Annotated in this window: 43 protein-coding genes, 2 tRNA genes and 1 pseudogene; 27 read left to right on the forward strand and 19 right to left on the reverse strand. The window is 65.4% G+C overall.

From position 1 onward, the window contains the following. Together B2R83_RS15370 and lpdA are read left to right on the forward strand one after the other, a co-directional pair. On the forward strand, positions 1 to 889 hold an 889-nt coding region (locus tag B2R83_RS15370; RefSeq protein WP_292042973.1), incomplete at its 5' end, for a 2-oxo acid dehydrogenase subunit E2. A 10-nt stretch (positions 890 to 899) separates the two neighbouring features. Next, a complete protein-coding gene (gene lpdA / locus B2R83_RS15375) occupies positions 900 to 2747 on the forward strand; it encodes a dihydrolipoyl dehydrogenase (RefSeq protein ID WP_292042974.1) in 1848 nt (615 codons plus the stop codon). A gap of 173 nt (positions 2748 to 2920) precedes the next feature. Here lpdA and B2R83_RS15380 read toward each other — a convergent pair whose 3' ends face one another. From B2R83_RS15380 to B2R83_RS15395, 4 genes are read right to left on the reverse strand one after another with little or no spacing between them, the layout of a single operon-like run. Next, a complete protein-coding gene (locus tag B2R83_RS15380; protein WP_292042976.1) occupies positions 2921 to 3688 on the reverse strand; it encodes a LytR/AlgR family response regulator transcription factor in 768 nt (255 codons plus the stop codon). Further along, positions 3664 to 4818, reverse strand: a complete 1155-nt coding sequence (locus tag B2R83_RS15385) for a sensor histidine kinase (RefSeq protein ID WP_292042979.1) — start codon at positions 4816 to 4818, stop codon at positions 3664 to 3666. The genes B2R83_RS15380 and B2R83_RS15385 overlap by 25 nt, the downstream gene beginning before the upstream one ends. After that, positions 4815 to 6287: a carotenoid oxygenase family protein gene (locus B2R83_RS15390; RefSeq protein ID WP_292042981.1), complete on the reverse strand. Its 1473-nt coding sequence runs from the start codon at positions 6285 to 6287 to the stop codon at positions 4815 to 4817. The genes B2R83_RS15385 and B2R83_RS15390 overlap by 4 nt, the downstream gene beginning before the upstream one ends. Positions 6288 to 6297: 10 nt before the next feature. Then, positions 6298 to 6711, reverse strand: coding sequence for a DUF2141 domain-containing protein (locus tag B2R83_RS15395; RefSeq protein ID WP_292042982.1), 414 nt, complete (start codon positions 6709 to 6711; stop codon positions 6298 to 6300). Between the two features lie 209 nt (positions 6712 to 6920). Between B2R83_RS15395 and B2R83_RS15400 the strand changes: the two genes are divergently transcribed. Next, positions 6921 to 7241 (forward strand): hypothetical protein, encoded by a 321-nt coding sequence (locus B2R83_RS15400; RefSeq protein WP_292042984.1) that lies wholly within the window; start codon positions 6921 to 6923, stop codon positions 7239 to 7241. A 67-nt stretch (positions 7242 to 7308) separates the two neighbouring features. Here the strand turns inward: B2R83_RS15400 and B2R83_RS15405 are convergent, their stop codons facing one another. Together B2R83_RS15405 and B2R83_RS15410 are read right to left on the reverse strand one after the other, a co-directional pair. Further along, positions 7309 to 7494 (reverse strand): hypothetical protein, encoded by a 186-nt coding sequence (locus B2R83_RS15405; protein WP_159702138.1) that lies wholly within the window; start codon positions 7492 to 7494, stop codon positions 7309 to 7311. 134 nt (positions 7495 to 7628) lie between these two features. Next, a complete protein-coding gene (locus B2R83_RS15410; protein WP_292042988.1) occupies positions 7629 to 8282 on the reverse strand; it encodes a TetR/AcrR family transcriptional regulator in 654 nt (217 codons plus the stop codon). A 114-nt stretch (positions 8283 to 8396) separates the two neighbouring features. On the opposite strand from B2R83_RS15410, the gene B2R83_RS15415 reads away from it, so the two are divergent. The 10 genes from B2R83_RS15415 (at position 8397) to B2R83_RS15460 (ending at position 20760) form a co-directional block, all read left to right on the forward strand. Further along, positions 8397 to 9545: an HlyD family secretion protein gene (locus tag B2R83_RS15415; RefSeq protein ID WP_292042992.1), complete on the forward strand. Its 1149-nt coding sequence runs from the start codon at positions 8397 to 8399 to the stop codon at positions 9543 to 9545. A gap of 9 nt (positions 9546 to 9554) precedes the next feature. After that, positions 9555 to 11159: a DHA2 family efflux MFS transporter permease subunit gene (locus tag B2R83_RS15420; RefSeq protein WP_292043000.1), complete on the forward strand. Its 1605-nt coding sequence runs from the start codon at positions 9555 to 9557 to the stop codon at positions 11157 to 11159. A gap of 15 nt (positions 11160 to 11174) precedes the next feature. Then, complete coding sequence (locus B2R83_RS15425; protein WP_292043005.1) at positions 11175 to 12620, forward strand: efflux transporter outer membrane subunit; 1446 nt, start codon at positions 11175 to 11177, stop codon at positions 12618 to 12620. Between the two features lie 69 nt (positions 12621 to 12689). Next, on the forward strand, positions 12690 to 13742 hold the full coding sequence (locus tag B2R83_RS15430; RefSeq protein ID WP_292043009.1) for a WD40/YVTN/BNR-like repeat-containing protein: 1053 nt from the start codon (positions 12690 to 12692) through the stop codon (positions 13740 to 13742). 51 nt (positions 13743 to 13793) lie between these two features. After that, the gene (locus B2R83_RS15435; protein ID WP_292043010.1) at positions 13794 to 15494 is read left to right on the forward strand and encodes a dipeptidyl-peptidase 3 family protein; all 1701 of its coding nucleotides are present in this window, start codon (positions 13794 to 13796) and stop codon (positions 15492 to 15494) included. Positions 15495 to 15653: 159 nt separating this feature from the next. Then, complete coding sequence (locus B2R83_RS15440; protein WP_292043013.1) at positions 15654 to 16829, forward strand: MCP four helix bundle domain-containing protein; 1176 nt, start codon at positions 15654 to 15656, stop codon at positions 16827 to 16829. A 103-nt stretch (positions 16830 to 16932) separates the two neighbouring features. Next, positions 16933 to 17628, forward strand: coding sequence for a hypothetical protein (locus B2R83_RS15445; protein ID WP_292043015.1), 696 nt, complete (start codon positions 16933 to 16935; stop codon positions 17626 to 17628). A 141-nt stretch (positions 17629 to 17769) separates the two neighbouring features. After that, positions 17770 to 18786, forward strand: coding sequence for a BON domain-containing protein (locus tag B2R83_RS15450; protein ID WP_292043018.1), 1017 nt, complete (start codon positions 17770 to 17772; stop codon positions 18784 to 18786). 101 nt (positions 18787 to 18887) lie between these two features. Beyond that, positions 18888 to 19706: an HDOD domain-containing protein gene (locus B2R83_RS15455; protein ID WP_292043019.1), complete on the forward strand. Its 819-nt coding sequence runs from the start codon at positions 18888 to 18890 to the stop codon at positions 19704 to 19706. Between the two features lie 112 nt (positions 19707 to 19818). Continuing rightward, on the forward strand, positions 19819 to 20760 hold the full coding sequence (locus B2R83_RS15460) for a choice-of-anchor A family protein (protein ID WP_292043022.1): 942 nt from the start codon (positions 19819 to 19821) through the stop codon (positions 20758 to 20760). A gap of 4 nt (positions 20761 to 20764) precedes the next feature. On the opposite strand, the gene B2R83_RS15465 is transcribed toward B2R83_RS15460, so the two are convergent. The 8 genes from B2R83_RS15465 to B2R83_RS15500 form a co-directional block, all read right to left on the reverse strand. Next, a complete protein-coding gene (locus B2R83_RS15465) occupies positions 20765 to 21934 on the reverse strand; it encodes an MFS transporter (RefSeq protein ID WP_292043023.1) in 1170 nt (389 codons plus the stop codon). A 114-nt stretch (positions 21935 to 22048) separates the two neighbouring features. Continuing rightward, the gene (locus B2R83_RS15470) at positions 22049 to 22642 is read right to left on the reverse strand and encodes an IMPACT family protein (protein WP_292043024.1); all 594 of its coding nucleotides are present in this window, start codon (positions 22640 to 22642) and stop codon (positions 22049 to 22051) included. Between the two features lie 63 nt (positions 22643 to 22705). Then, a tRNA-Lys gene (locus tag B2R83_RS15475) sits at positions 22706 to 22781 on the reverse strand. Positions 22782 to 22860: 79 nt separating this feature from the next. Then, positions 22861 to 23376 carry a hypothetical protein gene (locus B2R83_RS15480; RefSeq protein WP_209587690.1) on the reverse strand — a complete coding sequence of 172 codons (516 nt, stop codon included), beginning with the start codon at positions 23374 to 23376 and terminating at the stop codon, positions 22861 to 22863. A gap of 168 nt (positions 23377 to 23544) precedes the next feature. After that, positions 23545 to 23620: transfer RNA gene (locus B2R83_RS15485), tRNA-Lys, on the reverse strand. Between the two features lie 64 nt (positions 23621 to 23684). Further along, positions 23685 to 25328 (reverse strand): GspE/PulE family protein, encoded by a 1644-nt coding sequence (locus B2R83_RS15490; protein WP_307189297.1) that lies wholly within the window; start codon positions 25326 to 25328, stop codon positions 23685 to 23687. A 187-nt stretch (positions 25329 to 25515) separates the two neighbouring features. After that, the gene (locus B2R83_RS15495; RefSeq protein WP_292043030.1) at positions 25516 to 26295 is read right to left on the reverse strand and encodes a spermidine synthase; all 780 of its coding nucleotides are present in this window, start codon (positions 26293 to 26295) and stop codon (positions 25516 to 25518) included. A 105-nt stretch (positions 26296 to 26400) separates the two neighbouring features. Further along, a complete protein-coding gene (locus B2R83_RS15500; RefSeq protein WP_036214580.1) occupies positions 26401 to 26910 on the reverse strand; it encodes a glycine zipper 2TM domain-containing protein in 510 nt (169 codons plus the stop codon). A 402-nt stretch (positions 26911 to 27312) separates the two neighbouring features. Here B2R83_RS15500 and B2R83_RS15505 point away from each other — a divergent pair, with 402 nt between their 5' ends. The 5 genes from B2R83_RS15505 (at position 27313) to B2R83_RS15525 (ending at position 32408) form a co-directional block, all read left to right on the forward strand. After that, positions 27313 to 27720, forward strand: a complete 408-nt coding sequence (locus B2R83_RS15505; RefSeq protein WP_292043035.1) for a barstar family protein — start codon at positions 27313 to 27315, stop codon at positions 27718 to 27720. A 73-nt stretch (positions 27721 to 27793) separates the two neighbouring features. Beyond that, the gene (gene purN, locus B2R83_RS15510) at positions 27794 to 28414 is read left to right on the forward strand and encodes a phosphoribosylglycinamide formyltransferase (RefSeq protein ID WP_036214583.1); all 621 of its coding nucleotides are present in this window, start codon (positions 27794 to 27796) and stop codon (positions 28412 to 28414) included. A gap of 27 nt (positions 28415 to 28441) precedes the next feature. Further along, positions 28442 to 29749: an RsmB/NOP family class I SAM-dependent RNA methyltransferase gene (locus B2R83_RS15515; RefSeq protein WP_036214586.1), complete on the forward strand. Its 1308-nt coding sequence runs from the start codon at positions 28442 to 28444 to the stop codon at positions 29747 to 29749. A 9-nt stretch (positions 29750 to 29758) separates the two neighbouring features. Continuing rightward, positions 29759 to 31078, forward strand: a complete 1320-nt coding sequence (locus tag B2R83_RS15520; protein WP_292043039.1) for a mechanosensitive ion channel family protein — start codon at positions 29759 to 29761, stop codon at positions 31076 to 31078. Between the two features lie 115 nt (positions 31079 to 31193). After that, positions 31194 to 32408 (forward strand): DesA family fatty acid desaturase, encoded by a 1215-nt coding sequence (locus tag B2R83_RS15525; RefSeq protein ID WP_292043042.1) that lies wholly within the window; start codon positions 31194 to 31196, stop codon positions 32406 to 32408. A 62-nt stretch (positions 32409 to 32470) separates the two neighbouring features. Here B2R83_RS15525 and B2R83_RS15530 read toward each other — a convergent pair whose 3' ends face one another. From B2R83_RS15530 to radC, 4 genes are all read right to left on the reverse strand, one after another. Continuing rightward, on the reverse strand, positions 32471 to 33217 hold the full coding sequence (locus B2R83_RS15530; protein WP_292043052.1) for a hypothetical protein: 747 nt from the start codon (positions 33215 to 33217) through the stop codon (positions 32471 to 32473). Positions 33218 to 33401: 184 nt separating this feature from the next. Further along, positions 33402 to 33569: a 50S ribosomal protein L33 gene (rpmG, locus tag B2R83_RS15535; RefSeq protein WP_005665735.1), complete on the reverse strand. Its 168-nt coding sequence runs from the start codon at positions 33567 to 33569 to the stop codon at positions 33402 to 33404. 13 nt (positions 33570 to 33582) lie between these two features. Next, positions 33583 to 33819, reverse strand: coding sequence for a 50S ribosomal protein L28 (gene rpmB / locus B2R83_RS15540; RefSeq protein WP_026354825.1), 237 nt, complete (start codon positions 33817 to 33819; stop codon positions 33583 to 33585). Between the two features lie 183 nt (positions 33820 to 34002). Further along, positions 34003 to 34674: a RadC family protein gene (radC, locus tag B2R83_RS15545; RefSeq protein WP_292043072.1), complete on the reverse strand. Its 672-nt coding sequence runs from the start codon at positions 34672 to 34674 to the stop codon at positions 34003 to 34005. A 104-nt stretch (positions 34675 to 34778) separates the two neighbouring features. On the opposite strand from radC, the gene B2R83_RS15550 reads away from it, so the two are divergent. From B2R83_RS15550 to B2R83_RS15575, 6 genes are all read left to right on the forward strand, one after another. Continuing rightward, positions 34779 to 35228, forward strand: coding sequence for an FKBP-type peptidyl-prolyl cis-trans isomerase (locus B2R83_RS15550; RefSeq protein ID WP_036214603.1), 450 nt, complete (start codon positions 34779 to 34781; stop codon positions 35226 to 35228). Between the two features lie 13 nt (positions 35229 to 35241). Next, positions 35242 to 36183, forward strand: a complete 942-nt coding sequence (gene ispH, locus B2R83_RS15555; RefSeq protein WP_292043092.1) for a 4-hydroxy-3-methylbut-2-enyl diphosphate reductase — start codon at positions 35242 to 35244, stop codon at positions 36181 to 36183. A 179-nt stretch (positions 36184 to 36362) separates the two neighbouring features. Beyond that, positions 36363 to 37292 (forward strand): branched-chain amino acid ABC transporter permease, encoded by a 930-nt coding sequence (locus B2R83_RS15560; protein ID WP_036214608.1) that lies wholly within the window; start codon positions 36363 to 36365, stop codon positions 37290 to 37292. 16 nt (positions 37293 to 37308) lie between these two features. Continuing rightward, positions 37309 to 38520, forward strand: a complete 1212-nt coding sequence (locus tag B2R83_RS15565; RefSeq protein ID WP_292043102.1) for an ABC transporter permease subunit — start codon at positions 37309 to 37311, stop codon at positions 38518 to 38520. Further along, on the forward strand, positions 38517 to 39290 hold the full coding sequence (locus B2R83_RS15570; RefSeq protein WP_292043103.1) for an ABC transporter ATP-binding protein: 774 nt from the start codon (positions 38517 to 38519) through the stop codon (positions 39288 to 39290). Before B2R83_RS15565 ends, B2R83_RS15570 begins: the two co-directional genes overlap by 4 nt. Beyond that, entirely contained in the window at positions 39287 to 40009 is a 723-nt protein-coding gene (locus tag B2R83_RS15575; protein ID WP_292043104.1) for an ABC transporter ATP-binding protein, read from the forward strand. Before B2R83_RS15570 ends, B2R83_RS15575 begins: the two co-directional genes overlap by 4 nt. Positions 40010 to 40103: 94 nt before the next feature. Here B2R83_RS15575 and phaP read toward each other — a convergent pair whose 3' ends face one another. Beyond that, on the reverse strand, positions 40104 to 40688 hold the full coding sequence (gene phaP / locus B2R83_RS15580; RefSeq protein ID WP_036214616.1) for a TIGR01841 family phasin: 585 nt from the start codon (positions 40686 to 40688) through the stop codon (positions 40104 to 40106). Between the two features lie 358 nt (positions 40689 to 41046). Between phaP and B2R83_RS15585 the strand changes: the two genes are divergently transcribed. From B2R83_RS15585 to B2R83_RS15595, 3 genes and pseudogenes are all read left to right on the forward strand, one after another. Next, entirely contained in the window at positions 41047 to 41970 is a 924-nt protein-coding gene (locus B2R83_RS15585) for a DMT family transporter (protein WP_292043105.1), read from the forward strand. Beyond that, complete coding sequence (locus B2R83_RS15590; RefSeq protein WP_036214617.1) at positions 41967 to 42662, forward strand: nitroreductase; 696 nt, start codon at positions 41967 to 41969, stop codon at positions 42660 to 42662. The genes B2R83_RS15585 and B2R83_RS15590 overlap by 4 nt, the downstream gene beginning before the upstream one ends. A 162-nt stretch (positions 42663 to 42824) precedes the next feature. After that, positions 42825 to 43157, forward strand: a pseudogene (locus B2R83_RS15595) (hypothetical protein); the annotation flags it as partial.

The following is a 43157-nucleotide window of genomic DNA, read 5'->3' on the forward strand; positions in this document are numbered from 1 at the left end:
CGAACTGGGCGTGGACCTGGCGCGTGTGCCGGGCACCGGCCCGAAAGGCCGCATCACCCAGCAGGATGTGCAGAACTTCGTCAAGGGCGTGATGGCTGCCGGTCCGACCGCCGCGGCACCGTCGAAGGGTGGTTCGGGCGGCGGCATGGAAGTGCTGGCCTGGCCGTCGCTGGACTTCTCGAAGTTCGGTCCGACCGAGACCGTGGCCCTGCCGCGCATCAAGAAGATCTCCGGCCCGAACCTGCACCGCAACTGGGTCATGATCCCGCACGTGACCCACTTCGAGGACGCCGACGTCACCGACCTGGAGCAGTTCCGCGTCGATTCGAACGCCGCGCTGGCCAAGCAGAAGTCGACCGTCAAGCTGACCATGCTGGCCTTCGTGATCAAGGCCTCGGTTGCGGCACTGAAGAAGTTCCCGCAATTTAATTCGTCGCTGTCGGAAGACGGCGCCAGCCTGATCGTCAAGCAGTACTACAACATCGGCTTCGCCGCCGACACCCCGAACGGCCTGGTGGTCCCGGTCGTGAAGGATGCCGACAAGAAGACCATCTCGCAGATCGCCGTGGAAATGGGCGAGCTGTCGGCGCAGGCACGCGACGGCAAGCTGAGCCCGAGCGCGATGCAGGGCGCGACCTTCACCATCTCGTCGCTGGGCGGCATCGGTGGCACGGCCTTCACGCCGATCATCAATGCGCCGGAAGTGGCGATCCTGGGCCTGTCGAAGTCGGCGATGAAGCCGGTGTGGGACGGTTCCACCTTCCAGCCGCGCCTGATGCTGCCGCTGTCGCTGTCCTACGACCACCGCGTGATCGATGGCGCCGGCGCCGCGCGCTTCGCCGCCTACCTGGCGGACGTGCTGGCCGACCTGCGCAAGACCCTTCTGTAAGGAGCGCCGAATGAGCACTGTTGAGGTAAAAGTACCGAACATCGGCGACTTCAAGGACGTCGAGATCATCGAACTGCTGGTCAAGCCGGGCGACACCATCAAGGTCGACCAGTCCCTGGTGACCGTCGAATCGGACAAGGCCAGCATGGAGATCCCGTCGGCGAACGCCGGCGTGGTCAAGGAAATCAAAGTGAAGGTCGGCGACAAGGTGAACGAAGGTTCGCTGCTGCTGATGGTCGAGGAATCCGGGGCGGGCGCAGCTGCACCTGCAGCACCCGCAGCGGGCGAGAAGCCGGCAGCAGGGATCGGCGCGCAGGCTGCCGCCCCGACCGCGGCCACGGCCCCGACCGATTCGTACGCACCGGCCCATCCGGCGCCGGCGGCCACGCCAAGCGCCACCCCGGCGCCGGGCGCGGCCAGCTACAGCGGCCCGGTCGACATCGAATGCGAAATGATGGTGCTGGGCGCCGGTCCTGGCGGCTACTCGGCCGCCTTCCGCGCGGCTGACCTGGGCATGAACACCGTGCTGGTCGAGAAGTACGCGACCCTGGGCGGCGTCTGCCTGAACGTGGGCTGCATCCCGTCCAAGGCGCTGCTGCACGTGGCGCACATCATGGACGAGACCGCGCACATGGCCGACCTGGGCGTCAGCTTCGCCAAGCCCGACGTCGACATCGACAAGCTGCGCGCCTATAAAGATGGCGTGATCAAGAAGATGACCGGCGGCCTGAACTTCATGGCCAAGGCGCGCAAGGTCAACGTGGTGCAGGGCGTGGGCCAGTTCCTGAGCCCGAACCACATCGAGGTCACGGCAGCCGACGGCTCTAAGCGCGTCGTCAAGTTCGCCAAGGCGATCATCGCCGCCGGTTCCTCGGTGGTGAAGCTGCCTTTCGTGCCGGAAGATCCGCGCATCGTCGACTCGACCGGCGCGCTGGAACTGCGCCAGGTGCCGAAGCGCATGCTGGTCATCGGCGGCGGCATCATCGGCCTGGAAATGGCAACCGTGTACTCGACCCTGGGTGCGCGCATCGATGTGGTCGAGATGATGGACGGCCTGATGCAGGGCGCCGACCGCGAGGCCGTCAAGGTCTGGCAGAAGTACAACGCGCACCGCTTCGACAACATCATGTTGAAGACCAAGACCGTCGGCGTGGAAGCGCTGCCGGAAGGGATCAAGGTCTCGTTCGAAGCGGCGGAAGCCGGCGCCACCGCGCCCGAGCCGCAGCTGTACGACCTGGTGTTGGTGGCCGTCGGCCGCAGCCCGAACGGCAAGAAGATCGCCGCCGAGAAGGCCGGCGTGGCCGTGACCGACCGCGGCTTCATCGGCGTGGACGGCCAGATGCGCACCAACGTGCCGCACATCTTCGCCATCGGCGACCTGGTGGGCCAGCCGATGCTGGCGCACAAGGCAGTGCACGAAGCGCACGTGGCAGCGGAAGCGGCGCACGGCGAGAAGGCCTTCTTCGATGCCAAGGTGATCCCGTCGGTGGCCTACACCGATCCGGAAGTCGCGTGGGTCGGCCTGACCGAGGACGAAGCCAAGCAGAAGGGCATCGCCGTCGAAAAGGGCCACTTCCCGTGGAACGCCAGCGGCCGCGCGGTCGCCAACGGCCGCGACGAGGGCTTCACCAAGCTGCTGTTCGACAAGGAAACCAAGCGCATCATCGGCGGCACCATCGTCGGCACCAATGCCGGCGACATGATCGGCGAAGTGGCGCTGGCCATCGAGATGGGCGCGGACGGCGTGGATATCGGCAAGACCATCCACCCGCACCCGACCCTGGGCGAATCGATCGGCATGGCGGCGGAAGCCTACAAGGGCGTCTGCACCGACCTGCCGCCGGCACGCAAGAAGTAATCTGCCCCGGCATGCACGAAAAGCGGAACCTTGCCGGTTCCGCTTTTTTTTGCCCTCCCAGCGGGGTCAGGTCTGACAAACGGACACGACCTCAACAGCACGAATGCGGCAAACCCGCATGTCAAGGCTGAGCCCGTGTCCAAATGTCAGACCTGACCCTCGGGTTACTCGGGTTACATCTGCCTGAACAGGTCCACGTAATTCCGGCTCACCACCAGCTGCTCGTCGCGCCCCTTGAGCCGCACGTGCAAGCGCCCGCGAAAGTCGGTCCGGGTGCCGGCCACGTGGCGCGCCGCGACGATCACGCCGCGGTGGATCTGCCAGAACTGCTGCGGGTCGAGCTGTTCCTTCAGCTTGCTCAGCGGCGTGCGGATCAGGCTTTCGCCATCCGCCAGATACACGCTGGTGTACTTGTCGTTGCTCTGGAAGTAGATCACTTCGTCGATGGCGATCAAGCGCGTTTCCTGGCCCTTGGCCGCGCGGATCCATTGGAGCGGGGCCGGCGCCGCCACGCCCAGCTGGCGCAGCAGGGCCTGCAGGGCGTCGGCCGCAGGCGCCGGGGCGGGCGTGGCAAGCGCAGCCTTCAGCCGCGCCACCGTGCGCGACAGGCGTTCCAGCCCGATCGGCTTGAGCAGGTAGTCGAACGCCGCGTGCTCGAAGGCTTGCAGGGTGTAGTGATCGTAGGCCGTGGTGAACACCACATGCGGCGGCTTGCTGCCGGTGCACAGGCGCGCCGCCAGCTCGATGCCGTTCAGGCCGGGCATCTGGATGTCGAGGAACACCACGTGCGGCGCCAGCTCGTCGATCAGCGCCAGGGCCTGCACCCCATTGGCCGCGCGCGTGACGCGCAGTTCGGGCCAGGCGGCGGCCAGCTGCGATTCCAGGTAGTCGAGCAGGTGCGGCTCGTCGTCCGCGATCAGGGCGTGGGAATGGTCGTGCATGGTTCCAGGAGGGGAAGCTGCAGGCGCGCGCTGACGCCGCCGGCGGGGTTTTCGATGAGCCGCAGGCTGGCCGCGGGGCCGTACAGCTGGCGCAGGCGCTCGCGCAGGTTCGACAGGCCGACGCCACCGCCGGGGCGGGGCGGCAGCATGCGCAGCCCGAGGCCGGTGTCGCACACGTCGATGCACAGCAGGCCGCCGTCCGGGTGGGCGCGCAGCACGATGTCGCCGCCTTCCAGCTTGGGCTCGATGCCGTGCATGACCGCGTTCTCGACCAGCGGCTGCAGCAGCATCGGGGCGATCGGCAGCTGATCGATGCCGGGGGCGATCTCGAAGCGCCAGCGCAGGCGGCCTTCCAGGCGCACGCCGAGCACGTCGAGATAGGCGCGCGCCAGCTCGAGTTCACCCTGCAGGGTCGCATGCTCGGCGCGGCTGGCCGACAGGCTGGCGCGCAGGTAGTCGATGAAGCGCTCCAGCATGCGGCGCGCCTTGGCCGGCTGGCTGTCGATCAGGCCAACGACATTGGCCAGCGTGTTGTACAGGAAGTGTGGCTCGATCTGGGCCTGCAGCGCGCGCAGGCGCGCCTCGGCCACCAGCCTTCCGGCGGCCGCGATCTGCTCCTGCTGGCGCGCCGCGTCCGCTTCGCGCCGCATGCGGCGTTCGCCCGCCGCCAGTACCAGTACGATCAGCACCGCGGTCAGCATGCCGAAGGCGAGCAGGACGGTCATGACCTTCCCGCCCTGGAAAAAGAACAATGGGTTCCTGCCTTGCAGCAGGGCGTTACCGACTGGAATGCCGGCCACGCAGGCCATGCCGACCGCCAGCAATTGCACGCTGCGGAACAGAACGGCCTTCTCGCGCGGCACATGGCGCTCGATGAGATGCAGGGCGCCGTGGACCAGGAAGCCGATCAGGTTGCTGATCACGACCGTGTAGAACAGCATGCGTCCGAACGACATGTCCGAGCGGCCGAACATTTCCTGCGTCACGGTCAGGCCCAGGCCGATCAGGCTGCTCCAGATCGCCGTATAGGCGATATTGCGGGCTGGAGACGAGGGCCAGCGCCGGAACAGGGGAATGAGTTCCAGCGGATGGCTGCGAATGCGCGGTGTGGTTTTGTCGGCGGTTATCATGCTGATAAGAAATTACCATGAAAGCAGTGTGGTGTGCGATAGGGAAGCCGGGCCAGGGCCAAGGGCCCGGCGCTCACCCGTGCCGCATCGAACACGCACAACACCCCCACGCCACGGCGCAGGTCCTGGGCCACGCCGACCAGGTAGCCGTCGGTCTCGGAGCGCGCATTGCGGCGCGGCACCAGCACGTGTTCCTCGACCTGCCAGCCGGCGCCGAAGCGGTAGGCATCCACCTTGCCGCTGTCGGTATCGACCAGGTTGACCGAGTCTAGCCGCGCGTCACCGCCCAGCAGCACCAGCTTGCGATGGCGGCTTCCGACCGACTGCGGCGCCACGCGCGGAAATTCGCTCGCGCCGAACAGGCGGCTGATCCGGGCCTGGCCCGACGCATGGTCGAGGCAGATCTGCACCGCTTCGCTGCGCGAGCGGGTCTGGCGTGCGCCGGCCATCAGGTCGCCGAGTTCGCCCAGCACGTCGCCTTCGTGCAGCACCGCGTCGAAGCGGGTGCAGGCGCCGTCCTCCCAGGCATTCCCGAAGTGGAACACCATGCGCGGCGGCAGTTCGAACACCTGGCGTATCGTGAGGCTGTCCTTGGCCACCACCACGGCGCGCAGCGGACGCGCGGACGGTCCGCTCCCGGCCCAGGCGTGACGTTCGGCGAAACTCGTGTCCTTGCCGGGTTTGAGGTCGTAGGGCGGGACCAGGAAGACGAGGTGACGGGCGCTGACGGCGAAGTCGTGCACCATGGCCTGCCCGGGCACGTCGATCAGCGCGCTGCGCAGGACCTGGCCATCGGCGCCGATCTGGTAGAGCGCGATGCGGCCGGAGCCGGGCAGGGCGCCGAAATTCCACATGCCGCCTTGCGGATCGCACTTCGGATGGGCCGAGAAGGGCATGGCGCGCAGATCCTCGCGCCAGGTCTGGATGCCCCGGGTTGCCAGCGTCTCCGGATCGACTTCGATGGCCGAGCCGCCTTCCCAGAGCGCATACACGCGGCCGTTGACGGGCAGCAGGTTGGTATTGGCCGCATTCAGGCTGTCGTTGTCGCGGAATCCGCGGTGCGCCACCCAGGTGCCGAAGGACGGGTAGAGGAATTTCCCGGCCCGGGTCTCGTCCAGGTAGCGCCGCGTCTCGACGAAGCGGCCCTGGTGCCGGACCTTGCCGCCGGCAATGGTCCAGCGCTGGGCGAAACCGTCGCCGTCGAACCAATGGTGGTAGCGCTCGCCGCCCAGTTCGAAGCGGCCAGGGCCGTTGCGGTAGAAACTGCCCTGCAGGTCGGCGGGAAGGCGTCCGCTGAGCGTCGCGTCGCCGGCCTGGCTGCCGACGGTGTCCGCGTAGACGGCCAGTGCCGGGTCGCGTGCCAGGGCGGCGTGGAAGCGGCGCCGGGTTTCCTGGTCGGCACGCACCTGGCCGGCCAGCGCGAGCGCACCAAGGCCCAGCCCGGCTTCGATAAAGCGGCGGCGGTCCATGGCGGCTCCTTCAGCGCAGGCTGATGGTGGCGGTGGCGCCGGCCGGCGGCAGGCTGAATTTCACCTGCGAGAATGTTGGTGGTCCCATGGTGCCGAGGGCATTGTTGCTGAAAGCGTGGTCTTCCGACGGGATGCCCATGGCGTTGCTGTCCATCTTGCCGTTGTCGTTGGCATCGTGAAACAGGGCGATGCCATAGTCGCCCGCCGGCAAGTCCTTGATCACCAGGTCTACCGCGCCGGCCGCGGCAGCCAGCCGGGCAGCCCTGGCCGGGCGCTTCAGGAAGCTGTCGGCCGAATCATAGAGTGCGACCATGATGCTGCCTTGCGCGGACTTGACGTCCTCGATGCGCAGCGTGAGATCGGCGGCGCTGGCGGCGCCGGAAACGAGGAGGGCGAGGGCGGCTGCGATACGGATGGCTTGCATGACGGTCTCCATGAGTGGGTTGATGGCCTATTCTGGGGAAGAGGCCGGGGCCGCGCCCGTGCTTGCGACGAAGCTGCAGCGGTGCGGCGCGAATTGCATCCGAATAGCGCGAATTGCGCGGCGCGCTGCCGTATGTACTTGCTATGATGGGAACGTGTGGCGGCGAGCCACTTGCCGCCGGTTGCGTGTCAAGCTACAGGGGGAGTGCCATGGTCGAGTACGGCAATGAATATGTCGGGACGATATTCGTCCTGCCCGAAACGCGCTGCTTCGAGCTCAGGACCACGGTCCATGGGGAGCAGCATCTTGTTCACGGCACCATTACCCAGCAGCTTGCGGCGCGCTTCATGGAAGGGGCGCCGGATTACATCGACCCACGCCAGCTGTCGCTCCAGCCGCGCCGGGTCGAAGTGATGACCCGGGAGATCCACGAACGCCACCGCGCCCCGCGCAAGGTGTATTGCCTGAGCCGGCTGTTCGACTTCGAGCCCCAGGCGCAAGGGATGCCGGCCCCGGCCATGGCCGGCTGAAGCCTGGCGGCCTGGACAAAAAAAAGCCGCCCGGCTTGCGCGGGGCGGCGTTGTGGTGTCGGCTTGTTCAGGTGAACGCGATGAAGCGCTGCGGAATATCGATGCTGCCGGATTGTGCGGCAGCGGCGTAGGCGCGCATTTCCGTAACGACCGCTTCCAGCTGTTCGTTGTTCGGGTTTTGCAGGAAAAGCTTCATACGCTCCTGCAGGGCAGCCTGCTGGTCGCGCCATTCGTAACGGGAAGACTTGCTCATGCTTCCTCCTCGCGGCGAACAGCCGCTGTCGTTTTATTGTTCATGACATCCTCCATTAATAAGGATGTCAGATTGTCATAAAAGCTTGCCCAAGGTCGGTGCGATGACGCACAGACCCGCTTTTGACCATATGGTCAAAAAATGCTGCGGTAAAACAACTCTAAACGTTCGGCAAGCATACGCCGCGCTTCCGCGCGCGGGGGCTCGCGCTCGGGGAAGAGATAGCGCACTACCGGGTCGCCGTTGACGCAGGCGATCAGGTGCGCGGGCAGCAGGGCGACCGGCACATCGGGACGCAGTTGGGCACGCACGTCCGGCCGGGCGAAATAACGTTCGAGCATCTCGCGCGTCATGCGCGGCCCCGCCTCGTAGAAGGTCTCGGCCAGCTCGGGATTGGTGCTGGCTTCCGCCATCACCACGCGCTGCAGGATCATCGCGTCCGGCTCGCACAGCATGTCGTAGAAATAGCCGGCGAACTCGTCGATGACCTCGCGGACCGGGCGCTGGTCGACATCCATTTTCCCGACCGGGAAAAAGCGCTCGCGCCGCGCCTGCAGCACAGCCTTGAGCAGGCCGGCCTTGCCGCCGAATTTCACGTAGATGGTACGCACCGCCACCCGCGCCTCGCGCGCGATGGCTTCCAGGCTCACGCCGGCGTACCCATGCTTGATGAACAGGCAGCCGGCGGCGTCGATCAGTTCCTGGGTGCGTGCTTCGACCTCCGAGGCCTTGGGACGGCCGGCGGACTTGGTCGGAGTAGCGGGAACGGGACTGGTGGCTTTCGTCATGGCTTCATTCTAATCCAATAAAAATGAAATGCAACCGTTTCATTTCTTGACTTCGGCCGAACACTGGCAAATAATGCGCATGACCCATTTCATTTTTCTTCGGAGTTTGACCCCATGGCAGAATCGCACACCTCGGCCCCGGCTATGCAGCAGGCTGTCCAGACCCCCGCGGCGCCGGGCAAGGCGCCGCCCAACAAGCGCGTGCTGGGCGTGGTGGGGCTGATCGCCGTGCTGGCCCTCGGGGCAGGCGGGCGCATGTGGTATCGCAGCCAGCATTACGTGGAAACCGAGAACGCCTACGTTACCGGCCGGGTGCACCCGGTATCGAGCCGCGTGGCCGGCGTGGTCACGCGCGTGCTGGTGGACGACAACCAGCTTGTCAAGGCAGGCGAGGTGATTGCCGAGCTGGACCCGGCCGACCACCACGTGCGCGTCGAGCAGATCGAGGCGCAGATCGCCAGCGTGGAGCAGCAGATCGCCCAGGCCGATGCCCAGGTGACGCAGGTGCGCGCCCAGGCCGCCGCGGCCGGCGCCCAGGTCAGGCAGGCCGAGGCCCAGCTGGTGCGCGCGCGCCAGGATGCCGAGCGCTTCGGCCAGCTCTACAACGAGACCATGAAGGCGGTGTCGAAGGCGGAGGTCGATGCTTCCAGCGCCGCGCGCGCCGCTGCCGTCGCCGACGTGGCGGCGCGCCGCGACAGTGCCGGCGCCGCCCAGGCCCAGGTGGCCGCAGCCAGCGCCGGGCGCGACGTGCTGAAGGCCCAGGTCAAGGTGCTGCAGGCCCAGCTCAAGGACGCCCAGCAGCAGCTGGCCTACAACCGCATCGTCGCGCCGGTGCCGGGGCGCGTGGGCAAGCGCAGCGTGGAAGTCGGCGCCCGCGTGCAGCCGGGCCAGCAACTGCTGGCCGTGGTCGAGGACGAGGTCTGGGTCACCGCCAACTTCAAGGAAACCCAGCTGGCCGGCCTGGAGCCGGGCCAGCAGGTCTCGCTCGAAGTCGACGCGCTGCCGGGCAAGCCTTTGCTCGGCCGGGTGCACAGCTTCTCGCCGGCCTCGGGCAACCAGTTCGCGCTGCTGCCGGCCGATAACGCGACCGGCAACTTCACCAAGATCGTCCAGCGCGTGCCGGTCAAGATCGTGCTCGATCCGGCGGACGTGAAGAAGTACGCCGGCCGCCTGGTGCCGGGCATGTCGGTCATCGCCGAAGTGGAACTCGGCCAGAAGGTGGCCCGCGGTTCGGATCGCCAGACCGCGGCCGTCGCCCGCTAAGGAAAGACGATGACCAGCCTCACCAAGGCCGCTCCTCCTGGCGTGATGCCGGGAGCGCCGGCCAACGGCGTCCGCATCGACGCGCGCACCTGGATCGCGGTGGCCGCCGGCATGCTGGGCGCCTTCATGGCGGTGCTCGACATCCAGATCACCAACTCCTCGCTGCGCGACATCCTCGGTTCGCTGTCGGCCACGCAGGAAGAGGGCTCGTGGATATCGACCGCCTACCTGTGCGCCGAGATCGTCGTGATCCCGATGACCGCGCTGTTCACGCGCGCCTTGGGTGCGCGCGCCTACATGATCGGCACCACCGCGCTGTTCCTGCTGTTCTCGACCCTGTGCGGCGCGGCCTGGAACCTGGAAAGCATGATCGTGTTCCGCATGCTGCAGGGCTTCACCGGCGGCGCCCTGATCCCGATGGCGATGACCCTCGTCATGACGCGCTTGCCCGCTTCCAAACGCGCGGTCGGCATGGCGATCTTCGGCCTCACCGCCACCCTGGCGCCGGCCATGGGCCCGACCCTGGGCGGCTACCTGTCCGAGATCTACGGCTGGCCCTCGATCTTCTACATCAACTGGGTGCCGGGCGTGCTCCTGATCGCCGGCCTGGTGTACGGCATGGACCGCGAAAAGACGAACCTCAAGGCGCTGGTGAACGCGGACTGGCTCGGCATCGGCCTGATGGCCATGGGCCTGGCCTGCCTGACCATCTTCCTGGAAGAGGGCAATTCGAAGGACTGGTTCGAGTCCTCCTTCATCGTCAGCTTCGCTTCGCTGTCGCTGGTGGGCATCCTGGGCTGGGTGGCGGTGAGCTTTACCAGACCCGATCCCTTCGTGAACCTGCGCCTCTACGGCCAGCGCAACTTCCTGGTGGCGACCGTGCTGTCGGCGGTGACCGGCATGGGTTTATACGGGTCCTCGTTCCTGCTGCCGCTGTACCTCGGCCAGATCGCGGGCTACACGCCGATGCAGATCGGCGAAGTGATCGCCTGGGTCGGCCTGCCGCAGCTCCTGGTGATGCCCTTCGCGGCGGCGCTGTCCTCGAAAGTGGACAACCGCATCCTGTGTTCCTTCGGCCTGCTGCTGTTCGGCGGCTCCTGCCTGATGAACGCCTTCATGGATGCGACCACAGGCTATGACCAGCTGATGGTGACCCAGGTGATCCGCGCGATCGGCCAGCCCTTCGTGATGCTGACCCTGTCGAACTTCGCGATGCAGGGCCTGGCGCCGAAGGACATGCCCTCGGCCTCGAGCCTGTTCAACATGACCCGTAACCTGGGCGGCTCGATCGGCATCGCCCTGCTGGCCACGGCGCTGACGGTGCGCGAGCACTTCCACTCGGCGCGCCTGGGCGAGGCGGTGTCGAGCTATGCCCCGGCGACCCAGGGGCGCCTGGATGCGCTGACCCAGGGTTTCATTGCCAATGGCATGGATCCGGCCACGGCCGCCAGCCAGGCGCTGGCCGTGGTCGATCGCATCGTGCGGCGCGAGTCCTACGTGATGGCCTACAACGACGGCTTCCTGATCATCGGCGTGGTGCTGCTGGGCTGCATCGCCGCGATCTGGCTGGCGGACAAGGTCAAGTCGCCGGGCGGCGCCTCGGGCGCACACTGATAGAGAGAGAATGAAATGTTGAAGAAGCTTGTACTTGTCTCCGCGCTGGCCGCGGCCCTGGGCGGCTGCGCCACCGTCGGCCCCGACTTCAAGGCGCCCGCAGGCGCAGCCGACGCGGCCTACCGGCATGCCAGCGCCACGAATGAGGCGGCGCGCCTGCCGGCCCAGTGGTGGACCGTGTTCGGCGACGCCACCCTGGACAGCCTGGAGGCGCGCGCCCTGCGCGACAACCCCGGCGTGCAGGCCGCGGCGCAGCGCCTGCTGCAGGCCCAGGCCCAGCTGGGCGTGGTGCGCGCCGGCCAGGCGCCGAATGTCGCGGTGAGCGCGGGCGTGTCGAACTCGCGTACCTCGGCCGAGACCGCGCAGGGCATCGCCCTGGGCGGGCGCTCGATCGAAGGCAACAACTTCAGCGTCGGCGCCTCGTTCTCGTATGAACTGGACCTGTGGGGCCGCGTGCGCCGCGTGGTGGAAGCGGCCGACGCCGGGGCGCTGGCGGCCCAGATTGATCGCGACGGCGTGCTCCTGATGCTCTCGAGCCAGGTGGCCCAGTCCTACTGGCAGCTGCGCGGCCTGGACGCCGAGCTGGCGATCCTGCGAGGGGCGTTGGACGCTCGCCGCGAAGCGCAAGACCTGGTGGAAGCGCGCTTCAAGGCCGGCCTGTCGAACGAGCTGGACGTCTCGCGCGCCCGCATCGAGCGCGCTAATGCCGAAGCCGACCTGCACGAGGTGCAGCGCCAGCGCAATGCGGTCGAGCACGCGCTGGCCGCGCTGGTGGGCGCTTCGCCGAGCCAACCCGTGCTGGCCGACAGCGCCGGCGCACAGCTGCCGCTGCCCCCAAGCATTCCGGTCGGCCTGCCGGCCAGCCTCCTGAAGCAGCGTCCCGACCTGGCCGCCAGCGTGGCCCAGCTGAAGGCGGCCAACGCGCAGGTGGGCGTGGCCGAAGGCGCCTTCTATCCGTCGCTTTCGCTGACCTCGAACTTCGGCTTCGCCTCCGAACACCTGCGCGACATCGCCAGCGGCGGTGCGCGCCAGTTCTCGATCGGTCCGCTGGCGCTGTCGCTGCCGGTATTCGACGGCGGCCGCAACCGCGCCAACCTGGCGTTGTCCAAAGCGCGCTACGAAGAAGCGGTGGCGAATCACCAGACGCGCCTGTTGACCGCGCTGCGCGAAGTGGAAGACGCGCTGTCCGACGTCCAGCAGCGCCAGCAGCAGGGCGAGGTGCAGGCGCAATCCCAGCAGGCCGCGGCGCGCGCCTTGCTGGTGGCGCAGGCGCGCTACGAGCGCGGCGTGTCGACCTACCTCGACGTGACCGATGCCCAGCGCAACGCCCTGGCGGCGGACCGGGCGGCGGCGCAGATCCGCACCCAGCGCCTGCTGGCCACCGTGGCCGTGGCGCGCGCGCTCGGCGGCGGCTGGGAGCAGGGCGAGGCGCTCGCCACGATCGCGAAACCCGGCATCTAAGCCCGGCTTGCAGGGCCACAGCGGCAGGCTACAATGGGCGGATACTCAACCATACGAGGATCCGCACCCATGTCCCTGCCCGCACGTGCCCTGCTCATCGCCGCCCTCCTGGCGTCCAGCGCAGCCTCCGCCCAATCCTGGCAACCCGTCCCGAGCGGCACCGGCGCCGAATTGCGCGGCCTGTCCGTCGTGAGCAGCAAGGTCGCCTGGGCCAGCGGCGCCAAGGGCACCGTCCTGCGCACCGTCGACGGCAAGGCCTGGCAGGCGATGCAGGTGCCGGATGCAGACAAGATCGACTTCCGCGACATCCACGCTTTCGACGCCAGGACGGCCGTCGTGATGGGGGCGGGTCCCGGCGCGGCCTCGCGCATCTATCGTACCGAGGACGGCGGCGCGACCTGGGCCTTGGTCACCACGAACGCGGTGGCCGAGGGCTTCTGGGACGCGATGGCCTTCTGGGACAAGGACAACGGCATCCTGTTCGGCGATCCGGTCAAGGGCAGCTTCCAGGTCTACACCACCGGCGACGGCGGCCGCAGCTGGCAGGAAGTCGCCGCCAAGGGGCTGGAGGCCATGCCGAACGAGGGCGCCTTTGCCGCCAGCGGCACCTGCCTCACGGTGGCCGGCACGGGCGACGCCTGGATCGCCACCGGCGGCAGCGCCAGCTCGCGCGTCTTCCACTCCCCTGATCGCGGCAAGACCTGGCGCGTGTCGTCGACCCCGATTCCGGCCGGCGCCGCCGCGCGCGGCGTGTTTTCGGTCGCCTTCCTGAACCAGAAAGAAGGTTTCGCGGCCGGCGGCGATTACAAGGAAACCCGCATGGCCGGCACCAACGGCGCCTATACCGTCGACGGCGGCGCCAGCTGGACGCAGGTAGAGGTGGCGCCCGCGGGCTACATGTCGGTGGTGGTGCCGGTGCCCGGCGCACCCCGTGCGCTGGTGGCCGCCGGCCTGGCCGGATCGGGCTACTCGCCGGACGCCGGCCGCACCTGGAAGGAGCTCGACAAGACGCCGATGAACACGGTCGGTTTCGCCGGCCCGGCGCAGGGGTGGGCGGTGGGGCCGAAAGGCTTGCTGATGCAGTACACGGGTCCCCGGCTGGACGCCCAACAAGGGCAATGACGGGACAAGCGATTACAATCGCCGGACTACAACTATTTGACTAGAGACACCATGAAGAAATTCCTCGCTCCTCTCGTGTTGTTTGCTGCCATCAGCAGCGCTTATGCCGAACCCGCCACGGTCGCCCAACTGAGCACCATGGCCAAGCGCTTCGCACCCGCCGAGCTCAAGGCCGACACCTCGAAGCTCTCGAAAGGCGACCGCGCCGCGATGGCCAAGCTGATCGAAGCGGCCAGGATCATCGACACCCTGCAGCTGCGCCAGCGCTGGGCCGGCAACGAAGCCCTGTGGGCCGCCCTGCAGAAGGACAATTCGGAACTCGGCCGCGCGCGCCAGAACGCCTTCTGGCTGAACAAGGGCCCATGGTCCAGCCTCGACGACAACGGGTCCTTCATGCCCGCCGAATATGCCGGCATCAAGATCCCGGCCAAGAAGCCGCTGGGCGCCAATTTCTACCCGGAGAACGCGAGCAAGGAAGCGCTGGAGGGCTGGATGAACGGCCTGCCGGCAGCGCAGAAGGCCGACGCGCAGTGGTTCTTCACCGTCATCCGTACCGGTCCGGACGGCAAGTTCCGCACCGTGAAGTATTCGGACGAATACCGCCCGGAGCTCGAGAAGCTGGCCAAGCTGCTGCGCGAAGCCGCCGCGCTCACCGACAACGCCTCGCTCAAGAAATTCCTGACGCTGCGCGCCGATGCTTTCCTGTCCAACGACTACCTGGCCTCGGACTTTGCCTGGATGGACCTGGATTCGCCGGTCGACGTCACGATTGGCCCGTATGAGACCTATAACGACGAGCTGTTCGGCTACAAGGCCGCCTTCGAAGCCTATGTGAGCATCCGCGACCAGAAGGAAACGCAGAAGCTGGCCTTCTTCGGCAAGCACCTGCAGGAGCTGGAAGACAACCTGCCGCTGGCCAAGCAGTACCGCAACCCGAAGGTCGGCGCGATCGCCCCGATGGTGGTGGTCAACCAGGTATTCGGCGCCGGCGACGGCAACATGGGCGTGCAGACCGCCGCCTACAACCTGCCGAACGACGAGCGCGTGATCCGCGAGCGCGGTTCCAAGCGCGTGATGCTCAAGAACGTGCAGGAAGCGAAGTTCGAATCGACCCTCAAACCCATCTCGAAGCTGGTGCTGCGTGCGCAAGACCAGAAGGACCTCGATTTCGACTCCTTCTTCACCCACATCCTGGCGCACGAGATCATGCACGGCCTCGGCCCGCACACGACCAGGAAGAACGGCAAGGAATCGACCCCGCGCCAGGACCTGAAGGACACCTACTCGACCATCGAGGAAGCCAAGGCCGACATCACCGGCCTGTGGGCGCTGGGCTACATGATGGACAAGGGCCTGCTGAAGGACACGCTGGGGCAGGGGAGCTCAGCCGAGCGCAAGCTGTACAACACCTTCCTGGCCTCCGCCTTCCGCACCCTGCATTTCGGCCTGACTTCCTCGCACGCGCGCGGCATGGCGATCCAGATGAACTACCTGCTCGACAAGGGCGCTTTCGTGGCCAATAGCGACGGCAGCTTCTCGGTGGACTTCAAGAAGATCAAGGGCGCGGTTGCCGACCTCGACCGCGATTTCCTGACCATCGAGGCCACCGGCGACTACGAGGCCGCCAAGGCGATGATGGCGAAGTACGTGGTAATCCGTCCGGAAGTGCAGAAGGCGCTCGACCGCCTCAAGTCGAGCGTGCCGAACGACATCCGTCCGAACTTCGTGACTGCGGCGTCGCTGACGAAGTAAGACGGCAAGCGATGGAGCCGGCGGTATCATTGGTATGGACGCAACAGTGCCGCCGGCTTTTACTTAAACTAAACTGAAAGCTCCGTCAATCCATACAGGGAGCATGTTATAGTCGCTGCATTGCTTGGGGGAAATTCCCAGGCTGCAGAAAGACAGAACATGACGACGAAGCCCCTTACCACCGGCGCGCGGCTGGCCATCGGCTACGGCGCCGTGATCCTCCTGATGATCGCGCTCTCCGTGCTGGCCGCAGCGCGCGCGGGGCAGATCGAGCAGATGCTGTTCCGCATCGACGACGTCAGCGGCATCAAGCTGCGCTACGCCTTCGAACTGCGCAGCAGCGTGCACGATCGTGCGATCGCACTGCGCGACGTCGCCCTGGCCCCCGATTCCGTTGCCGCCGCAGCCCCGATCGCCCGTCTCAAGACCCTGGCCGATGCCTATGCACGCGCCGCTTCTCCGCTGAACGCACTGTTCCATGAACTGCCGGGCATCCTGCCCGCGGAACGCGAGGCCCTGGCCGCCATCAAGGAGCAGGAGCGCCGCACCCGTGCCCTGGTCGACCGTGTGATCGCCCTGCATGCGCTCGGAGAAACGCGCGAGGCGGCCAGCTTGCTGTCGCAGCAGGCGGCGCCGGCTTTCGTGGACTGGCTCGCCAGCCTGAACCGCTTCATCGAACTCGAGCAGAAGCTCGCGGCCGACGACATGGCCTCGGCGCGCGAGCTGGCGTCCGGATTCGCGCAGTGGATCGTGCTGCTGTGCGCAGGCGCCGTGGCGGCGGCCGTGGCGGGCACCTGGTATGTCGTGCGCGGGCTGCCGCGTGAGAAGGAAGCGCTGCCCGACGTGGATGAAGCGGCCCCGGCCGCGCCGGAGGAAGCCGCGCCGAAGCGCGTCGACGACATCGTCGGCGCCATCGACGGCCTGGCCTTCCGCGCCAACATCCTGGCGCTCGACGCCGCGGTGCAGGCGCTGCGCACCGGCGAGCACGACGAAGAGCAGACCGCCGTGGTGCAGGAACTGCAGGCGCTGGCGCTGCGTTCGAGCGCGGTGGTGAAGGATATCCGCGACCTGGTCGGCAGTCCGGTGGCCCACATGGAAGACGCCGGCGCCCTGCAGGCGATCGCCAATGCCGTGGCGCGCGTCACGGCGGTGACCTCCGCGATCGGCCTGGAAGAGGGCCAGGCTAGAGCCCAGACCGAGAGTTCGCGCCGCACCACGGCCCTGCTGCAGGCATCGACTGCCGCCGCCGCCATGGAAGCCGAGGCACAGCGCCTTGCGGCCATGGTTGCCCCGGTGCTGCCGGCGGGCGAAGCCGACCAGCCGAAGCAAAACTGACAAGTTTATCGTTCTCGACACAGAGAAAAATATTCCCGAAAGACGGCCTTTCTCACGGGCTAGAATTGCCGATAGGCATTTCATCGTCCTTGGGAGAATTCTCGTGTTCAAGCCCCTGATCCTCGTCGCGGTCTGCGCCCTCACGGCGGCGCCCGACCTGCATGCCGCCGAGCTGACCGCACTGGAAAAGCGCTGGCTCAGCGCCGCCGGACCGGTGCTGGCCTACTCCCAGCAACTCAAGCTTCCCCTCGACATCACCGTCCAGCCCCAGCCGCGTCCCGGCGACGTGCCGCTGGCCATGGGTTTCGACAAGGGCCGCTGCAAGCTGGTCATGTCCCTGCGCAACAACCCCGATGCCGAGACCGTGCTGGCCGGCATTCCGGAGGCGGAGCAGGGGGTGCTGATCGAAGCCATGGCGGCGCACGAGATCGCGCACTGCTGGCGCTATGTGCAGGGCGTCTGGCATGAATTGCCGGCCGGCTTCGTCGAGGTGGGCGACGAGCGCGCCCTTGACGCCTCGCTGCTGGCGGCGTCGAAGGCGATGCGCGAGACCCGCCGCGAAGAAGGCTTCGCCGACCTGGCCGCGCTGGCCTGGATCCGGCACAACAATCCGGACCAGTACGGGCACGTGTACCGCTGGCTGTCCGGCGTGCGCGCCAAGGTGGCGGTGCCGCGCAGCGGTCACGACACCCGCGCCTGGGTACGCCTGGCGGGCGACTCTGCCGCGTTCGGCAAGGCCGAGGCGCCCTTCGATGACGTCGACGGGCTCTGGCGCGAAGGCCTGCTGGCCGCCGAATGACCCTGTTGCGCGCGGCCTCGCAGCAACAGTCGGGGCCGCCAATTGGACGCTGAGCGGACGAGTGTACGTTGTCGCACAGATGTTGTCGGGTGTAGAGCGTCTAATGATGTCATCACAACAACCTACCACAAGGGACACATCATGAACCGACTCCTCGCCACCCTGCTGGCCTCCGTTGCCGGCGCCACCATCGCCGCTGCTCCCGCTTTTGCCCAGTCCGACGCCGCCGGCTACCGCGCGGCCATGCAGAAGATCGAGAAAGAGCACGACGTTGCCAAGGACAAGTGCGATGCCCTGACCAAGGAAGACGTCTGCGAAGAGCAGGCCGACGTCGCCCGCGCCAAAGCCGAACTGGCCGCTGCGCAAAAGTACGACAACACTCCGGACCGCCTCAATGCCGCACACCGCAAGCTGGCCGAGGCCGAGTATGAGCTGGCCGAAGAGAAGTGCGATGCCATGAAAGGCAACCAGAAGGACAGCTGCATGAACACCGCCAAGTCGGTGCGCACCGCCGCGCTGGCCGAGCTCGACGGCAAGCGCGACACCCGCGCCAGCACCACCGGCGGCAGCGGCAGCACCGCCGCCACCGCGGGCGCCGCCGGCAGCGCCGGCCTGGTCGCGTCGACCGATACCAAGGACCCGGTGAAGTCGGCCGCGGTCGAGAAGTGCGAAGAGAAGGGCAGCAAGACCGCCTGCCTGGTCGAGAACAAGGACAAGCCGGATACGGCCCTGGAGCGTGCCGGCGAGAAGACCCGTAACGCCATCGCCGGCGCGGTCGACAAGACCAAGGAAGCCGGCCGCAACGTTGCCGACAAGACCAGGGAACTGACCGCCGGCGCCGCCGCCACCACCGAGCGCGCCGCCGAGAACGCCGGCGACAAGACCCGCGCGACCGCCTCGAACGCGGCCGACAAGACCGAGAACGCCGGCTCGCGCACCGCGTCCAACATGTCGGACGCGGCGATCACCGCCAAGGTCAAGGCCGGCCTGGCCGCCGAGAAGGACACCAGCGCGCTGGCCGTGAAGGTCGAGACCGAGAAGGGCGTCGTCATGCTGAGCGGCTTCGTCGACTCGAAGGCCGAAGCCGAGCGTGCCGAGAAGGTTGCCAAGGGCGTCGACGGCGTTACCCGCGTCAAGAGCACGCTGAAGGTCAAATAATCGTCGTGCAAGACCGACAGCCCGCACGCCTGCCGTGCGGGCTTTTTCTTTTTGGCCACAACACCTGCCGGTCCCGGGCCGGACCGACTTATAATTGCCCCGTGAACAAACTCGAAGCCTTCGGATACATCGCCGCCCAGGCCGCGCGTGGGGACATCACCTTTCCCACCAGCGTGAATGCCGTGCTGCGCCTGCAATTGGCCCTGGACGATCCGGATTGCCATGTGGACGAAGCGATCCGCCTGGTGCTGTCCGAACCGCAGCTGGCCGCGCGCACCGTGGCGCTGGCCAATACCGCCGCCTACGGGGCTGCCGGCAGCGTCCAGGTGAGCAATGTGCGGGCGGCCGTGCTGCGCATCGGCTACCGCCGCCTGCGCGGCCTGGTGGCGGCGCTGATGGTGCGCCAGTTCGGCCACCGCATCGCCGACCGGGTGCTGCGCGCCAAGGCCGAGCAATTATGGACCCACAGCGCCCAGGTGGCGGCACTGGCGCAGGCCATCGCGCGCCACGTCACCAAAGTCGATCCCGACACCGCGCTGTTCGCGGGCATCGTGCACGAGGTCGGCGGCTTCTACCTGCTGTCGCGCGCCGACGAGTTCCCCGGCCTGCTCGAGGACGATACCGAGAACTGGGGCGTGCTGGTCGAGGACGTGGCCAGCCTGGAGATCATGCGCAAGCTCGCGATTCCCGCCGATGTGGCCGAGGCCGTCGGCGGACTGCGCGACGGCGTCCTGAACCCGGCGCCGCACACCCTGCTCGACACGCTACTGCTGGCGAACCGCTATGCGCTGGTCGACTCGCCGCTGGGCAGCCCGTTTGAGGACCACGAAGCCGGACCGCTCGAGGCGGCGACGCTGCAGGTCCTGCGCAGCGAAGCGGCCGAGACCGCCCAGGCGCTGGGCGACGCCACGCTGGTCTAGCCCGTCCCGTCCTCTTCCATAAGTCGTAGGACGCGAGAAAATTGATTAATCTGATGATACTGTAGGGAATCTAATATTTCCTAAAATCATCATGTTGAGAACCGCTCTCGTTTTGGCAGCACTCACGTCGGCAGGCACGGCCGAGGCAGGCGTCATCGACCTGGGCAGCATGATGGGCGGGGCGAATATCTACACGCTCGGCAATTTTTCAGCGCGCTACAGCGACGTGGAAGGCGCCGTGGTCTCGGGTGGCAACGTCGACATCGCTTCCTACTCGATCAATGCCGAGCGCCAGGCCGCGTTCGGCAATCACGCGCTTGTCGCCCAGGGCGACATCAAGCTGTCGAGCGGCTCGATCAACCATGGCCAGATCTATGCCGGCGGCAAGACCACGCTGGAACATGCCGCCAGGCCGCAAAGCACGAGCGCCAGCCCGATCGACTTCGCCGCCGCTTCGGCCTATTACCTCAGCCTGTCCGAGGACCTCGCCAAGCTGGAGGCAAGCGGCAGCGTCAGCACGCTGTGGAGCGGCGTGCGTGTCAGCGGCAGCGGCAAGGGCGGTGTCGACGTGTTCAATGTGTCCGCCGACATGTTTCGGACCTCGAGCAGCTGGAGCCTTGACAACCTGGTAGCGGGCCAGACCCTGATCTTCAACGTCAGCGGCAATTCCGCCACCTTCAACGATGGCGGCATCAGCTTCGAACCGCTACGCAACTACAACGTGCTGTTCAATTTTCCGGATGCCATGGCGCTCAACCTGAAGGGCATCATCGGCAGCGTGTTGGCGCCCAAGGCGGCCGTTACCGCCAACTGGGGCGTGATCAATGGGCAACTGGTGGTGAACAGCTGGGATTCGACCATCCAGGTCAATGCCAAGCATTACTTCGCCCCGACCGAGCTCGCCGGTTTCCGGGACATCGTGGTGGCTCCGCCGATGACCGACGTGCCGGAACCGGGCACGCTGGCGCTGATGCTTGCCGGCGCCGCCATGGCCGTCGCGGGCCGCAGGAAGGCCCGCAAGGAGCTCGTGCAAGCGCCCGGGCTGGCTGCCTGAGCGCTTAGCAGGCGCAGGCGCGCGCCTGCTGCCGGCCCTGCGCCAGCATCGCCAGGGCCAGCAGGACACCCGACAGGGCAAGGCCGGCCGCGACCCATTGTGGCGAGGCATAGGAATAGCCCAGGGTCAGCGGAATCCCGCCGAGCAAGGCGCCCAGGGCGTTGCCGATATTGAAGCCCGACTGACCCAGCGAGGACCCCAGCATTTCCGCTTCGCGCGAATGCTCGATCAGCAGCATCTGGATCGGCGGGCCCAATGCCAGCGCATTGGCGCCGGTGGCGAAGGCCAGCACCAGCATGGCCGCCTGCGAGCTCGCGAACAGGCCATTGCTCAGCAGCAGGCCTGTCATCGTGACCAGCAGGATCAGGATGGCCTGCAGCGGCGGCACGCGGTCGGCCAGGCGGCCGCCCAGGTTCACGCCCACCGTCATGCCGACGCCGACCACGGTCATCACCATCGGGATCGTCGACGGCTTGAACCCGCTGACTTCGGTCAGCAGCGGCGCGATATAGCTGAAGAAGGCGAAGAAGCCGCCGGTGCCGATCGAGGTGATGGCCAGCGCCAGCCACAGTGCCGGGCTGCGGAAGATGCGCAGGTCCTGTTTCAGGCTGGTGCGCCCCTTGGCCTCGATTGACGGCACCAGCTGGCGCAGGGCCAGCACGGTGAGCAGGCCGATCACCGCCACCACCAGGAACACGGCGCGCCAGCTCATGTTGTGGCCGAGCCAGGTTCCCGCCGGCACGCCCACGACGTTGGCCAGCGTCAGGCCGGTGAACATGGTCGCCAATGCGGCGGCCACCTTGCCCTCGTCGGCCAGGCGGCTGGCGACGACCGCCCCGACGCCGAAGAAAGCGCCGTGCGGCAGGCCGGCCATGAAGCGCGACAGCATCATCACTTCGAAGTTCGGCGCGAAGGCCGACATCGCATTGAACAGCGTGAACATCAGCATGAACCAGATCAGCACGCTGCGCGGCGGGCGGTGCGCCATCAGGCTTACCAGGGTCGGCGCGCCGACCACGACGCCGAGCGCATAGGCCGTGATGAGGTAGCCGGCCTGGGGGATGCTGATCTGCAGGCCGCCGGCGATGTCGGGCAGGATGCCCATGATGACGAATTCGGTCATGCCGATGCCGAAGCCGCCGAGGGCGAGGGGAAGAAGGCTTTTCTTGATCAAGATGCGCTGCGCGTGGCGAGGAGGATCGGCCACTATAGCGCTTGATGCGCGCCCAGTCCGCTTTTGAGTCGTGATGACAGGTATAGCGGCCTGGTATGAAGTACGTACTAACCCTTACTCATCGATGTCTGGCCAGGCGATGCGGCCGTGGCCGGCATTGTCGAGCCGGGTGCGCAGCGCGCCGGCATCCTGCGCGGGCAGGCTGAAGTCGAACAGGACCTCGTCGCCATGCGCCACCGCGTCCAGGTGGGCGCCGGCGGCGTCGAGTTCGCGCCGCACCATGCCTTCGAGCGCATACGGCGCCGTGCAGCGCATGGCCTGCAGCTTGATGATCGGCACCTTCTGCGACAGCAGGAGGGCTTGCGCCACGCTGTCGGTATAGGCGCGCACCAGGCCGCCCGCACCCAGCTTGACCCCGCCGAAGTAGCGCACCACGGTGGCCAGCACGCCTTCCAGGTCCTGGTGGCGCAGCACGTCGAGCATGGGGCGTCCCGCGGTGCCGCTCGGTTCGCCGTCGTCGACCGCGGCCGACTGGCCGCCGGCCAGCAGGGCCCAGCATACGTGGGCGGCGCCGGGGTGCTCGGCGCGCAGGCTGGCGACGACCTGCTGGGCGCCGGCCCTGGCAGGCATCGGCTGGACGCAGGCAATGAAACGGCTCTTCTTGATGACGAGTTCGAAATGGACGGGGGAAGCGATGGTCTGTGGCATGACAGGACACGGAAAACAAAAAAGGCGTCACGATTGCTCATGACGCCTTCCTTGCTGAATCTTTGGTAGGCCGTGCTGGGCTCGAACCAGCGACCAACGGATTAAAAGTCCGCTGCTCTACCAACTGAGCTAACGACCCGAAGAAGCCAAGATTATAGCGGCACTCTTGCGATTTTCCAAGAACTTCCTGAGCGAATCTGCGCCGGCACGAAGACAATTCAGGTTTCGACGTGTTTGTCTTCCTCCTGCGCCTGGTGCATCGCTTCCGGCTCGAGCTTCTCCGCTTCGACGTTCTGGCGCACGAACAAGCCCCAGCTCGCCAGCAGCACGGCCGCGGCGATACCGATCGACGCCGCCTGCGGCAGCAGTTCGGGTTTGGTATGCAGGAAGGTGAACACGCCGATCAGGCACTCGACCCCCAGCGATACCACCACCACGATCAGGAAGCGCGACAGGAAGCGGCGCAGGCGGGTCGGGGAGCTGACGTGCACTTCGCGCTGCAGTTCTTCTTCCAGCACGGTCTGGCCCAGTTCGAAGGCGGCGACGGAGATGGTCAGCAGCCCCACGCATTCCAGGATGAGCTGGAAGCGCTCCTGCACGGTTTCCTTGTCGGGAGCAAACAGGGTCGACCAGATTTCCATGCCGGCAAGCACGATCAGCCCATAGCCGCAGATGAAGAACAGCAGGGCGATAAAAACGTAACCGAGGCTGCTGATTTTCTGTAGATATTTCACCGGACACCTCGAATTGGATGGTGCGGGAACTGTAGCATCCTCGCCGGTTTTTCTTCTGTGCGGCACGACACGCCGGCCGGAAGCGCGTTGCGCGCATGGAGCGGACTGACGCAGATGCAAAAAAGGCGTCACGATCACTCGTAACGCCTTCTTTGCTACAACTAATTCTGGTAGGCCGTGCTGGGCTCGAACCAGCGACCAACGGATTAAAAGTCCGCTGCTCTACCAACTGAGCTAACGACCCGAAAGAGGCAGCATTATAGCCGGGCATTCCGGTTTGCGCTAGTGCTACCTGAACAAGACAGCAATCACACCAGCGCCGCAGTCACCTTCAGCACCTCATCAGCCGTGGTCACACCCTCGACCACCTTCATCGCCCCTGCGATGCGCAGCGGCTTCATCCCATCCGCCACGCTCTGCTGGCGCAGCTTCTGGATCTCTCCCGATTCGCGCACCACGCGCGCAAACCCTTCGCTCACGCTCAAGAGTTCATAGATACCCGTCCGCCCCCGATACCCCGTCTGCCGGCATTCCGGGCACCCGATCGGACGATACACGACAGCAGGCTTCGGAATATTCCAGGCTCCCCCAATGCCCTGCCACACCTCGTCACTGAGTTCGCCGCCAGGCGCCTTGCAGTCCGGGCACAGCGTTCGCACCAGCCTTTGCGCCATCACGCCGACCAAGGTCGCTTCCAGCAGATAATCCGGCACCCCCAGCTCCAGCAGGCGCACCACTGCGGCGGGCGCGTCATTCGTATGCAGGGTAGAGAACACCAGATGTCCCGTCAGCGCCGCCTGGATCGCCATCTCCGCCGTCTGCAGGTCGCGAATCTCGCCCACCATGATGATGTCCGGATCCTGCCGCATCAGCGCGCGTATGCCATCGGCAAACGACAAGTCGATTCCCGGCTGCACCTGCATCTGGTTGAAGGAAGCCTCGACCATCTCGATAGGGTCCTCGACCGTGCACACGTTCACCTCGCTGGTGGCCAGCGCCTTCAGCGTCGTATACAAGGTCGTCGTCTTGCCCGACCCCGTTGGTCCGGTAACGAGGATGATCCCATGCGGCCGATTGGTCAGCGCATCCCAGCGCGCCGCATCGTCCGGCGGAAAACCCAGCTCCGGCAGCGTCTTGACGACCACTTCCGGATCGAAAATACGCATCACCAGCTTTTCGCCGAAGGCCGTCGGCAGCGTCGACAGGCGCAGTTCGACTTCCTGCCCGCCGGCGGTGCGGGTCTTGATCCGCCCATCCTGCGGCCGCCGCTTTTCGATCACGTCCATCCGCCCCAGCAGCTTGATGCGCGCCGTCATCGCAATCATCACGACCGCCGGCACCTGGTACACCTGGTGCAGCACGCCGTCGATGCGGAAGCGGATTACCGCAAACTCGCGCTTCGGCTCCAGGTGAATATCCGACGCGCGCTGTTCGAAGGCATAACTCCACAGCCAGTCGACGATGTTGACGATGTGCTGGTCGTTCGCATCGAACTGCTTGTTCGATTTGCCCAGCTCGACCAGCTGCTCGAAATTGTTGCGCATCGCCAGGTCCTGCCCGGTATGGCGGTTGGCGTCGCGGATCGATTTGGCCAGGCTGAAGAACTGCGAGATGTACTGCGCGATATCGAGCGGGTTGGCCAGCACCAGTTCGATCTTGCGGCGCGAGAGCTTGGCGATTTCCGCTTCCCATTCCACATTGGCCGGGTCGGCCGTCGCCACCACCAGCGTCGAGCCGGTCATTTCCACCGGCAGGATATTGAAGCGCGCCGCATAGCTGGCCGACATCACGTCCGCCACCTTGGTGAAGTCGATTCTCAAGGGATCGATACGGATGAAGGGAAGGCCGACCTTGCTCGCGCACCATTCGGTCAGCATGTCGAGCGTCAGCAGGCGGTGCGGCGGCAGGTTTGACACCAGCTTGCACTGGGCCACGGCAGTGAGCGGATGCATGGATCCGGCGGCATTCTTCAGGATGCCCTGTGCCTGCGCGAACAGCGCCTTGACGTTTTCCTTGGTGACGATGCCGTCCGCCAGCAGCCAGGAGAAGATGGACTGCAGGTCGAGCGCTCGCAGGCGCGGCGTCTTGGATGAAGCGGGGACGGCATGTGTATTCACCTTCGGCTCCCGTTAGAGTGGTTCAGGCGGCGAAGATGCCCTTGACCCAAGACTTCGCCGGCAGCTTGGTGCTTGCGACGATCTGCGCCGCACGGTGAGTGAGCGCTTCCTTGTCCAGTTGCGGGCGGTTCCTGAAGCACAGCGCCACCACGTTGCCGTCGTGCACTTCCGGCAGGCAGATCACGTGCTCGAAGGCGAACTTCATGGCCTTCAGGTTCTTGGCAAAGCTCGGGTGGTCGCCGAACAGGTTGACGGTCATGATGCCACCGTCCGCCAGGCAGTCGTTGCAGGCCTGATAGAACTCCGGCGTGTCCAGCACCGGCCCGCGCGCGGTGGCGTCGTACAGGTCGCACTGCAACACGTCGAAGGCGCCATGGTTGGCGGGATCGAGCACGAAATCCATCGCATCCATTTCCAGCACGTTCAGGCGCTCGTCATTGGGCGGCAGCTTGAACATCGAGGCGCAGATATTGATCACCGATTCATTGAGCTCGACGGCGGTGACGCTCGCGTCAGGGAACTGGCGGTAGCAGAACTTGGTCAAGGTAGCAGCACCCAGGCCCAGCTGGGCGATGGCGCGCGGCGATTCGATGAACAGCATCCAGGCCATCATCTGCTGCGCGTATTCCAGCTCCGGCCAGTCGGGCTTGCGGATGCGCATCGCGCCCTGCACCCATTCGGTGCCGAAATGAAGGTAGCGGACGCCGTCCTGTTCGGACAGGGTGACGGGGGCGAACTTGGGCTTGCGCGCGGGACGGCGCGAGGATTCGGCCTGTTCGATGGATTTGCGTTTGATGAGCATAGGGCAACCTGGTTGAATCGCCCTATTATCGGGGGAGGGGTTCCCGCAGCGCAAGCACGCCTTCGGAAGGCGCTGCGGGTTGCCGGCGCGCGGCCGGCGCAGGAATCAATAATCGATCGGCTGGACCGAGACGCGCAGGCGCACGCGGTTGCCCGGATCGCGGTTCATGACCGTGTTGTAAGTCTGGCCGCGGAACTCGTAGGTGACGTCGTAGCCGTTGGTGCGCGACTCGATGCTGTCGACGGTGCGGCACTGGCGCACGGCCTGTTCCTGCACGGCCGGGCCGCCGCGGTTGGCGTTTTCCGAACGGTCGCCGATCATGGCGCCGGCGATGGCGCCGGCCGCCGTAGCGGCGACACGGCCGCTGCCGCTGCCGACCTGGTTGCCGAGCAGGCCGCCCACGACACCGCCGACGATGCCGCCGCCGACGCCGCGTTGCTGCTGGACCGGCACCTGCACGTATTCGGTGCGGCATTCCTGGCGCGGGATCCGGATTTCTTCCAGGCGCGGCTGGACACGCACCACGCGGCCGAAGTCTTCGAAATCCTGGGCCTGGGCCAGCGGCAGCGTGGCGAGGCCCATGGCGGCAATGATCAGTTTGGCTTGAATGTTCATGTTCTACCTCGTAGTGGGCAATCGACGAGTCTGGTGGGGGGGAGGGAACCGACCGGACTTTCATGCCTCCTATGGTAATCCGATCCGGCGGACTCAAGCCAATCCACGTGGCAACAAAATGTAACAGCAACGCAAGCATTTTCCGCTTCGCGCAAGAATGACAGGGCTGTGGTGAGAAGCGTAATTTATACAGACAAGCGCATACTAATTTTTACAAATGCAATTCCTGTAATCACATTTGGGTTGCTTCCAATACCACAAAACGTTACCCTTACACACTAAGGGTCTTTTATTGGCGCATGGAAACAACAGCGGGAGAGATGAATGCGGCGGATGCCAACCGTCGCGCAATGTGGTGCGTGAACGCCCACATCACACCGACCTGGTCAACTTGAGGAAAAAATGAGTTTGTTGATGAGAGTGCCGCCCAATCTTGTGCAGTCGATCCGCGCCTTCCGCGTCGCCGAGCTGCAGCAGGAGGCTGCGCGCCTGGGTCAGCACTTCCTGTATGCACATTGTGCCAACACCTTGACCAAGCAGCAGGTGTGCGCCCGCATCGGCGAAAACTTTTATTTCCCCAAACCCTGCAGCAAGAATTTTGACACCCTGCGTAAGTGCCTCACTGAAACTGTTGCCGAGGCCGGCCCCCAGCCGGGTTTCCTCGTCGTCCTCGAGCAATTACCAAGCGCGCAAAAATTCGACAAGGAAGCGCGCGAAAACCTGCTCGACGTCTTCCGCGATGCGGCCGAATTCTGGGCCGAAAAGAAGGTCCCGTTCCGGGTATTCTACTCGTTCGCCATCCCGGCCTGAGGCCGAAGCTCTGGCAGAACCCTCCTCCCACTCGCCGACGGTTGCCCATCGGTGATACGGTACAATGCGCGGTATGAAAAATATCGTCATCCTGATTTCCGGCCGTGGCAGCAACATGGAAGCGATCGTGCGCGCCATGGAAAGCGAAGGCTGGCCGGCACGGATTGCTGCCGTCATCAGCAACAAGCCGGAAGCCAAGGGCCTGGAATACGCGCAGGCGCGCGGCATTCCGACCGCGGTCGTGGCCAACAAGGAATACGCCAGCCGCGCCGAGTTCGATGCGGCGCTGCAGGAAACGATCGACCGCTTCGCTCCCGACCTGGTCGTGCTCGCCGGCTTCATGCGCATCCTGACGGCGCCTTTCGTCGAGCACTACGCCGGCCGCATGCTGAACATCCACCCGTCGCTGCTGCCGCTGTACCCCGGCCTGGGGACGCACCAGCAGGCGATCGATGCCGGCGACAAGGAACACGGCGCGACCGTCCATTTCGTGACGGCCGAGCTCGATCACGGTCCGATCGTGGCGCAGGCGCGCATTCCCGTGCTGCCCGACGATACCGAGGACACGCTGTCTGCCCGTCTCCTCGTCGAAGAACACAAGCTCTACCCGTATGCGGTGCGCCTCTTCGTCGAAGACAGGCTCAGTATTGAAGAAAACGGCGACGTGCGCATCAAGGACGGCGCACTCGCCTAAACCACCAGAATCTAACGAAGGAACACCATGAGATTGCCTCCAGCGATCATCGGCAATACCGAAGAGGTATTGCGCGAGATCCTGCGCTTTATGTCGCCCGCCGACGTCACCCTGTCGCGCTACTTCAAGGACCACCCGCGTTTCGGCGGCCGCGAGCGCGGCGTCATTGCCGAGGCGGTGTATGCCGTCCTGCGCAACAAATCCTTCTATACCGACTTCGCCGGCGCCGGCAACACGCCCTCGATGCGCAAGCTGGCCCTGCTGGGCCTGGCCGAAACCGTGGGCATCGACGCGCTGGGCGGCCTGAGCGAGGACGAAACCCATCTGCTCACCCGCGTCAAGGAAGTCGACCGTTCGCTGCTGCCGCCGCAAATGCAGGCCAACATGCCGGCCTGGCTGTACGACAAGCTGGTGGCGCAGTTCGGCGAAGCCGAAGCGCTGGAACTGGCCGCCGTGCTGAACACCCCGGCGCCGCTCGACCTGCGCGTGAACTCGATCAAGGCGAATCGCGACGAAGTCATCGCCGAACTGGCCAAGGCCCCGATCGCCGCCGAGCCGATGCCTTACGCGCCGCTCGGCCTGCGCGTCCTGAAGAAGCCGGCGCTGCAGAACCTGCCGCTGTTCAAGGAAGGCGCGATCGAGGTGCAGGACGAGGGCAGCCAGGTGCTGGCCCAGATCGTCGGCGCGCGCCGCGGCGAGATGGTGGTGGACTTCTGCGCCGGCGCCGGCGGCAAGACCTTGGCACTGGGCGCGACCATGCGCAATACCGGCCGCCTGTACGCCTTCGACGTCTCGGAGAAGCGCCTGGCCAAGCTGAAGCCGCGCATGGCGCGCAGCGGGCTGTCGAACGTGCACCCGCAGCTGATCGCGCACGAGCGCGACGCCAAGATCAAGCGCCTGGCCGGCAAGATCGACCGCGTGCTGGTCGATGCGCCGTGCTCCGGCCTGGGCACCTTGCGCCGCAACCCGGACGTCAAGTGGCGCCAGAAGCCGGAAGCCGTGGCCGAGATGCAGGAAAAGCAGGCCTCGATCCTGGACGGCGCCGCGCGCCTGGTCAAGAACGGCGGCCGCCTGGTGTACGCCACCTGCAGCCTGCTGAACGAAGAGAACGACGTGATCGTCGAGCAGTTCCTGGCTACCCATCCGGACTTTGAACTGGTGCCGATGAACAAGGTGCTGGCCGAGCAGAAGATTCCGCTCGAAATGGACCAGTACCTCAAGATGCTGCCGCACAAGCACCAGACCGACGGCTTTTTCGCCGCCGTGCTCGAGCGCAAGGCCAAGGTCAAGGCGGCGCCGGCGGACGAGTCGGAAGTCGCCCAAGCCGAGGAATAACGCCGACACATGCCGCTCCAGCAACTGCTGGCCGACCTGCTCGGCGATATCCGACAGCCTGCCATCCTGTGGCAGGCGCTTGCCATCGTCCTGTGTGTCGCGGTCGGCTGGGGCCTGGCGCGGCTGATGCACCGTTCCTGGCTGGCCAGCCACCAGGACCAGCACCAGGGCCTGATCGGCCTGGGGATGGCCAGTTTCAGCCGCGTGCTGCCGCCGCTCTTGATCCTGGGCCTCCTGGTGACCACGCGCGCCGTCATGGCGCACTACCAGAGCGTGCACCTGCTCGACATCGCGGTGCCGCTGGCGTCCTCGTTCGCGGTGATCCGCACCTTCTTCTACCTGCTGCGCCGGGTGTTCGCGCGCCGCGGCCAGCTGGGCGAAGCACTGCAGACCTTCGAGAAAATCTTCGCGCTGGTGGTCTGGCTCGGCGTGGCCCTGCACATCGTCGGCGTGCTGCCGGATGTGATCGCCTACTTCGACAAGACCGAACTGCCGATCGGCAAGCACAGGCTTTCCCTGGCCGACCTGGTCGAGGGGACGGTCTCGATCGTGGTGCTGATGATGCTGGCGCTGTGGGCCGGCGCCGCGCTGGAAGAGCGCCTGATGCATGTGGAACGCATGCACAGCTCGATCAAGGTCGTGCTGGCGCGCATGAGCCGGGCGGTGCTGATCCTCGTGGCCGTGCTGTTCAGCCTGTCGCTGGCAGGCCTGGACCTGACCGTGCTGTCGGTATTCGGCGGCGCACTGGGCGTCGGCCTCGGTCTCGGCATGCAGCGCATTGCCAGTAACTATGTGTCCGGCTTCATCATCTTGCTGGAACGCAGCCTGACGATCGGCGACCCCATCACGCTGGATAAATACTCGGGCAAGGTGGCGCGCATCAATACGCGCTACACCGTGCTGCGCGGCGCCGACGGCACCCAGACCCTGTTACCGAACGAAATGCTGATCACCGGCGTGGTGCTGAACCAGTCCTCGACCAACCGCAACGTGCGCGCGGTGACCAAGTTGACCGTGTCTTACGACAGCGATTTGACGGCAGTCATGCCGCTGCTGGAATCGCTGCCGCGCGGTGTGCCCCGCGTGCTGGAGCAGCCGGCCCCGAATGTGTTGCTCAATGCCTTCGCGCAAGACGGCTACGAGCTCGAAGTCGGTTTCTGGCTCGGCGATCCGGAGAATGGGCAGGGCGGGCCGATCTCGGACGTGAACAAGAAGATTTATGCGCTTGTACAGACAGGCGAGATCAAACTTGGCCATCCGTCCATGGATACGCGGCTGCTTGATGCCCACATTACATCAGTTGTGGCGCGAACCCCGACTGCTCCTTGAAATAAGGCATGCACAAGCGCTCTTAAGCGTGCCGTGGGTCACTGGAACCGCGTAAAATGTCGGGTTGCGAGCGCCGCGACTGTCGGCGTGTCGACGCGATATCCATGGAGACTGAATGAATTTCTTGAGTAGCGAACCCGTGCAAGCCGTGCTGACCTTCCTGTCGACCGGCCTGCTCGACTTCACCGGTTGGCAGGTTTTCTTTGCCACGCTGGTGCTGACGCACATCACGATCGCCGCCGTGACGATCTACCTGCACCGCCACCAGGCGCACCGGGCCCTCGACCTGCACCCGATCCCGAGCCATTTCTTCCGCTTCTGGCTGTGGCTGACCACCGGCCAGGTGACCAAGGAATGGGCCTCGATCCACCGCAAGCACCACGCCAAGTGCGATACCGAGGAAGATCCGCACAGCCCGCAGACCCGCGGCATCCGCAAGGTGCTGTTCGAAGGCGCCGAGCTGTACCGTGCTGAAAGCAAGGTCAAGGAAACCATGGAGAAGTATGGCCATGGCACCCCGGACGACTGGATCGAGCGCAACCTGTACACCAAGCACAGCGCCATGGGCGTGGTGCTGATGCTGTTCATTAACGTCGCGCTGTTCGGCGTCATCGGCATTTCGGTGTGGGCGGTCCAGATGATGTGGATCCCGATCACCGCGGCCGGCATCATCAACGGCATCGGCCACTACTGGGGCTACCGGAACTACGATTGCAGCGATGCGGCCACCAACATCTTCCCGCTGGGCATCCTGATCGGTGGCGAGGAACTGCACAACAACCACCACACCTTCGCCACCTCGGCCAAGCTGTCGAGCAAATGGTACGAGTTCGACCTGGGCTGGGGCTATATCCGCATCCTGGAAACCCTGCGCCTGGCCAAGGTGAAGAAGGTCGCGCCGGCGCCGAAGTTTGCCAAGGACAAGATGGTGGCCGACCTCGACACCCTGCAGTCGGTGATCGCCAACCGCTACGACGTGATGGCGAAGTATGCCAAGTCGGTGCGCCACGCTTTCCACGAGGAATTCGAGCACCTGAAGCACAAGGCCGAGCTGGAAGCGCGCTTCCTGAAGAGCTCGCGCAAGCTGATGCAACGCGAACCGGCCAAGCTGGAGCAGTCGCAGAAGCAGCAACTGGTCGAACTGTTCCAGCACAGCAAGGCGCTGGAAACCATGCACCAGATGCGCGTGGAACTGGGCGCGATCTGGGAACGTTCGCACTCGACCCGCGACCAGCTGCTGCAGCAGCTGCAGGACTGGTGCGCACGCGCCGAAGCCTCGGGCATCAAGTCGCTGCAGGACTTCTCGCTGCGCCTGCGCAGCTACGCATAAGCGGCTCGTGTCGCAACAAGGGCGGCTCCTCCGGGAGCCGCTTTTTTTCGTCGCAAGATTTTTTAAATCAGCAGCACCTGCGCATCTTCCGGCAGCACCAGCCGCGCCCGCGGGTCGAAATCCTCGTTGCCGGTAAAGCGGTGGCAATACACCGGGGCATTCGCGTGGTTGCGGGCCGGCTCGCTGGTGGGGTAGCGCGCCAGCAGGCGGGTGCCGTCGACGACCTCGACCTGGGCGCGCGGCGACAGGCTGCACACCGACACGCCCAGCCTGCGCGTGGCGGCCCAGTTCAGGAAGCGGTGGTGCCAGGGCACGAGCGGATCGATGGTGGCGTGCACGTCGCGCAGCAGGCGCCGCATTTCGCCGATGGTCCAGGCATCCGGCGCCAGGGTCGGGATGAGCACCAGGTTGGCGCGCAGCTCGGACGGATGCTTGTTGATCAAGAAGCCGCCATCTTCCTGCGCGATCCGGTCGGCGACCGGCACGATGTACAGGCCGTGTTCGTCGGCGCGCATCGGCAGCGATTCGCCGCCGCCCTCCAGCCAGAGGGCCAGGTCGTCGGTGCGAATGCCGGCCCGGATGGGCCGCAGCTGCACCGCCAGCGCGGCGCGCCCTAGCAGGCTTTTCTGGACCGCCTTGGCCATCGGATAAAACAGGGGGCGGTAGGGGAGCAGGCGCATGCGAGCGGCGGCCTTGACTTCGACCATCGGCACGCCCTCGGGCCCCCTCGACTGGGCGTGCGCGGGCAGGGCGCCCAGCACACTGGCGGCGAGGAGGGACGACACAGGCAGTTTCAGCAGCGGATGCATGCTGGCTCGTGGTGAAGTCGGCAAGACCCCATGCTTTCACGGCCGAGCGCATATTGCAATATTCGCACTCGATCGCGCTGCGCCGAGTCAAGGCAGTGTTGTATTCGCGACGGTGCGTGCCGGACTCGGCAATAAAAAAAGCCGCCAGTCGAAACGGGCGGCTTTTTCGTAGAAACAAGATCGATTACTTGATCTTGGTTTCCTTGTAGATCACGTGCTTGCGTGCCTTCGGGTCGAATTTGGTGATTTCCATCTTCGCCGGCATGGTGCGCTTGTTCTTGGTGGTGGTGTAGAAGTGACCGGTACCTGCGGTCGATTCCAGCTTGATTTTGTCGCGGCCAGTTTTTGCCATGATAGCTCCCTAATTAAACTTTTTCGCCACGGGCACGCATGTCGGCCAGCACGGCGTCGATGCCGAGCTTGTCGATCACGCGCAGACCGGCGTTGGACAGACGCAGGGAGACCCAGCGGTTTTCCGATTCCACGAAGATGCGGCGGTTCTGCAGGTTCGGCAGGAAACGACGCTTGGTTTTGTTGTTAGCGTGGGAGACGTTGTTGCCAACCATCACTCCCTTGCCGGTAACTTGGCAGACACGTGCCATAGTGCACTCCTTAAGAATATCCAGATTTGGAAAAACGAGAGTATAGCGTGAAAACTGAAAGCAAATCAATCACTTGCGAAAAACAATTGTGTCTTCTGCTAATTCATGGATTTCACAATTGCTGATGAGTTCGCTAGAGCCTTGTTTTGGCACCGGTTTACGGGGCTTGCCTGCCATGCGGATTTACAACTGCCCGTGCTCGGCAAAGGAATGCACCTGGCTGCCGGCTACCACGAAGTGGTCGAGCACGCGGATGTCGACCAGGGCCAGCGCCTGCACCAGGCTGGCCGTCAGGCGCAGGTCGGCTTCGCTCGGCTCCGGCACCCCGGACGGGTGGTTGTGCGCCAGGATCACGGCCGCGGCATTGCGGCGCAGCGCCGCCTTCACCACCTCGCGTGGGTACACGCTGGTATGGGTCAGCGTGCCGCGAAACATTTCTTCATAGTTAATCAGGCGGTTCTTAACGTCCAGAAAGAGCACGACGAAGGATTCGTGCGCCTGCAGCGCGAACTGGTGGCGCAGCCAGGCGCGCACCGCGTCCGGCGAGCACATGCCTTCGCGTTCGAACTCCTCGGCCACGGCGCGCCGCGTCAGTTCGATTGCCGCCTGCAGCTGGGCATACTTGGCCGGACCGAGCCCGTGCAGGGCGCCGAACTCGCTGGAGCTGGCATGCAGCAGCCGGTGCAGCGAGCCGAAGTGGTCCAGCATGTCGCGCGCCAGTGCCACCGCACTTTTTCCCGCGACACCCACGCGCAGGAAGATCGCCAGCAGTTCGGTGTCCGACAGCACTTCCGGGCCGCCGCGCAGCAGCCGTTCACGCGGGCGTTGCTCTTCCGGCCATTCGGTGATTCTCATTGTCTGATCCTTGCGATAAAAAGGGACGTGCCGGGGCAGGGAGGCCGGGCGTGGCTTACAATAGCGGTTTGCCTGCAACAGGCCTGCCTGTCACCACAAAGAACATGTCCAACGCTCCAGTCGTCAACGAATCGTCCTACCTGACCCTGCATTATCGGCTGGCCACCGCCGACGGTACTGATCTCATCACTACCTTCAATGGCACGCCGGCTACCTTGATGCTGGGCCAGGGCCAGCTTGCACCCTTCCTCGAGTCGCGCCTGATCGGCCTGCCGGAAGGCGCGCACCAGACCTTCCAGCTGAGCGCGCTTGACGCCTTCGGCGAGCGCAACCCGGACCTGATCCAGCCGGTGTCGAAGGCAACGCTGGAAGAGAACTCGGTGCCGGACGCCGACTACAAGGTGGGCGAGCTGATCGAATTCAATGCACCCAAGGGCGGCCGCTTCGCCGGCGTGCTGCTGGAGATGCGCGAGACCACCGCACTGTTCGATTTCAACCACCCGCTGGCCGGCCAGGCCCTGCAATTCGAAGTGAAACTGATTTCGGTTCTGTAAACAGGAAACCTTCATGGAAAACGAGATTCTGCTTGCCCAGCCGCGCGGCTTCTGCGCCGGCGTGGACCGCGCCATCGAGATCGTCGAGCGCGCCCTGAACCAGTTCGGCGCCCCGATCTACGTGCGCCACGAGATCGTGCACAACGCCTACGTGGTCGAAGACCTGCGCAACAAGGGCGCGATCTTCATCGAAGAACTCGAAGACGTCCCGGCGGGCAATACCCTGGTGTTCTCGGCCCACGGCGTCTCGAAAGCCGTGCGTCTTGAGGCCGAAGCGCGCGGCCTCACGATCTTCGATGCCACCTGCCCGCTGGTGACCAAGGTCCACGTGGAAGTGGCCAAGATGCGCAAGCAGGGCTGCGAGATCGTCATGATCGGCCACGACGGCCATCCGGAAGTCGAAGGCACCATGGGCCAGGCCGAGGAAGGCATGCACCTGGTCGAGACCGTCGACGACGTGGCGACACTGCAGGTCAACAATCCCGACCAGCTGGCCTACGTGTCGCAGACCACGCTGTCGGTGGACGACACCGCCGAGATCATCGCCGCGCTTAAGGCACGCTTCCCGAACATCATCGAACCGAAGAAGGGCGACATCTGCTACGCCACCACCAACCGCCAGGAAGCCGTCAAGTTCATGGCGCCGCAGGTGGAAGTCGTGGTCGTGGTCGGCAGCCCGAACAGTTCCAACTCGAACCGCCTGCGCGAGGTGGCGGAGAAGATGGGCACGCCGGCCTACATGGTCGACCGGGCTGATGCGATTGATCCGCAATGGATCGCCGGCAAGAAGCGCATCGGCGTGACCGCCGGCGCCTCGGCCCCGGAAGTGCTGGTGCAGGCCGTGATCGACCGCCTCAAGGAACTGGGCGCGGCCAGCGTGCGTGCGCTCGAAGGCGTCGAGGAGAACGTGGTGTTCCCGCTGCCGAAGGGACTGGATGGCGCCAAGGCGGCCTGAGTCGGCGCGTCTTTACGGCGGAGCAAATTTGCTGGAGTGAGCTGATTTCCAGTGTAAGTTTTCCATTTGCCAAGTTATGATGACGGCCATCGGAACATGAACGCCAGGCCAAGGACGGCACTGCGGGGATACCCGGCAGTGCCGTTTTCATTTGACCGCAACGAAAGCGAACGCTCACGATGGAAACATTCATCCAACAACTCCTCAACGGCCTGGTGATGGGCAGCATGTATGCCCTGGTCGCCCTCGGCTACACCATGGTCTACGGGGTGCTCAACCTGATCAACTTCGCGCACGGCGACGTCTTGATGATCGGCGCGATGGTCGGCCTCACCATCCTCAAGCTGCTGGACGCCCATGCCCCCGGCCTGTCCGGCTGGCTGCAGCTGGCCATCGCCATCCTCGGCGCGATTCCGGTGGCCATCCTGGTCAACATCCTGATCGAGCGCGTCGCCTACCGCCGCCTGCGCAATGCGCCGCGCCTGGCGCCGCTGATCACCGCGATCGGCGTGTCGATCCTGCTGCAGACCTTCGCCATGATGATCTGGGGCCGCAGCCCGCTGCCTTTCCCGCAGCTGCTCTCGCCCGAGCCGGTGGAGATCATGGGCGCGCTCATTTCGCCTACCCAGATCCTGCTGCTGGTGCTGGCCGCCGTGGCGATGGTCGCCCTGGTGCTGCTGGTCGAGCGCACCCGCATGGGCCGGGCGATGCGCGCCGTGGCCGAGAACCCGCGCGTGGCCGGCCTGATGGGCGTGGACGCGAACCGCGTGATCGTCGCCACCTTCGCCATCGGCGCCGCGCTGGCGGCGGTGGCCGGGGTGATGTGGGGCGCCAACTACGCCTCGGTCACCTTTACCATGGGCATGCTGCCGGGCTTGAAGGCCTTCTGCGCCGCCGTGCTGGGCGGGATCGGCAACATCTACGGCGCCATGATCGGCGGCATCCTGCTGGGCATCATCGAAGCGCTCGGCGCCGGCTACATCGGCGACCTGACCGGCGGCTTCCTGGGCAGCCACTACCAGGACATCTTCGCCTTCGTCGTGCTGATCCTCGTGCTGACCCTGCGCCCGTCCGGCATCATGGGCGAGCGCGTGGCCGACCGCGCGTAACGGGGAGGGACACACCATGGCATTCCTGACTTTCGACGTCCGGCACAAGCCGCGCCAGGCCTACGCCAGCATGGCGGCCGTGCTGGCCCTGATGCTGGTCTTCCCCTTTGTCGCTTCCCAGTTCGGCAACTCCTGGGTGCGCATCATCGACATCGCGCTGCTCTACATCATGCTGGCGCTGGGCCTGAACATCGTGGTCGGCTTCGCCGGCCTGCTCGACCTGGGCTACATCGCCTTCTTCGCGGTAGGCGCCTACCTGGTGGGCCTGTTCTCCTCGCCGCAGTTCGCGGCGCTGCTGGAGTCCGTCATCTACTACTCGCCGGCGCTGGGCGAAGCCCTGGTCAGCTTCTTCGGCCCCGAGATCCAGCAGAACGGCATCCACCTGTCGGTATGGGCGATCGTGCCGCTGGCGGCGATCGTGGCGGGCCTGTGCGGCGCGCTGCTGGGCGCCCCGACGCTGAAGCTGCGTGGCGACTACCTCGCCATCGTCACGCTCGGCTTCGGCGAGATCATCCGCATCTTCATGAACAACCTGAACGACCCGATCAACTTCACCAACGGGCCGCAGGGCATCAACATGATCGACCCGATCCGCGTGTTCGGCGTGTCGCTGGCGGGCGAGGCGGGCTCGCAGGCCACGGTGCACGTCGGCGGCTTCTCGATGCCTTCGGTGAACGCCTACTATTTCCTTTTCCTGTTCCTCACCATCGCCACCATCTTCATCACCGCGCGCCTGCAGCATTCGCGCCTGGGCCGCGCCTGGGTGGCGATCCGCGAGGACGAGATCGCGGCCAAGGCCATGGGCATCAACACCCGCAACGTCAAGCTGCTCGCCTTCGCCATGGGCGCCAGTTTCGGCGGCGTGGCCGGCGCCATGTTCGGCGCCTTCCAGGGCTTCGTGTCGCCGGAGTCGTTCTCGCTCACCGAGTCGATCGCCGTGCTGGCGATGGTGGTGCTGGGCGGGATCGGCCATATCCCCGGCGTGGTGCTGGGCGGCGTGCTGCTGGCGGCGCTGCCGGAGGTGCTGCGCCACGTGGTGGAGCCGGCGCAGCAGGCGCTGTTCGGCACCGTCGTGATCGAGGCCGAGGTGCTGCGCCAGCTGCTGTACGGCCTGGCCCTGGTGCTGATCATGCTGGTGCGCCCGGCCGGGCTGTGGCCGTCGCCGAACCGGGAGGAGCGTCCCAACGCGGCCCTGGCGCGCGAGGAAGAAGAGGGAGCCAAGGCATGAGCGCGCAGATCATCTTGAGCATCGCCGGCGTCAACAAGCGCTTCGGCGGCCTGCAGGCGCTGACCGACGTCGGCATCCGCATCGAGCGCGGCCAGATCTATGGCCTGATCGGCCCGAACGGCGCCGGCAAGACCACCTTCTTCAACGTGATCACCGGGCTGTACCAGCCGGACAGCGGCAGCTTCGAGCTGGCCGGCAAGCCGTATTCGCCGTCGGCCCCGCATGAAGTGGCGAAAGCCGGCATCGCGCGCACCTTCCAGAACATCCGCCTGTTCGGCGAGATGAGCGCGCTGGAGAACGTGATGGTGGGCCGCCACGTGCGCACGCGCCAGGGCGTGTTCGGCGCGATCTTCCGCCACAAGGCGGCGCGCGAGGAAGAGGCGGCGATCCGCCGGCGCGCGCAGGAACTGCTGGATTTCGTGGGCATCGGCCAGTATGCGAACCGCACGGCCAAGTACCTGTCCTATGGCGACCAGCGCCGCCTGGAGATCGCGCGCGCGCTCGCCACCGACCCGCAACTGCTGGCGCTGGACGAGCCGGCGGCCGGCATGAACGCCACCGAAAAGCTGGCCCTGCGCGAGCTCTTGGTGAAGATCAAGAACGAAGGCAAGACCGTGCTGCTGATCGAGCACGACGTCAAGCTGATGATGGGCCTGTGCGACCGCATCACCGTACTCGAGTACGGCAAGCAGATCGCGGAAGGGATCCCGAGCGAGATCCAGAAGAACGAAGCCGTGATCAAGGCCTATCTCGGCGGAGCACACGAATGAGCGACAACATCCTGAGAATCAAGGGCCTGAAGGTCGCCTACGGCGGCATCAAGGCGGTGAAGGGCCTGGACCTGGAGGTGAACAAGGGCGAGCTGGTGACCCTGATCGGCGCCAACGGCGCCGGCAAGACCACCACCCTGAAGGCCATCACCGGCACGCTCCCGCCGTGCAAGGTGGAAGGCGAGATCAGCTATCTCGGCCAGCCGCTGCGCGGCACCCAGTCCTTCCGCATGGTCCAGCAGAAGCTGGCCATGGTGCCGGAAGGGCGTGGCGTGTTCACCCGCATGAGCATCCACGAGAACCTCATGATGGGCGCCTACACGCGCAACGACAAGGCGGGGATCGCGGCGGACATCGAGAAATGGTATGCGGTGTTCCCGCGCCTCAAGGAGCGCGCCAGCCAACTGGCGGGAACGCTCTCGGGCGGCGAGCAGCAGATGCTGGCGATGGCGCGCGCGCTGATGTGCCATCCGACCTTGCTGCTGCTGGACGAGCCCTCGATGGGCCTGTCGCCGATCATGGTGGAGAAGATCTTCGAGGTGATCCGTGACGTCTCAAACCAGGGCATCACGATCCTGCTGGTGGAGCAGAACGCCAAGCTGGCGCTGCAGGCCGCGCATCGTGCTTATGTGATGGAGTCGGGCAGCATGACCATGACCGGGAATGCGGCGGACATGCTGAACGATCCGCGGGTGCAGGCGGCCTACCTGGGCGAGTGATTCAGTCCAGTGGACTGAATCAGCATCCCGCCTATTCGGAAAGCAAAAAGCCGGAACGTCACCGTCCCGGCTTTTTCATTTGACCAGTCGCAGCTTAGGCGGCAGCGGTCTGGGTCGCGGCAGCAGCAGTAGCGGTAGCCTTGCGAGCAGTCGCCGAAAACTGGCTCACCGCTGCGTTGACGTTGTTTTCGATCGCTTCGGCAGCCTGCTTGCTGGTCTTGCTGAACTGCTCGTAGCCGGCGTTGGCGTTGCTGATCACGGTCTTGACGGCGGCAACGAAGGTTTCCGAACCGGCCGGGGCGTTCTTGCTCACTTCGTCGACCAGGGCGATGACCTTGCGGTTGGTTTCGACGATCTGGCTTTCGGCGGCTTTCGAGAACTCGGCGCCGGTGCCGGTGGCGATGGCGGCCAGCTGGCGGTTGTACGACAGGGCTTTTTCAGCGGCCGGCTGGGCCTGCGACGTGGTGACCGAGAAGAACTCCTGCGGATCCTTGGCGCTCAGCAGCTGGCGGGTGACGTTCGACGACTCTTCCAGGGCGCTGCGGGCGGTGCTGATGTTCAGGTCGACCAGCTTCTCCATGCCTTCGAAGGTCTTGGCCGTCAGCGACGACAGCAGGGCGAACTGCGATTCCAGGTTGGCTTTGGTGGCGTTCGAGAACTGCTCAGGAATTGCAAACATGTGACTCTCCAAAATTCAATGCGTTTAAGGGGATGGAATGTTGCTTGGACTTGTGAGGCAGGTTTTTTCCGTCCGATGTCGACGAAACTCTTTTTTGTGCACCGCAACAGGGCGAATTTTCAACCATGTCGACGGGCGAGTCAAGCGAATTTGACGCGCTGCACCATCGTTTGTGCATAAATTTCTTGAATGCATTGATTGCAAGAAATTTCAAGGACTTAGGCTTGATCTAGCGCAAGAAATGCTGTGTCAAGGGAAGCATCGAAACCGTCTTCTCCGGCGTGCTAGACTGTTGGCTTGTGTTTTCGCCAAGCCATCCATTCAAGCTGCTGTGCAGCATCCCGCTGACCATCCAACCATGCCTTCCGGTACCCGAACAAGCACTGCCATCCCGACCGCTTCCTGGCTTTCGCCGGTGCCGCTGCTGTTCGTGTTCCTGTGGAGTACCGGCTTCATCGTCGCCAAGCTCGGCCTGCCGTATGCCCCGCCGCTGAGCTTCGTGATCCTGCGCTGCCTGGGCGTGCTGGCGGTGCTGCTGCCGGTCGTGTTCCTGCTGCGCGCTCCCTGGCCGCGCGGCCAGATCCTGCACGTCGCGGTCGCGGGAATGCTGCTGCAGGCCGGCTACCTCGGCGGTGTCTGGGCCGCGATCAAGATCGGCATGCCCGCCGGGCTGACTGCGTTGATCGTCGGCATGCAGCCGATCCTCACGGCAGCCGCGGCGCCCCTGATCGGCGAGCGGGTACGCCCGCGCCAGTGGCTCGGTTTCGCGCTCGGCCTGTCCGGCGTGGTGCTGGTGGTCTACAGCAAGCTGCACCTGGCCGGGCTCACCGCCAGCGGCATTGCCCTGTGCGTGTTCGCCCTGTTCTGCATCACGGCCGGCACCATGTACCAGAAGCGGTATTGCCCGGGCTTCGACCTGCGCACCGGCACCGTGATCCAGTTCGGCGCCACGGTGCTGGCCTTGCTGCCGCTGGCCATCGTGCTCGAAGGCCTGGACCTGCGCTTCTCCACCATCACCTGGAGCGCGGAGTTCATCTTCGCCTGGCTGTGGTCGATCTTCGCGCTGTCGATCGGCGCGATCTTCTTGCTGTTCACCCTGATCCGGTGCAGCCGCGCCACCGAAGTCAGCAGCCTGCTCTACCTGACCCCGCCCACCACCGCCATTATGGCCTGGCTGCTGTTCGGCGAGTCCTTCAGCCTGCTCGCCGTGGCCGGCATGCTGGTCGCCGTGCTGGGCGTCGCATTCGTCGTCAAGCAACCCCATAACAAGGAGACCCCATGATCAACAGCCCCCAGCAGGAAGCCGTCGACGCCGCCATCACCTCGCGCCGCTCGATCCGCGCTTTTCTACCCAAGCCGGTCGAGCGTGCCGACATCGAGCGCATCCTCGAGGTGGCGGCGCGCGCGCCCTCCGGCACCAATACCCAGCCATGGAAGGTCTACGTGCTGACGGGGCAGGCGCGTGAGAAGCTGAGCGAGGCGATCCTGGCAGTGAACGCCGACCCGGAGCAGGCGCGCCGGCACACCGAGGAATACGCATATTATCCGCGCGAGTGGATCTCGCCCTTCGTCGACCGCCGCCGCAAGGTGGGCTGGGACCTGTATTCCCTGCTGGGGCTCACGCGCGACAACAAGGCCGGGATGGCGGCCCAGCACGCGCGCAACTACCGCTTCTTCGACGCGCCGGTCGGTCTCATCTTCACCATCGACCGCATCATGGAGCAGGGCTCCTGGCTGGATTACGGCATGTTCTTGCAGAGCATCATGGTCGCCGCGCGCGGCCGCGGCCTCGACACCTGTCCGCAGGCGGCCTTCACACAGTATCACCGCGTGATTGCGCAGCAGCTCGGGTTGCCGGAGAATGAAATGGTGGTGTGCGGCATGGCGCTCGGCTGGGCAGACCCCGGCAAGGTCGAGAATTCGCTCGTCACCGAGCGCGAACCGGTCGCGCATTTTGCCCGCTTCATGGAGTAAAGCGCAGGTCAATACGGGCGACGATGCAAGCGTAAATACTTGATTGGTAAGGCTTGTTGGTTTTCGGGTGTTGCCGCACGGAATGTATCTTTTCGCTTGCGATCAGGCGTCGTTCCGCTAAACTGCATCCGTACCTCATCAGTTTGCGCCAAAGGGTTCGAGATGTTCAAAGTTGCATTGGCTGCCATCGTATCGCTGCTGTTTGCGCTCCAGCCCGTCAACGCGGCCGGCGCGGGCGCCGGTGCGGGTGCAGGCGCCGAATCCGCATCCAAGTCCAAGTCCAAGAAAGCCCAGCCCGCCAAAAAGAAGGCCGTCAAGAAAAAGCGCGCCACCGGCCGCAAGGCCGCGCCCGCCAAGCGCAAGGACCTGGCCCAGTCCATCGCCGACGACAATCGCCAGCGCATGGTGCGCCGCGTGGAAATGGTGCGCGGCAAGCGCAAGGTCACCTATCATGTGGTGCGCCGCGCCGGCGCCGCCGCCGCCGCCGGCGCCGAG

It is taken from the genome of Massilia sp. UBA6681 (assembly GCF_002454935.1).
Taxonomy (GTDB): domain Bacteria; phylum Pseudomonadota; class Gammaproteobacteria; order Burkholderiales; family Burkholderiaceae_D; genus Telluria; species Telluria varians.

What these genes read in the sequence shown, in the direction of transcription:
- phaP (WP_036214616.1), bottom strand. Translation starts at nt 40,688, where the DNA reads ATGTTTGCAATTCCTGAGCAGTTCTCGAACGCCACCAAAGCCAACCTG.
- B2R83_RS15440 (WP_292043013.1), top strand. Translation starts at nt 15,654, where the DNA reads ATGACGACGAAGCCCCTTACCACCGGCGCGCGGCTGGCCATCGGCTAC.
- B2R83_RS15400 (WP_292042984.1), top strand. Translation starts at nt 6,921, where the DNA reads ATGGTCGAGTACGGCAATGAATATGTCGGGACGATATTCGTCCTGCCC.
- B2R83_RS15530 (WP_292043052.1), bottom strand. Translation starts at nt 33,217, where the DNA reads ATGCATCCGCTGCTGAAACTGCCTGTGTCGTCCCTCCTCGCCGCCAGT.
- lpdA (WP_292042974.1), top strand. Translation starts at nt 900, where the DNA reads ATGAGCACTGTTGAGGTAAAAGTACCGAACATCGGCGACTTCAAGGAC.
- B2R83_RS15390 (WP_292042981.1), bottom strand. Translation starts at nt 6,287, where the DNA reads ATGGACCGCCGCCGCTTTATCGAAGCCGGGCTGGGCCTTGGTGCGCTC.
- B2R83_RS15470 (WP_292043024.1), bottom strand. Translation starts at nt 22,642, where the DNA reads ATGCCACAGACCATCGCTTCCCCCGTCCATTTCGAACTCGTCATCAAG.
- B2R83_RS15500 (WP_036214580.1), bottom strand. Translation starts at nt 26,910, where the DNA reads ATGAACATTCAAGCCAAACTGATCATTGCCGCCATGGGCCTCGCCACG.
- B2R83_RS15515 (WP_036214586.1), top strand. Translation starts at nt 28,442, where the DNA reads ATGAGATTGCCTCCAGCGATCATCGGCAATACCGAAGAGGTATTGCGC.
- B2R83_RS15495 (WP_292043030.1), bottom strand. Translation starts at nt 26,295, where the DNA reads ATGCTCATCAAACGCAAATCCATCGAACAGGCCGAATCCTCGCGCCGT.
- rpmB (WP_026354825.1), bottom strand. Translation starts at nt 33,819, where the DNA reads ATGGCACGTGTCTGCCAAGTTACCGGCAAGGGAGTGATGGTTGGCAAC.
- B2R83_RS15550 (WP_036214603.1), top strand. Translation starts at nt 34,779, where the DNA reads ATGTCCAACGCTCCAGTCGTCAACGAATCGTCCTACCTGACCCTGCAT.
- B2R83_RS15560 (WP_036214608.1), top strand. Translation starts at nt 36,363, where the DNA reads ATGGAAACATTCATCCAACAACTCCTCAACGGCCTGGTGATGGGCAGC.
- purN (WP_036214583.1), top strand. Translation starts at nt 27,794, where the DNA reads ATGAAAAATATCGTCATCCTGATTTCCGGCCGTGGCAGCAACATGGAA.
- B2R83_RS15395 (WP_292042982.1), bottom strand. Translation starts at nt 6,711, where the DNA reads ATGCAAGCCATCCGTATCGCAGCCGCCCTCGCCCTCCTCGTTTCCGGC.
- B2R83_RS15415 (WP_292042992.1), top strand. Translation starts at nt 8,397, where the DNA reads ATGGCAGAATCGCACACCTCGGCCCCGGCTATGCAGCAGGCTGTCCAG.
- B2R83_RS15430 (WP_292043009.1), top strand. Translation starts at nt 12,690, where the DNA reads ATGTCCCTGCCCGCACGTGCCCTGCTCATCGCCGCCCTCCTGGCGTCC.
- B2R83_RS15450 (WP_292043018.1), top strand. Translation starts at nt 17,770, where the DNA reads ATGAACCGACTCCTCGCCACCCTGCTGGCCTCCGTTGCCGGCGCCACC.
- B2R83_RS15590 (WP_036214617.1), top strand. Translation starts at nt 41,967, where the DNA reads ATGATCAACAGCCCCCAGCAGGAAGCCGTCGACGCCGCCATCACCTCG.
- B2R83_RS15385 (WP_292042979.1), bottom strand. Translation starts at nt 4,818, where the DNA reads ATGATAACCGCCGACAAAACCACACCGCGCATTCGCAGCCATCCGCTG.
- radC (WP_292043072.1), bottom strand. Translation starts at nt 34,674, where the DNA reads ATGAGAATCACCGAATGGCCGGAAGAGCAACGCCCGCGTGAACGGCTG.
- ispH (WP_292043092.1), top strand. Translation starts at nt 35,242, where the DNA reads ATGGAAAACGAGATTCTGCTTGCCCAGCCGCGCGGCTTCTGCGCCGGC.
- B2R83_RS15505 (WP_292043035.1), top strand. Translation starts at nt 27,313, where the DNA reads ATGAGTTTGTTGATGAGAGTGCCGCCCAATCTTGTGCAGTCGATCCGC.
- B2R83_RS15575 (WP_292043104.1), top strand. Translation starts at nt 39,287, where the DNA reads ATGAGCGACAACATCCTGAGAATCAAGGGCCTGAAGGTCGCCTACGGC.
- B2R83_RS15425 (WP_292043005.1), top strand. Translation starts at nt 11,175, where the DNA reads ATGTTGAAGAAGCTTGTACTTGTCTCCGCGCTGGCCGCGGCCCTGGGC.
- B2R83_RS15405 (WP_159702138.1), bottom strand. Translation starts at nt 7,494, where the DNA reads ATGAGCAAGTCTTCCCGTTACGAATGGCGCGACCAGCAGGCTGCCCTG.
- B2R83_RS15410 (WP_292042988.1), bottom strand. Translation starts at nt 8,282, where the DNA reads ATGACGAAAGCCACCAGTCCCGTTCCCGCTACTCCGACCAAGTCCGCC.
- rpmG (WP_005665735.1), bottom strand. Translation starts at nt 33,569, where the DNA reads ATGGCAAAAACTGGCCGCGACAAAATCAAGCTGGAATCGACCGCAGGT.
- B2R83_RS15570 (WP_292043103.1), top strand. Translation starts at nt 38,517, where the DNA reads ATGAGCGCGCAGATCATCTTGAGCATCGCCGGCGTCAACAAGCGCTTC.
- B2R83_RS15585 (WP_292043105.1), top strand. Translation starts at nt 41,047, where the DNA reads ATGCCTTCCGGTACCCGAACAAGCACTGCCATCCCGACCGCTTCCTGG.
- B2R83_RS15565 (WP_292043102.1), top strand. Translation starts at nt 37,309, where the DNA reads ATGGCATTCCTGACTTTCGACGTCCGGCACAAGCCGCGCCAGGCCTAC.
- B2R83_RS15420 (WP_292043000.1), top strand. Translation starts at nt 9,555, where the DNA reads ATGACCAGCCTCACCAAGGCCGCTCCTCCTGGCGTGATGCCGGGAGCG.
- B2R83_RS15525 (WP_292043042.1), top strand. Translation starts at nt 31,194, where the DNA reads ATGAATTTCTTGAGTAGCGAACCCGTGCAAGCCGTGCTGACCTTCCTG.
- B2R83_RS15520 (WP_292043039.1), top strand. Translation starts at nt 29,759, where the DNA reads ATGCCGCTCCAGCAACTGCTGGCCGACCTGCTCGGCGATATCCGACAG.
- B2R83_RS15435 (WP_292043010.1), top strand. Translation starts at nt 13,794, where the DNA reads ATGAAGAAATTCCTCGCTCCTCTCGTGTTGTTTGCTGCCATCAGCAGC.
- B2R83_RS15380 (WP_292042976.1), bottom strand. Translation starts at nt 3,688, where the DNA reads ATGCACGACCATTCCCACGCCCTGATCGCGGACGACGAGCCGCACCTG.
- B2R83_RS15490 (WP_307189297.1), bottom strand. Translation starts at nt 25,328, where the DNA reads ATGCATCCGCTCACTGCCGTGGCCCAGTGCAAGCTGGTGTCAAACCTG.